This window comes from Corynebacterium intestinale (genome assembly GCF_023574125.1).
Lineage (GTDB): Bacteria > Actinomycetota > Actinomycetes > Mycobacteriales > Mycobacteriaceae > Corynebacterium > Corynebacterium hesseae.
Genome location: NZ_JAMKFF010000003.1, coordinates 113,406 through 171,076, shown reverse-complemented (window position 1 = coordinate 171,076; position 57,671 = coordinate 113,406). Strand labels below are relative to the sequence as shown.

Sequence of the window (57,671 nt, the reverse complement as noted above, 5' to 3'; positions counted from 1 at the left end):
ACGCTGGCGACGGAACACCGGGTGGTTCTTGCGGATGTTAATCAGGCGCTTAGTAAAACCGTGCATGGCGATGTTCTTTTCCTGCTCCAACATCGACCAATCGATCCAGGAAATCTCGTTGTCCTGGCAGTACACGTTGTTGTTGCCGCCCTGGGTGCGGCCTAGTTCATCGCCGTGGCACAGCATCGGGGTGCCTTGGGAGAGCAGAAGGGTAGTGAGGAAGTTGCGGACCTGGCGGCGGCGGAGCTTCTTAATTTCTTCGTCGTCAGTCGGGCCCTCCACGCCGTGGTTCCACGAGCGGTTGTGGGATGCACCGTCGCGGTTGTCCTCCCCGTTGTCCGCGTTGTGCTTTTCGTTGTAGGACACCAAATCACGCAGCGTGAAGCCGTCGTGAGCGGTGATGAAGTTAATGGATGCGGTGGGGCGGCGGCCGTTGTTGGCATACAAGTCGGAGGAGCCGGTCAAGCGTGAGGCAAACTCACCCATCTTCGACGGTTCCCCGCGCCAGAAATCACGGACGGTATCGCGGTACTTACCGTTCCATTCGCTCCAAATGGGCGGGAAGTTACCAACCTGGTAGCCGTTATGGCCCACGTCCCAGGGCTCGGCGATGAGCTTGACCTTGGAGACCACCGGGTCCTGCTGCACCAGATCGAAGAAGGTGGCGAGCTTGTCGACGTCATCCAGCTCGCGTGCCAGAGTAGACGCGAGATCGAAGCGGAAGCCATCCACGCGCATTTCCGTCACCCAATAACGCAGCGAATCCATAATCAGTTGGAGGGAGTGCGGGTGGCGGACATTGAGGGAGTTACCGGTGCCGGTGTAGTCCATGTAGTGCTCGGGATTGTCATCGACCAAGCGGTAGTAGGCATGGTTATCAATACCGCGGAAGGCAATGGTTGGCCCCATGTGGTTGCCTTCGGCGGTGTGGTTGTAGACGACATCGAGGATGATCTCGATTCCAGCCTCGTGGTAAGCGCGAACCATAGCCTTGAACTCAGCCACTGCCTCACCTGGCTTCTTGGCGTAGGCGTAGTCCGCATGCGGAGCGAAGAAGCCGAAGGTGTTGTAGCCCCAGTAGTTACGCAGGTCCAGCTGGCGCAGACGGTCATCCTGGAGGAACTGGTGGACCGGCAGCAGCTCGACGGCCGTCACACCCAAGTCCTTGAAGTAGTTGATGATCGCCGGGTGCGCCATGCCGGCGTAGGTGCCGCGCAGCTCCTCTGGCACATCCGGGTGCGTCATCGTCATGCCCTTGACGTGGGCTTCGTAGATGATGGTCTCGTTATCCGGGGTATGCGGCCGGTTGTCGCCGTGCCACTCGAAGAAGGGGTTGATGACCACCGACAGCATCGTGTGGCCCAAGGAATCATCCTCGTTGCGCCCGGTGCCAGGCTCTTCAGCGAAGATATCGTAGGAGTACAGCGAGGCATCGCCGTCAAAATCACCGTCGAAGGCGCGGGCATAAGGATCGACAAGCAGCTTCGAGGGATCGCAGCGCAAGCCGTGCTCTGGTTCATAAGGGCCGTGGATGCGGTAACCGTAGCGCTGTCCGGGGCTGACGTTGGGGAGGTAGGCGTGCCAGACATGGGCGGTGACTTCGGTCAACTCAATGCGCTCTTCGCTGCCATCGTGGTCGATGAGGCAGAGCTCAACCTTTTCCGCGATTTCGGAAAAGATAGCAAAATTAGTTCCGGCTCCATCGAAGGTGGAGCCGAGCGGGGAGGGGGAACCAGGCCACACCTGGCGAGATGGCGTTAGATCAGCACGGGTCTCAGTCATGAGGCTCAGCTTAGTCAATTCTATTCGCAGCGATCGGTTCGCAGTGACTTTAGACCGGCAACCATGAGTTCCGCGGCGCGCACAGAGGTGGCGTCCACGGGCGCGGTGCCCGGAGAAGGAGAGGCCGTGCTGGGCGACGCCCCACTGAGCTGCTCGCGGGATTGCTCCATGAACGTAGCCCCGAGTGTGTAGTGGATCAGCGTACGAGCGGCGACGGCGATATCCTCCGGTGACGCATCGGGGGCTTCTTTCTGCAGCGTGGTTGTGAATAACTCTTCTAAGTCGGTGCTGGCTGAAGACTCTGGGAAAGCGGCGCCAGCGATGGCTACCTCGGCTCCATCGCGCCAGCGGCGCAGCTCCCGGTGCAGCGAGCTGACCAACTCCGCCGTGGTTTCACCCGCGACGGGGGAGAGGATCTCAGCGGTCATGGCGGCGATGAGCGATTGCTTGTTAGCTACATGCCAGTACAAGGCGCCGGGAGCCACGTCGAGGTTGGTGGCGACGCGGCGCATGGTGACGTCGGCAAGCCCGTAGCGGGTCAAGAGTTCGAGGGCGGTGGAAACGATAGCGTCGCGAGATAGATGCACACGACCAACTCTACGCGGCGCAAGAAACCCCTAGTGGGGCTCACAGGAAGCTTCAAGGTGTAAAATATGATTTCTTCAAACAGCCCTTGTTAGGGTTGTCGGAGATGCCCAAGAGCAACCACCACGCCTAGCGTGGATTTACCTATCGCTCTCTATTTAATTTGAGGAGTTATCCCTTGTCCTTTTTGACACCTGCCAAGAAGTCCCTCATCGCTGTTGCACTCGTTGCACCGCTTTCCTTGGCTGCTTGTGGTTCCGATGACGAGAACGCAGGCGACACCGCTTCCTCTGCGGCAAAGACCACCACGACGACGAAGTCCAAGGAAAAGACGTCTGAGAAGAAGACGGAAGAGAAGACTTCTGAGGAAAAGAAGGAGGGGGAAGAGAATAAGGACGGCGAGAGCGCTGCTCCGAAGCCGGAGGGAGAGAATCCTGAGGGCGGCAACCAAGCCGTGGCCAACCCCTTCGAAGAGGGCGCTGACCCGTTCCAGAACATGCCAAAGGTTGAACCGGTTCAGGGCGAGGCCGCAAGCCAGGAGGATATCGACGGTATCAACACCCTGGTACGTGGCATGTATGAGCAGCAGACCATGCGCTCCTTTGTGAAGTACCTTCCGGAGCACACCTGCGCGGCCGTGCGTAATGATCCGAACTCCGGCCTCGACCAGGTGGACTACAACCAGGTCCCGGATGTGCCGATGAACCAGCTCAAGGACATGATGGCCGCAGCTGGCCAGGACACCTCCCAGATGGAGGGCTTCGACTGGTCCAAGACCGGCGTTGAGTCCATCAACGATGTCGTGGTTAACGGCGATGACGCCTCCGCGACCGTGAACGTCAACACCAGCCAGGGCATGGATAGCTCCACCATGCGCTTCAAGCGCGAGAACGGTAACTGGACCTTCTGCGGCTAGAGATTATCGTGCCTGCACTGCGTGCACCTAGCTTTCATATACCCCGCGCCATTGGATTCGGCGCGGGGTTGCTCGCGTTAGCGCTCCTTGGTTTCTCCGCTGTTGGCGCTGTCTGGGGGCTGTGGCGGCCTACTCTGGAGGGCCATCGCATGGAGGATGGCGGCTATGTCCTGCGCAACGTTGCCGACGTGCAATTCGATTCTTATATCACCTTCGTGCTGATCACCGGAGTCCTCGGTATGGCCTTGGGAGCAATCGCCCACCGCTGGGGAGAGCGCTACCGTGGCGTCGGTGTGCTGCTGTGGGTGGCGCTGGCGGCTTTGGCCGGTGCGGCGTCCTTCTATGTCTTCGGTGGGGCGACGGCCACTGATGTTCCGGAGAACCCCGGGGAATTCGTGGAGTTCGTGCCGAAGTTTTCGCCCGGCATCGCGTGGCTTGTGGGACCATTTATGGCCATGTTTGTCTACTGGTCCGCGCTGTTCTTTGAGCCGCCCAGCGTGGCGCTCGAAAGTGAAACGGAAGAAAATGAGGCAGCGGTCGACGTGCGCTAGGGCCACGCGACGGGGGAGGAGCCCACGGCATCGCGTGAAATGTCATCGATGCCGTGGAGGACGTGCTTGATGCCGCGGCCGAGGGCGGTTATCAGTTGGGCGTCGGAAAGCCCGGCGCCCGTCATGACCGCGTAATCAATGCGCACCTGCAGCCCGTCAACGTTGGAGTGGCAGAAGGCCGAGGCCGAGTGATTGTTCCGGTTCCAATCATTGCAAATAAGGAAAATCCTGGAGAACTCGCTGCCCTGTAGGTTCGGGTCCCAATGGCCTTTGATGATGAGGCTTGGGCCGGAGTCAATGGCGAAGGCAAAGAGGACGTCATTGATCCAGGCATAAACTGCTTCATCGCCATCTGATTGGAAGCGCGAAATTCCCAGAGCGGGTAAGAGGGCTTCGAGGCGGTCCGTATCGACGCTGGCGACGGGGCCGTCGAGTTCTGTCTGTTCTTCCGGGACTGCCGGGCGGGGAAGCGTGAGAACGGGGAAAAGTTTAGCCAGTTCTTCGAGGCAGGCCGCGGCGTTGTGGAGCGCTGGCACTACCGAAGCGGAGAGTTGGGCGCTTGTGGGTTTCTGGTGCACCACGAGGAAGGAGTGACCCCACACTTCGACTTCGGTAGGGGAGGAATAGTTGAGCACGAGGTGCGGCGAGAGGCAGTCGTGGTTCCAGTCGTTGACGAACTCGCTGAGACTGGGGATATCGCCGAAACCAAGAATGCCATGGTGGGTGGTGTAGAAACGCAGGATCGGCTCGCCCTCAGTGTCCATGAAAGCGCGGGTTTCCCCGAGTGGCGAGTGCGGGAAGAGGAGCTCGTGTGCGGTTACCCGTATGCAGTCAAGGTTTTCCCGGCGCGTGAGGCGTTCGACGCGGGCAAGCAGGTCTGACGGGGACTGGCGGTCCAGGCCGTCGGCGCCGTTGCTCATTTCGCCACCTCCCTCTACCGATTCGGGATGCCGGAATGTGTTACTAGTGGCACATTCTATAACCCGCACCTGCCGGTTCGCTGGCTTTTCGGTCCGGGTATAGTAATGGGAAGGTATAGAAACCACTGCATATTATAAAAGAGGTCCCAGCATGCTACGAACCATCGACCTGCGTGGAGAGGCACTTACTACCTCCCGTTTGCGCCGAGTATTGCCGCGAGGGGGCACGGACGTGTCCTCGGTGATGGGCACTGTTATCCCCATGGTGGAGAAGGTCCGTGACGGCGGAGCGGCGGCCGCCCTCGACTTCGGCGAAAAATTTGACGGCATTCGCCCGGCCGCGGTGCGAGTTCCTCAGGAGGAGCTAAAGAAAGCAGTCGATGAGCTGGACCCGAAAGTGCGGGCAGCCATCGAGGAATCCATCGCGCGCGTGCGTGCTGTCCACGCTGACCAGAGGCCGGATTCGCACACGACCACCCTGGCGCCGGGGGCAACGGTCACCGAGGTCTTTCACCCCATCGAGCGGGTGGGGCTGTATGTCCCAGGCGGCAAGGCGGTGTATCCGTCTTCCGTCATTATGAACGCCGTCCCCGCCCAGGAAGCGGGCGCTGAGGCGATGGTCGTGGCCTCCCCACCACAGAAGGAGTTTGGTGGTCTGCCGCACCCGACTGTCTTGGCAACGTGTCACATGCTCGGCGTGGACGAGGTGTGGGCAGTAGGCGGCGGGCAAGCCATTGCCCTTCTGGCCTATGGCGATGATGAACCGGTTACCGGTGAGGAAGCACTGGAGCCTGTCGATATCATTACCGGCCCAGGCAACGTGTTTGTTGCCGCTGCTAAACGCGCAGTGCAGGGCGTGGTGGGCATTGATGCGGAGGCCGGGCCCACGGAGATCGCCATTTTGGCAGACGATAGCGCCAACCCCGTCTACGTGGCCTATGACCTCATCTCCCAGGCAGAGCATGATCCCATGGCTGCTTCCGTGCTCATTACTGATTCAGAGGAGTTTGCCGCCGCCGTGAACGCGGAGGTAGCGCAGCGTTATACCGCCACCGCCAATGCCGAACGCGCCGCCGAGGCGCTGCGCGGTGAGCAGTCGGGCATTGTCGTGGTTGAGGACCTTGAGACGGGAATCGCCGTCGCGGATGCCTATGCCGCCGAGCACTTGGAGGTGCACACGATAAACGCCCGGGCAGTTGCGGAGCGCATTCGCCACGCCGGTGCCATCTTCGTTGGCGACTATTCTCCCGTACCTCTTGGTGATTACACCGCGGGTTCCAACCACGTTTTGCCAACCTCTGGAACCGCGCGGTTTAGCGCCGGCTTGTCGACGCACACCTTCCTTCGCCCAGTAAACCTCATCGAGTATGACCGCGCGGCACTCGGCGAGGTATCAGAGAACGTTATCGCCTTCGCCACAGCGGAGGCGCTGCCCGCCCACGGTGAAGCAATCGCCGCACGATTCGCCGAAGACACAGATGCCCAGAAAGGAGAGGCTTAAACCATGGCTGAGCTGAAGGATCTTCCCCTTCGTGAAGAATTGCGTGGTTCCAGCGCCTATGGCGCCCCGCAGCTGACGGTAACCAACCAACTCAATACCAACGAGAATCCTTATCCGCCGTCGGAGGCGCTGGTGAAGGACATGGTGGAGGCCGTCGAGAAGCACGCACGCCAACTCAACCGCTACCCGGAGCGCGATGCCGTCGAGCTGCGCACGGCGCTGGCGGAATACGTCAGTGAGCAGACCGGTGTCACCGTGGGCGTGGAGAACGTGTGGGCAGCCAACGGTTCCAACGAGGTGCTCCAGCAGCTGCTGCAGGCCTTCGGTGGGCCGGGCCGCAGCGCGCTGGGATTTACGCCGAGCTACTCCATGCATCCGATCCTGTGCGCAGGTACACAGACCGAATTCATTTCCTGCCCGCGCGATGAGGACTTCCGCATCGATGAGGAGGCGGCTTTGGGGGCCGTCGCCAAGCACAGCCCCGACGTCGTCTTCATCACCACCCCGAACAACCCCACCGGTGATGTCACCCCGATCGAACTGGTGGAGAAGATCGCGCAGGCCGCGCCGGGCATCGTCATCGTGGACGAGGCCTACATGGAATTCTCGCCCTCGCCCTCAGCTACAACACTGCTGGCGAAGTACCCGACCAAGCTCGTAGTCTCGCGCACGATGTCCAAGGCCTTCGATTTCGCCGGCGGGCGCTTGGGCTACTTCGTGGCGGATCCCGCTTTCGTGGAAGCCGTGATGCTCGTCCGCTTGCCGTACCACCTCTCCGTGCTATCCCAGATCGCGGCCACAGTGGCTCTTGCTCACAAGGAGGAGACCTTGGGTACCGTGGCGAAGCTTTCGGCGGAGCGGGATCGGGTTGTCGCACGGCTCCAGGAACTTGGCTATTACGTGGTGCCGAGCGAATCCAACTTCGTCTCCTTTGGACGCTTTGCCGACCAACACGCGGTGTGGCAGGGATTCCTCGACCGCGATGTGCTGATCCGAGACAACGGCGTGCCGGGTCTCCTGCGCGCCACGATTGGGCTGCCCGAAGAGAATGACGCCTTCCTTTCGGCCGCGGCGGACTTGGCAGATACAGTAGAGATGACTAACTGAGAACTGAAACTTGAGCCCAGGCAAAGGCTCATGATGAAAAGAAGGAGCGTGGGACAATGAGCGCTGGTGAAGCTACACGCCACGACTTAGGCGACCGCATTGGCCGCGCAGAGCGCGTCACCGGGGAGACAAAGATCTCCGTCGAAATCAACCTCGATGGCACCGGCCAGGCGGATATTTCGACGGGGCTGCCGTTCTTTGACCACATGCTCAACGCTGTGTGTACCCACGGCTCCTTTGACCTTCAGGTGCACGCCGAAGGTGATATCCACATCGATGCCCACCACACGGTGGAAGACACCGCGATTGTGCTAGGCCGCGCTTTCCTCGAAGCGCTGGGGGATAAGTCCGGCATCCGCCGTTTCGGCTCCCAGCTTCTGCCCATGGATGAAACGCTGGTGGAGGCCGTCGTTGACATTTCTGGGCGGCCCTACTTTGTCATGAATGGCGAGCCGGAGAACTTGGAGTGGCAGGTTATTGGCGGGCACTACGCCACGGTGATCAACCGGCACTTCTTCGAAACCTTTGCCACACACTCGGCGACGACTCTGCACGTCAACGTGCGCTATGGGCGCGATCCGCACCACATCACGGAAGCCGAGTACAAGGCAGTGGCCCGCGCCCTGCGCCAGGCTACCGAGCGGGATCCGCGAGTAACCGGAGTTCCTTCGACGAAGGGAGCACTCTAAGACGCTATGAATGTCATGGTTCTCATTCTCTTTCTCGTCGCCGGTCTGCTCGTCGGCGGCGCGTGGGCGGCGTATCAGAACGGTTCAGTATTGCTGACTGTGGTCGCGGGCGCGCTCGCGGCGGTCGCCGTGGCCGCCGCGTTGGTCTGGTTCCTCGACATCTTTTCGGCAGGATTGGCGGCAAAGTGACAGATAACGCCCCTCAGAGTGTGTGGAAGGTTGCCGGCTTCAAGGAAACCATGATCGCGGTGGTTTCCGCCTTCGGCGCGTGGTCAGTCTTGCTACCCGTGGTGCCGTTGGCTGTGTTGGATTCCGGCGGATCGGCCACGCTGGCTGGCGCCACAACCGGCGTATTCATGCTGGCCACGGTGCTCACCCAAATGGCGACTCCGATGCTGCTGCGCATCTTTGGCTACCGGCCGATCATGGCGGCGTCGGCGCTGCTCTTGGGCGTGCCGGCGTTGGGCCACATGCTGGGCGACGCCGCCCCAATCGCCCTAGGCTTTTCCGCACTGCGCGGTATTGGCTTTGGTGCCCTGACGGTGTCAGAAAACGCGCTCATCGCGGAAATCACGCCGCGGCGCTTGTTGGGCAAGGCCACTGGAATCTTCGGCCTTTTTATCGGCGCGGCACAGATGGCCTTCCTGCCCGTCGGCCTTGCCGTCGCCGCAGCGTACAACTATAACGTGGTGTACCTCTTGGCCGCCGGCCTCGGCCTGCTGGGTTTCTTCACCTGCATCTTGGTACCGCAGATCAAGGCTGCCCCAGTGGGAGTGCCGGACCCATCGGATACCACTCCGCGTGCCCCAATGTGGAAGCTTGTGCTCGTGCCCGCACTGGCGTTGATGAGCTTCTCCGTGAGCTACGGCGTGGCTTCGAATTTCATTTCGCCGGCCGTGCGCGAATTGGATCCTGAACGCGGAGCGGTTTTGGGCGGCTTCATGCTGTCCGTGATTGGTGGCGCGGGCATGGTTGCGCGCTACGTCGCCGGTGTCGTGGCGGACCGGGTGGGCAAGCCTGGCACACTCATGATTCCGGCCCAGGCTTCCTCGGTTGTGGGTGTGGGACTCATCGCCGCCGTGCTGTGGCAAGAGTGGTCGGTATGGCTGCTCGTGTTCGGTACGGTCATCTACGGTGCCGGCTTCGGCATCGTTCAAAACGAGGCGCTGCTGTCGATGTTTGACCGCCTCCCACGCGAGCGGCTCTCCGAGGGTTCTGCGGTGTGGAACATCTTCTACGACGGTGGTACTGGCCTTGGTTCGACGGTCCTTGGCGCCGTCGTGGCGATGTCAGGATACAAAGGCGCTTTTTCCGCAGGTGCCGCCATCATTGCGGTGGGCTTGCTCATGACGGCTGCTGACCTAGCTTTGGGTAAGACCCGCGTGAGCGAACTCAATGACATCCAAACGCGCTTGCGCAGGATTAGAAGGCCGAGGAGGCCCGGAAAGGAGCCACGATGAGCTCACACGACGTAGTTGTCCTTGATTATGGTGCCGGCAACGTCCGCTCGGCTGTGCGCGCACTGGAACGGGTCGGCGCCACCGTGACGGTGACCGCAGACCCGAAGCTGGCGGTGGAAGCCGATGGCCTGCTGGTACCCGGCGTAGGCGCCTTCGCCGCCTGCATGGAAGGCCTGCGTGCGGCCCAGGGCCCACGGATCATTGGCCAACGCCTAGCTGGCGGCCGCCCAGTTCTCGGTATCTGCGTAGGAATGCAGATTCTCTTTGAGTCCGGTACAGAACACGGCGTTTATACGGAAGGCTGTGGTGAGTGGCCGGGGGAGGTGACCCGCTTGCAGTCGCCGGTTCTGCCCCACATGGGCTGGAACACCGTTGAGCTTCCCGACGATAGCCTTATGTTCCATGGCGTGAGCGCGCAGGATCGCTTCTACTTCGTGCACTCCTATGCCGCGCGGAGCTGGGAGCTCGAGACTGAAATCACTGAGCCGCCGAAGGTGGCGTGGTCCGAATATGGCGGTGACCGTTTTGTCGCCGCGGTAGAAAACGGTGCGCTATGGGCCACGCAATTTCATCCGGAGAAGTCGGGTGACGTCGGCTCGCAGCTGCTAAAGAACTGGATTGGAACGCTTTAAAGAGCCCACTCGAAAGGTAGACTACCCACCATGAGCTTTACACTGTTGCCCGCGGTTGATGTCGTCGACGGTCAGGCGGTTCGCCTTGATCAGGGAGAGGCCGGAACTGAAAAGCCCTATGGCTCGCCGCGTGAGGCCGCCCTTAAGTGGCAGGCCCAAGGCGCGCAGTGGCTGCACGCAGTAGATCTGGACGCAGCCTTTGGCCGCGGCTCCAACCACGAGCTGCTCGCTGAGATCACCACGAGCGTGGACCTTAACGTGGAGCTGACCGGAGGTATCCGGGATGATGACTCCTTGGCCCGTGCACTCGCCACCGGAGCCCGCCGCGTCAATATTGGTACCGCGGCTTTGGAGAACCCCGAATGGATTGCCAAGGTCTTGGCAGAGCATGGTGACCGCATCGCGGTTGATCTCGCAGTCCGGATGGTGGACGGCGAGTGGCGCACGCGCGGCAACGGCTGGGTTTCCGATGGTGGCGACCTCTGGGAGGTACTCGAGCGCCTCGACGCCGCTGGTTGCACTCGCTTCGTGGTGACGGACGTGTCCAAGGACGGGACGCTGCAAGGCCCCAACATCGAACTGCTGCGTGAGGTTGCGGCCGCCACGGAGGCAAAGGTAACAGCCTCCGGTGGGATTTCCACCCTTGATGATCTGCGTGAATTGGCCCTCTACGAAAATGAGGGAATTGATTCCGCCATCATCGGCAAGGCTCTCTATGAGGAGCGCTTCACACTGGAGGAGGCGCTCGCGGCGGTTGCGGAAGTTACTCCGTTGCCGGGCGAAGAATACATTGACCCGATCGAGGAGAGGTAGGCCAATGGCCCCGATGTCAGGAACCTCCGCGTCGGATCCGCGCGAACTCGTGGCCTTTGCAGAAGCAGCGGTGGACCAGGTTGATGATCTCTTCCGCCGGGGCCTCGGTGCAGCGCCCGCGCGTTTCAAGGGCGAAGGGGACTTTGCCACCGAGGTGGATTTGCTGATTGAACAGCAGCTGCGACTGACGCTGAACCAGCTCACCGGTATCCCGGTACTCGGTGAAGAATCAGGCGGCAGCCTTGAAGAAACGGTGTGGGTTGTGGATCCCGTGGATGGAACCGCGAACTACTCAGCCGGGAATCCATGCTGCGGCATTCTTGTCACGCTTATCCACGAAGCAAAGCCGGTTGTTGCAGTAGCGGATTTCCCTCTGCTACACCGCCGCGTCGTTGCGGCGCAGGGCATGCAGCTGCGAACCAGCGGCGGCCCCTCCACTGGTTTCGGTGGTGGCGAAGAAGCCCAGGGATTCGACGAGGCTCGTGGCCACGTGGGCTGCTCCTCGCACCTGCCGACGGGCCTGTTCAATGATCTCCGGGAGACCGGGCTGCGTCCCCGCATGACCGGGTCCGTGGGTCTGGATAATGCATTTGTGGCTCAAGGCGTGTTTGACGGCGCGGTGAATTTCTCGCCGCACCCGTGGGATAACGCGGCGGGTGCTCTCATGATCAAGGCTGCCGGTGGCCGCGTGAGTGATCCAGAAGGCAACGAGTGGACCGCGCATTCACAGGGATTCGTGGGCGGTACCCCGCAGGTGCATGCCACGATCTTGGATGCCATCGCCCGAAACCCCCGCGGAAGCCGTTGATAGGCGCTTGGCTTGCCTAGGACGCTAGCGCTCGTCGCTAGCGCCGCATACCGGACTTGAATTTCATCAATCGGCAGTTCGATTCGAGCTGCCTTTCATTTCGCTTTGAGCTTTAGGAGGATTGTCACCATGGCTCTTGCCGTGCGAGTGATCCCGTGCCTTGACGTTGATAATGGCCGCGTGGTCAAAGGCATTAACTTTGAAAACCTGCGTGATGCCGGCGACCCAGTCGAGTTGGCCGCCCATTACGACCGCGTGGGTGCTGATGAGCTGACTTTTCTCGACGTGTCAGCGTCGAAGGACGGCCGCGGTACCATGCTTGACGTCGTACGCCGCACCGCCGATCAGGTCTTTATCCCGCTGACCGTTGGCGGTGGAGTGCGGTCTGTCGACGACGTCCGCGAACTGCTGCGTGCCGGCGCCGATAAGGTCTCCGTCAACTCCTCTGCCATCGCGCGCCCAGAGCTACTGCGCGAGCTCGCGGATGTGTTTGGCTCGCAGTGCATTGTGTTGTCGGTGGATGCGCGCCGTGCTGCAGATTTCCCCAGCGGATTCGAGGTCACCACGCATGGCGGAACGCGTTCTGCGGGCCTCGATGCCGTGGAATGGGCCAAGCGCGGTGAGGACTTGGGCGTCGGCGAAATCTTGCTGAACTCCATGGACGGCGACGGAACCAAGGCGGGCTTCGATATCGAATTGATCGAGGCAGTGCGCGAGAAAGTTTCCGTTCCGATCATCGCCTCCGGCGGTGCGGGAAAGGCCGAGGACTTCCCACCGGCTGTTGACGCTGGAGCAGATGCGGTGCTGGCCGCCAGCATTTTCCACTTCGGAGAAGTGGGGATCTCCGAGGTCAAGCAGGCGCTAGCTGCGGCAGGCAAGGAGGTGCGACAGTGACGAGGAACAGCGACAACCCCACCACCGACCCAACGGCTGTCGGGGCTTATGAGCTGAGTGATGAGATTGCTCAGCAACTTAAGCGCAACGAGTTGGGGCTTGTTCCAGCCATCGTGCAGTCGGAGCGCGGTGAGGTGCTCATGTTGGCGTGGATGGATGACCATGCCTTGGCCTACACGTTGGCGACGCGCCGCGGAACCTACTATTCACGTTCCCGCCGCGAGTATTGGATCAAAGGCCTAACATCCGGCAACACCCAAGAGGTGGTCGGCGCGCGCTTGGATTGCGATGGTGACACCATCCTGCTCACCGTTCGTCAGCGCGGCGGGGCATGCCATACCGGTGACCGGACCTGTTTCGATGCACGTGATCTCTTAGGGGAGGAGAATGATGGCTAAGCGCATTGGGCCCTTGTTGATGTTTGTCGGTGCCATCCTATTGTGGCTGTCTTCCCGCATGACGTGGGTAAAGGCTGCGGTTGAGGATGATAAGGCCGGCTCCAGCGTTGCGGAGCTATCGGGTTCCTTGTGGTCCCTCGAGCTCATCGCGTTGAGCGTTGTGGTCCTCGCTGGCGGTGTTGCGGCCTTCGCGCTACGGCGCACCGGCCGCCGAATCGTATCTGGCCTCACAGCACTTGCCGCGGCGGCTGCGGGATGGCGGCCTGTTGCGTTGCTGACCGCCGGCCCGGAGGCGGAGCGCGCCGAGGAACTGCTGCAGGGAGGCACGAATGATACCTCCGTGGAGTCCACGACCATTTCTGACTGGGCCACGGTGCTCTCCGCGGATGCCTCGACTGCCGGCCCTGTCCTCGCCCTCGTCGGCGCTGCACTCGCGCTCTTTGGTGCGGTCATGGTGGCCAGCAATCCGGGAGGCGATAAGCCCCGCTCCGCCAAATATGAGACACCAGCTGTACGGCAGGAGCGCCTGCAGGAAGATCTAGAAACCTCCCAGGATTCTGGCCGCGTGATGTGGGACGCTTTGGACGCCGATATCGACCCCACAGATCCTCGCACCACCTAGGGGAGGTGGCGGCACGAGCCACCGGCTCGTCTCATCTCCACCACGGGGTGTTGCGCTGATAGAAGGGGACCCCGGATTTCTGGTTGGAGGTAAGAGCGCGCTAGCCTAAGTGTGATCTCGAACTCCATCCTGTTTCTTTCATTGAGTTTCCTTCGGGGAAGGGAGGTGCTCCATGCCTACCCCGATTGCCGTCGATCACCTCGTGGCCGGCGTACTAGCTGATGTCGCCGCGCGGGAGGCCCGCGTTCCCTTCAAGGAAGTAAAGGCGCGTTCCCGAGACATGGATGCCCCGCGCGATGCTGCACAGGCTTTGCTGCGTCCGGGATGCTCTATCATTACCGAAATAAAGCGCGCCGTACCTTATGGCGGTGAAATTGCGCATTTGGAGAGCCCGCAGTCCGTGGCAGCGTTGGCGCATAGCCTGGAGGAAGCCGGAGTGCATGTGATGGCGTGTCAAACGGATCGCCGCCGCTTCCACGGTTCCCTCGAAGACATGCGGGCGGCCCGGTCCGCCGTTGACATACCGATGCTATGCCGCGACACCATCGTCGACCCCTATCAGATCCATGAGGCGCGGTGCTATGGGGCGGATGCGATTCCCCTGCAAGTGGAGCTGCTCGACCAGGCTCGCCTCGAGTCTCTCCTAGACCGCGTGGAATCTCTCGGCATGACCGCCATCCTGGAAGTTCGTACGTGCGCTGAGGTGGATCGCGTCATTAAGGCAGGGGGAACTGTCGTGGCGATCAACGCGTGGTCTTTGGCCTCCGATGCTATTAATCGGGAGGCCTTTTCTACTATTTCGCCGGGTCTTCCTGAGAGCATGACGCGCATCGCGGTGGGTGGGGTCAATAGCCCGCGAAACGTGTTGTCTTATGCTTCTCAGGGCGCTGATGCCATCTTGGTCGGTGAGTCCATCATGGCTGCCCAAGACCCCATGGCCTTGGCGCGTTCTTTGGTGGCTACCGGCCAGCATCCGGCGTGCCCTTCGCGCAGGACCTAGACGCGTTGTAGTGGGCGTTATTTTCAGGCACACTGTTTCCCGTGCAAATTTACAATCTCGCCAACATTCCCTCTCCGCCGCAAGGCGTGTGGCATCTAGGTCCGGTCCCAATTCGCGCTTATGCCATGTGCATTATCGTCGGCATCCTCGTTGCGATGTGGATGACGCTGCGCCGCTATACCGCCCGCGGTGGAAACCCGGATGTGGTGTGGGATGCGGCCTTGGTGGTGATACCGGCCGGAATTATTGGTGGGCGCCTCTACCACGTGATTACGGATAACGAAAAGTACTTCTGTTCCACGTGCAATCCAGTTGATGCGCTGAAGATTACCAACGGCGGCCTCGGCATTTGGGGCGCAGTGGCGCTAGGCACAATAGCGGTGTGGATCATGTTCAAGGTTAAAGGCATCCCATTGGGGCCATTTGCGGACGCCGTCGCGCCCGGACTTGTCTTGGCCCAAGCTATCGGGCGCTTGGGTAATTGGTTCAATCAGGAGCTCTACGGCCGTGAAACCACGGTTCCGTGGGCCTTGGACATCTACTACCGAGTAAATGACAGCGGCGCGTACGCACCAATCAGCGGACGCTCGACCGGGGAAGTAGTGACCTCAGTGCATCCGACCTTCCTCTATGAACTGTTGTGGAATGTGGCGGTGTGTGTGTTCCTGCTGTGGGCGCACAAGGCGTTCAAACTCGGCCATGGGCGTGTGTTCGCGCTGTACGTTGCCGGATACACGGCGGGGCGCTTCGTTGTAGAAAACATGCGCGCTGATGAGGCCACACACATCTTCGGGTTGCGCGTCAACGTCATCGTTTCGGTGGTCTGCTTCGTTGTTGCGTTCATCGTGTACTTCCGGTTGCCACGTGGGCAGGAGTCACCGGAGGAAGTGGATCCCGCTCGTGCCGCGGAAGTTGAGAAGAATGGCGGCTCCGCAGGCTTTAATTAGGTACAGCTTTCGTAGCGTCTGCCTGTTTTAGGCGCTGAAAACAGAAAAAGTAGCCGGGATCACACACGGTGTTTTTGAGCTCTTATTCGGAAGCCTGAGGTTCCGAATAATGAGTACGAAATGCCCAGATGTGCCCGGTTATTCCCGTTTATTGCCGAATCTTTGGGGCTTTGCTCAGCCCCCGGAGAGCACTCGGGACGAGGCTTGAAAACGCGCTATGAGCGTCATTCGTAGTGGCCGAGACCAGTAAACCGGGGTAGTTTGGGAACCGTTAGAAGCTCCCGATGTGAGTAAGGCATTCCATGTTGGATAGAAGAACCAAAATCGTTTGTACGTTGGGTCCTGCGGTAGCAAGCAAGGAAGGAATCCTTGGCCTCGTTGAAGCGGGCATGGACGTGGCACGTCTGAACATGTCTCACGGCGAGCACGCGGATCATGAAGCGAACTATCGCTGGGTCCGCGAGGCCACCGATGAGACCGGCCACGCCGTCGGTGTGTTGGCGGACTTGCAGGGTCCGAAGATCCGTCTGGGTCGCTTCATCAACGGTGAAGAGATGTGGAAGGACGGCGAGATCGTCCGCATCACTGTTGAGGACGTGGAAGGCACGCACGACCGCGTGTCCACCACGTACAAGAACCTGGCGAAGGACGCGAAGCCGGGTGACCGCCTGCTTATCGACGATGGCAAGGTCGCCGTCGTGTGCAAGGAAGTCGACGGCAACGACGTCGTCTGTGAGGTCACCGAAGGCGGTCCGGTCTCGAACAACAAGGGCGTGTCCCTGCCGGGCATGGACATTTCCGTCCCGGCCCTGTCGGAAAAGGACATCGCAGATCTCCGCTTCGCCTTGAAGCTTGGTGTCGACCTGATTGCTCTGTCCTTCGTGCGTTCCCCGGCCGACGTGGACAAGGTCCACGAGATTATGGATGAGGAAGGCCGCCGCGTTCCGGTCATCGCCAAGCTGGAGAAGCCGGAAGCTGTCGATGCCCTCGAATCCATCGTGCTGGCATTCGATGCCATCATGATTGCCCGCGGTGACCTCGGCGTCGAGGTGCCGCTGGAGCAGGTTCCGCTGTTCCAAAAGCGAGCCATCCAGATTGCGCGTGAGAACGCCAAGCCGGTAATCGTGGCAACGCAGATGCTCGATTCCATGATTTCCAATCTGCGGCCGACCCGTGCGGAGGCGTCCGACGTTGCCAACGCGGTGCTCGACGGTGCCGATGCAGTCATGCTCTCCGGCGAGACGTCCGTGGGCATCGACCCGCAGAATGTCGTGCGCACCATGTCCAAGATCGTCGCGAATGCCGAGCAGGGTGGCCGCGTTCCTCCGCTGACGCACGTTCCGCGCACCAAGCGCGGTGTCGTGTCCTACTCCGCACGCGATATCGCTGAGCGCCTTAACGCGAAGGCAATCGTAGCGTTCACCACCTCCGGTGATACCGCAAAGCGCGTGGCTCGTTTGCACTCGCCGCTGCCGCTGCTTGCCTTTACCCCGCACCCGGCCGTGCGCTCGCAGCTGGCCTTGACCTGGGGCGCCGAGACCTTCCTGAGTGAATCGGTGGAGTCCACCGATAACATGATGGAAGCCATCGATGAGGCGCTGCTGGGGATGGATAAGTACAAGGAAGGCGACATGATCGTCGTCATCGCCGGTACGCCTCCTGGAATCTCCGGTAACACCAACATGATTCAGGTCCACGAGCTGGGTCAGACGCTGCGCGATAAGTAGGGCTCTCGCGCAGTAAGGCAACGCCGCCTCACTCGGCCTCTTTCCCGCAATGGCGGAAGGGGGTAATTGAGTGGGGCGGCGCTTTTGCCTTGAAGGAGCCTTGAAGGACTACCCATCTAAGGGTTAATAGGCACTAGCGCGCCTATTAACCCCGTCTACCTAGACGTTGGCGATGGGAGTCGGGGCCAGCTTCCACACCTCGTTGGCGTAGTCGGCGATTGTGCGGTCGGAGGAGAAGCGGCCGGAGTAGCAGATATTAAGCCATGCCTTCTTGGCCCATGCCAGCTCATCAGCGTCATAGTCGGCTGCCATGCGGTCGCGGGTCTCGCGGTAGTCGGCAAAGTCCCCAAGAACGTAGTAGGTGTCCTGGGCGTGCTCGCCAAATCCATCGAGCAACGAGGAGCGAAGATCTCCAAACATGCCCGCATTTTCAGAGCCCAGCGTGCCATCGGTGAAGGCGTCGAGGACGCGTGCCAAGCCCGGAACCGTGTTGTAGAGCTCACCCGGGTTGTACTCGGCGCGCAGCTGCGGGATCTCCTCGTTGCGGGCACCGAAGATGTAGGCGTTTTCTTCGCCCACTGCCTCGACGATCTCCACGTTGGCGCCGTCCATGGTGCCCAAGGTCAGGGCACCGTTCATCATGAACTTCATGTTGGAGGTGCCGGAGGCTTCCTTGCCAGCGACGGAAATCTGCTCGGAGACGTCAGCGGCCGGGATGATGTGCTCGGCGGGGGAGACGTTGTAGTTCTCAACGAAGACCACGTTGAGCACGTCCTTGGTGGCTGGGTCGTTGTTGACCACGTCACCGATGGCGTTGATGAGCTTGATGATGGCCTTGGCGCGGACATAGCCCGGGGCGGCCTTCGCGCCGAAGATGAAGGTGCGCTTCGGGACGGTCTCGCCGTCGACCTTGATGCGGAAGTACAGGTCCAGGATGTAGAGTGCGTTCATCAGCTGGCGCTTGTACTCGTGCAGGCGCTTAATCTGGACGTCGAAGATGGAATCCGGGTCCACGGTTGCGCCCTGGTGCGCGTCAATCCAGGCGGCGAAATCCTGCTTGTTGGCGCGCTTGATATTGATGAGTTGGCGCAGTACCTTCTCATCCTCTGCCAAAGGAGCCAGCTTCGCCAGCTCAGTCAGATCGGTGACCCAGGCATCGGAGCCAGCTTGTTCTGTGAGCAGGTCGGACAGGCGCGGGTTGCACATGCGCAGCCAGCGACGCGGGGTCACACCGTTGGTCTTGTTGTTGAACTTCTCCGGCCACAGCTCGTGCCACTCGGAGAGCGTGTCAGCCTTGATGATTTCGGTGTGCAGGGCAGCGACGCCGTTGATGGAGTACGCGGCATAGCAGGCGATCCACGCCATGTGCACGTGGCCGTCGGATACCGGGGCCATGTAGTCGATGCGGCCCTGATCCAAGCCGCGTTGGGCCATGTCCTCGCGGAAGCGGCGGTCGATCTCTTCCACCAGTTCCCAGATGCGCCAGAACAGCTTCTGGAAAATGGACACTTCCCAGCTCTCTAGGGCCTCAGCCAGCACAGTGTGGTTGGTGTAGGCGAAGGTCTCGGTGACGACCTTCCATGCGTCATCCCAGCCCATCCCGTGTTCGTCGAGAAGCAGGCGGAGCAATTCCGGGATGGCCAGCACCGGGTGGGTGTCATTGAGCTGGATGCAGTTGTACTCAGCGAAGCCGGTGAGGTCCTCACCGTGGTGCTCGATGTAGTTATCGATCATCTGCTGCAGCGAGGCCGAGACGAAGAAGTACTGCTGGCGAACGCGCAGTACCTTGCCCTCGTAGGTGGTGTCGTTGGGGTAGAGCACGCGGCAGATATCCATGACACGCTCGCGCTCGACGATGGCCTCGGTGAAGCGCTGCGAGTTGAAAGCATCGTAATCGAATTCATCGATGGGTTCGGACTTCCACAGGCGCAGGGTGCCCACGTTATCGGTGCCATAGCCGGTAATCGGCATGTCATAGGGGATGGCGCGCACGTCCATGTCGTCGAAGTGGACCAAGCGCTGCTCGGAAGCGCGGCGAATGATGAAGTCGTAGCCGTTTTCCATCCATGCATCCGGCTCCTCGCGCTGGAAACCGTTGTCGAAGGACTGGCGGAACAAGCCGTAACGGTACAAGAGGCCATAGCCGGTCACCGGGTAGTCCTGGGTGACGGCGGAGTCGAGGAAGCAGGCGGCGAGGCGGCCCAAGCCGCCGTTGCCGAGTGCGGCATCGTGCTCGGCTTCGAGGACATCAGCCAACTCGTGGCCCGCAGCCTTAGTAGCGGCGCGGGCCTCATCGACGAGCCCGACGTTGGTGAGGTTGTTGAGCAGGGCACGACCCTGCAGGAACTCAGCGGAGAAGTAGTGCTGCTGACGAGTGGCGGCGTAGGCGCTGCGGGTGGCCTCCCAATTGTCTGCAATCTGCTCCATCACCGAGGAGGACAGACCGGACCAAAACTTGCGGTCGGTCGCACGAGAGGGGGAGACGCCGGCTGCGGCGCGAACGTGTCCAGGAACTGCGGATTGGAAATCGGAGTGCTGGGGTTGGCTCATGAGAATCCCTTCACTTGAGGCATATAAATGCGGAAAAATACCAACTCCCAAGCTTAACCAGTTCTGTATGCGCCTGCAGACCAGGACACTGACCAACGTTTCACGCAGACCGTGATGCCGAGTGGCGTTGGGCACAGAGGCTTAGCGTCCAAGGAAAGACAGAACGGCGGCGGCCCCGGCGCGAGTGGCCGAGCGCATCGTGGGCTCATAGTCCGGTAGGAAGGTGGCCTGGTGGTTAACGGGCGGGTTGTCGAGGAGGTTTTCCGGTGTGGAGCCGATGAACCAGAAGTAATGAGGCACGCCCCAGGCCTGCGGGAGATAGCAAAAGTCCTCGGAGACGGTGGAGGGCGCGGCGGTGACGGAGAGCTCGCCGAAGACCTCATCGAAGGAGGCGCGAACAGCCTGGTGGGTGGCAGCGTCGTTATCGGTGACCTCGCCGTGAGCGAAGTATTCGAAGGTCGGTGCTACCGGGCACCCGGACGCCTCGCATTCGGCGCGCACCATGCGCTCGAGGGAGGCGTAGACGCGCTCGGCCAATTCCGGTTTGTAATAACGCGTGTTGAGCACTAGCTCGGCGCCGCCTGGAATGATGTTGTTCTTATCACCCGAATGTAGCTCGCCCACCGAGATGACGAAGAAGTCATGGGGAGGAACTTCGCGGCCGACGATGGCCTGCAGACGCGTGACCACCATGGCGGCCACATAGGAGGGGTCGATGGCCTCGTGCGGCATGGAGGCGTGCGCCGAGCGCCCCGTGATGCGAATGCGAAGGGAGTCGCAGCCGGCCAGGATGGGGCCGGCGGTGGATTGGATTTGCCCAGCGGGGCCCGGCATGACGTGCTGGCCGAAGCACACATCCGGTGCGGGAACGCGCTCGGTGAGCCCGTCGGCGATCATGAACTTAGCTCCCATGGACGATTCTTCGGCGGGCTGGAACAGTGCTAGGAAGGTGCCGCGCCAGGCGTTGTGGTGGGTGTCGAGAATCGCGCACGCGCCGAGCAACGCGGTGGCGTGCACATCGTGCCCGCAGGCATGCATCGCGCCGTTGGTGGAGGCGAAGGGGACGCCGGTTTCCTCGGCTACAGGGAGGGCATCGAAATCGGCCCGCATCAGCGCGGTGGGGCCATCCCCATTGCGGAAGATAGCGACGATACCGTGTCCGCCGATGCCGGTGACGAGTTCACAATCGTAGTTTTCTAGTTGTTCCAGAATCCGCCCGGCGGTGCGTTCCTCTTCATGGGAGAGCTCAGGATGGGCATGCAGATCCTCATAGAAGGCCCGTTGCCAGCTGAGATCGACGGAATCGTTCACTAAGAGCTCGGTCAGACGAGAAAGTGTGGGATCTGCCATAGTTACTGTCCTCCAAGTTTGGGTAGGGTTACCTACATGCCATTGATTCACTTTGATGTTCTGGTGCCGGATGCCCAAGCCGAGCGTGTGGCCGAAATCTTTAGTACTGCCACCCACAAGCTGGTGGACAGCAACTCGCTGGCCTCTGCTGAGGTTACTCGTGTGCACGAGCCCGCACTCCCGGAGGGGTTGGAAGAGCAGCTGCGCCAAACCTACCGGGAGGAGCACGAAGAGCGTGACCTCGAAGACGCAAATGTTTACCGCTACGCCATCGACGTCGATGGCGTCAAGGGGTCTGTTAACCAGCTGACCATGGTCCTCGCGCGCCTGTTAACTCCGCATTCGGTCTTGCCGAAGGATCACGTGTTGCTGGAGGATGAGCTCGCCCACGAGCGCCCGGCCATCTTCCCGTGGGCGGTGCAAGTAACCCCTTAGTCCTGCAGAGAAGGTTTAGCCCCGAAGAGAGCTAGCTCTGTAGAAAGCTGCGGACGAGGCGTTCGGCTGCGGCGCTCAAGCGCTGGGCGACGTCCCCGCGTCCCTCCCCGCCGAGCTCCTCTAGGAGTGCGCCTTGCGGCGCCGGTGCCGTAGCGGAGCCAGCGATGATGCCCAGCGTCGGCGGCCCGGTCATCTCCGCCAGCGTGCCCACGACTTTTCCGGTGAGCGATTGCTCGTCGAAGCGCCCCTCGCCAGTGAGGACGAGATCCGCCTCGGCGATGCGCGCGGGTAGGTCGAGCGCCTCGGCCACATAGCGCCCGCCGGGAACGATGCGGCAGTGCTCCGCCGTGCCCCACAGTGTGCGTGAGAGCCAGCTTAAGGCGATGGGGATGCCGCCGGCGGCACCCAAGAACTCTGCTTGCGGGTCGGTATCCGTGACCTCGCATAGCTTCAGCATCGCGCCGGCGAGCAGCGCCACCTGTTCGCCCTCGGCGCCCTTTTGAGGGCCGTACATCGTCGCGGCCTGGATGGGCACGGCGCGGGTGTCCGTAACCAAGGTGTAGTCCATCATCGCCGCCTTCATGTTGAGCTGTGCGGTGTCGATGTGATCGAGGTTGACCAGCGGGGCGCCGCCTTTGGGCAGGGCGTAGCCGCGGGAATCGTGGGCGGCGGCGCCGAGCGCGGCGAGGATGCCGAGCCCGCCGTCGATGCTGGCGCTGCCGCCAAGCCCCAAGACGATGTGCTTGGCGCCGCGCGATTCGGCGTCGGCAAGCAGCACTCCCGTGCCATAGGAATCCGCGTGGAGCGGATCGAGGGCGTCGGAGACAGCGGGCAGGCCGGTGGCCGCCGCGACGTCGATGAAGGCCGTGTCACCAACGAGCTGGTAGCTGGCCTCAGTCAGCCGCCCGATGGCATCGGTGGTGGGCAGCGTAATGGTCTGGCCCGCCGTGCCGTTGCGGTGTACGGCGGCGCTGGCGAGTACCTCCGCGGTGCCCTCGCCACCATCGGCCATGGGGAGAGTGGTCACCTGTGCCGTAGCGGCGTGCGGGGAAGAGCCGAGGGCGCGGCGCGCGCCCAAAGCAATGGCGGCGGCGGCTTCGGCGGCAGTGGCGGTGCCTTTAAATGAGTCGGGGGCAACAAGTATGCGCATGTTCATGAGTATATGGAAGCAGAAGCGGGAAAGAATTTTCGCCCTCTGACCTGCTTTTAAAAAATTTCCCCGTACGTTCGTCTTGCAATTTAGGTCGATTGATAGAAAACTGTCGGTTGTTCAATGGATGACGCACCAGCTGCTAAACACGGTGCCGAATGAAAGGATTGCCATGTCCATCGACCAGCAAATCTCCGACTATTACAGCAAGCTTCTCAAGCGCAATGCTGGTGAACCGGAATTCCACCAGGCGCTCGCTGAGGTCCTGGATTCCCTCAAGATCGTCCTCAACAAGGACCCTCACTACGCTGATTATGGCTTGGTCGAGCGGCTGTGCGAACCCGAGCGCCAGCTCATCTTCCGTGTCCCGTGGGTGGATGACAACGGCCAGATTCAGGTCAACCGCGGCTTCCGCGTGCAATTCAACTCGGCCCTCGGCCCGTACAAGGGCGGCCTGCGCTTCCACCCGAGCGTGAACCTGGGCATCATCAAGTTCCTTGGCTTCGAGCAGATTTTTAAGAACTCGCTGACCGGTCTTCCCATCGGTGGCGGCAAGGGTGGGTCAGACTTCGACCCGAAGGGCAAGTCCGAAGCCGAGGTCATGCGCTTTTGCCAGTCTTTCATGACGGAGCTGCACAACCACATCGGCGAGTACCGCGATGTGCCGGCCGGCGATATCGGCGTGGGCGGCCGCGAAATCGGTTTCCTGTTTGGCCAGTACCGCCGCTTAGAAAACAAGCACGAGTCCGGGATCCTCACGGGCAAGGGGCTGACCTGGGGTGGCTCCCTCGTGCGCACTGAGGCCACCGGTTACGGCCTGGTGTATCTGACCTCGGAGATGATGAAGACCCACGGCGAGTCCTTCGACGGCGCCAAGGTCATTGTTTCCGGCTCCGGCAATGTTGCTATCTACGCCGCCGAGAAGGTTCAGCAGCTCGGCGGAACCGTCGTGGCGATGTCCGATTCCTCCGGCTACATCACGACGCCGAACGGCGTGGACTTGGAGCTGCTCAAAGACATAAAAGAAGTACGCCGCGAGCGCATCTCTACCTACGCCGGCGAGGCTGGTGCGGGCGTGGAGTACCACGAGGGCGGCAACGTATGGGGGGTCAGCGCCGACGTTGCCCTGCCGTGTGCGACCCAAAACGAGCTCGACGGCGATGACGCCAAGCTCCTGGTAAAGAACCACATCCGCTACGTTGCTGAGGGTGCAAACATGCCGTGTACCCCGGAAGCCGCGCACTACTTCGGGGAGAGCGGAATCGCCTTTGCACCGGGCAAGGCCGCGAATGCGGGCGGTGTGGCAACCTCCGCGCTGGAGATGCAGCAGAACGCATCCCGCGACTCCTGGTCCTTCGAGTACACCGACCAGCGCCTGCATGAGATCATGTCCAATATCTTCCGCAACATCGACAAGACCTCCAAGGAATACGGCCTGGAAGGTGACTACGTGGCGGGCGCCAACATTGCCGGCTTCAAGAAGGTGGCCGACGCCATGCTGGCCCAAGGCGTAATCTAGCCGTTTCCTTATCTCTGTATCTGCGCTTAACCTCCTCGCTTACCGGGGAGGTTTTCGCCATTTCTTCCCGCGTGGGATACGTCGCAGTGTGCGTGCGCTTGGATAGGCTGGTGCCATGTACCGCGTATTTGAGTCCCTCGATGAACTTGTTCGCAATCTGGAACAGGCCTATGCCGTTCCCATGACCTCCAACTGCATGGTTCCGCGCCACGAAATGCTGGCGCTTCTCGACGATCTTCGCAACGCCCTCCCCGTTGAAATGGATGACGCCCAGGACGTCCTAGACAAGCAGGACGAGATCCTCCAGGGTGCTGAGGAGCGCGCGGAGCAGATTATTTCTGAGGCCACCGCCGAGGCCGATGACACCGTTGCCCGTGCGCGTGAGGACTCAGACGCCATGCTTGCCGACGCTCAACACCGCGCCACCACCTTGGTAGCCCAGGCGGAAGATGAGGCCACCAACCTCGTAGAGAACGCACGCTCCGACGCCGAGCGCACCCGCGCCCAGGCGGATGAGGAGTACCAGCGCGCCGTCGCAGCAGGCCAAGCCGAGCAGGACCGTTTGGTCTCCGAATCCGAGGTTGTGCGCCGCGCCGACGATGAGGCGCACCGCATTGTGGAGACCGCGCACTCTGAGTCCAACCGCCTGCGCACCGAGTGCGATGAATTCGTTGACGCCAAGCTCGGGGAGTTCGAGACCACCTTGTCCGATCTCTTGCGTACCGTCAACAACGATCGCTCCGCGCTGCGGCGGGGCGCCGGCGTGCGTTCCCGCGGTGAATCACATGGTGAGGGACGAAGCGCTGTGCGCGAGACCCGGGAGCCTGTGCGCCGTGCGCCGCGTGCGCCCCGTGATTACTAAGCCGAATTGTTGAATTAAGGTGCGGGCAACTACCTAGTGGTGACGCTTCGGCGTAGCCGAAGCGAGGTCGAGTGAAGCGAGGTAGAGTCCTGCGCCGCAGCGCGCGCCTGTTCCGCGCGGCGAATCCGGGCGGCTTCCTTGGCCGGCATGGTGCTTAAGGCTGCGGCCAATCCCGCGGCGACGAGGCCCGGCAGTGCATAAAGCACCCACATAATGCCGAAGTCCGTGCCCGTGGTGTGAGGCTCGGGGATGGGGCCCCAGGCGGCGTCGACAAGCAACAGCACCACATCGACCGCACCGACGGTCAGCATCATCACACCAATCCCCATGCCGGCGGCAGAAAAGGACTCGCGCGCGCTCCACGCGATGAGCGCGGCACACAGCGAGAACAGCGCCGATGAGAGTATGACGATAGGCCCAAAATGCAGGGGAAGAAAGGACACCGCGCCCACGGCCAATCCCGCAAGGGCGCTGGCGAGGGCCGCGCGGTGCAGGGAGAGGCCGGCATCGCCGAAAATGCTGGGGCGGACTCGCGTGATGAGGTGGCGGCAGGTCACTCCTACGACGGTCAGGACCACGGCGGGGACAAGGCACTGCAAGGGAAAGCTGAGCGCGAGTTCACGTGCCGTGGCGCCCAGAGACGCCGTGTCGGTCGCGGTGTAGCTCATGGAGTTTTAGGCTAAAAGCCACAGGCGAAAGAATCGAGCCTTGTGGGCAAGCGCTTAAGCGGCTATGACCCAACATTCAGGCCCTTGCCAGTCTAGGGCGCGTGGGTCAGCACAGGGTAAGCTGGTGGGCGTTATGAAATCACCATTGAAGTTCGACGTGACGGAATTGCTCCGCAGCCAAGGAGCTGAAGCGCTGCCTGAGCACCGCGTGCAAACCGGACCCGCCCCCGAGCGCATCGGCGTGGAAATGATCGGCATCCCGGAAGGTGCTGAGGTTAAGGTGGACGCCACCTTGACGCCGTTGGGCTCCGGCGTGTTGGTGGACGCTGATATCACCGGCACCCTCAGCGGCGAATGCGCACGCTGCTTAGCTGAGCTACATCCAGCACTAGATCTCCACGTATCCCAGGTTTTCTCCGCGGATGAGTCCTTCATCAGCGGAGATGAAACAGAGGAAGAGGATCGCGGTTCCGGCGATGAGATCCCCGAGATTGAGGACGGTGTCCTTGACCTCCTGCAGACCGTGATCGATGAGGCAGGTTTGGTGCTTCCTTTCGCGCCGACGTGTGAGGATGGCTGTGAAGTAGATGTTCCCGAAGGCGTGACCACGGGGGTCTCCGGGGAAGAAGAGCGCGTCGATCCGCGGTGGTCTGGGTTGGAGAAATTCCTATGAGCAAGAAGAAGAAACTCACCGGCGAGCAGGCACTTGCCGTAGCATTCGCGGAGGTAGACCACGGTCCGCTGCTCAAGGCACTCGGCGTGGAACTCAACGATGAGCTGCTGTGTTTGGCGCTGACGCACCGTTCCTTTGCCAACGAGAACGGTCACCTGCCCAACAATGAGCGTCTGGAGTTCCTCGGGGACGCGGTCTTGGGCTTGTCCATCGCGGCCAAGCTCTACGAAAAGTTCCCATCGCGCCCCGAATCGGACATCTCGAAGATGCGCGCTTCCATTGTTTCGCGCTACGGCTTGTCTGACGTAGCCCGTGAAATCGGGGTGGGCCAACACGTCCTGTTGGGCAAGGGTGAACAATCTACCGGCGGCCGTGACAAGGACTCCATCTTGGCCGATACCACCGAGGCCATCTTGGGGGCCATCTACCGCCAGCATGGTTTCGAAGTCGCCCGCGGGGTGGTGCTGCGGCTGTTTGCCGCCAAGGTTGAGAACGCCGTGGTATCCGGCCGCCACATGGACTGGAAGACGACCTTGCAGGAGCTGTGCGCCGAGCTGAAGGCAGCGATGCCCGTGTATTCGGCCACCTCGACCGGCCCCGAGCACGATCAGACCTTTAATGCCGTTGCCACGGTGGCCGGTTTGACCGTGGGTAGGGGAACGGGACACAACAAGAAGCTTGCGGAGCAGCAGGCGGCGGAAGAAGCCTGCCAGGCGCTGCGTGAGACCCCGTTGCTGGTGCAGGGCACCGCCGGCAAAGAGAACTAACCCACGAGGACTCGATGCCAGAGCTGCCTGAAGTTGAGTCCGTCCGCCGCGGGCTCGAGCCCTACGTCGTGGGGCGATCCTTCGCGGCGGTCGATGTCCTTCACCCGCGCGCCAATCGCAAGCAGGAGGCACCGCTGTCCGCGCTGCTCGTGGGCAGGAGGATCGCCGCGGTGGCGCGCCGCGGCAAGTTCATGTGGCTGGAGTTTGCCGATGAGGACCGCACTGATCCTGCCCGCGATGTGCTCTTTATCCACCTCGGAATGTCGGGGCAGGTGCGGATCGGTGAGGTGGATTCACCCCACGTGCGCATCGCCGCCGTGCTTGATGACGCCACCCGCATCAGCTTCGTCGACCAGCGCACTTTTGGCTATTGGCATCTCGGCCCGTGGCTCACCATGGCGCATATCGCGCCCGATCCCCTCGAAGCAGACTTTGACCTCACCGCGGCGGGGAGGCGCCTGCGCGCAAAACGTACGGCGGTGAAAGTTGCCCTGCTGGATCAAACTGTGCTCAGCGGAGTGGGCAATATCTATGCGGATGAGGCGCTGTGGGCGGCTCAGATTTCTCCGTTGAAGAAGGCCAGCGCCCTGCGGCAGCGCGATGCCGTCGCGGTGATTTCCGCGGCCACCGACGTTATGCGCTCCGCCCTTGAGGTTGGCGGGACCAGCTTTGACGCGCTGTACGTCAACGTCAACGGCGAATCCGGGTATTTTGACCGTTCCTTGCATGCCTATGGGCGTGGCGGGCAGCCCTGTGATCGCTGCGGCGAGGACATCGTGAAAACCGTGTTGGGCGGGCGCGGTACCCACTATTGCCCGTCCTGTCAGCGCCGTGGGGTGGGGAAGTAGTTAGGCTCCAACTAGGCCGATGGCGGGGGTTGTCACTAGTGTGTAACGTATGCAAGAAATCTTCAGCACCGTGATCGGTGTCATTAACGACAGCCTGTGGTCCTATGTCCTGCCATGGCTGCTTATCGCTGCTGGCCTTTACTTCGGTATCCGCACCGCTTTGGTGCAGGTCCGCATGGTGCCGGATATGTTCAAAGCGGTCGTCGAAAAGCCCAAGGGGGTCGGCGTCGATGAGGACGCCGATTACGGCGGTATTTCTGCCTTCAAGGCGTTCACCATCTCGGCGGCGTCGCGTGTGGGCACCGGCAACGTCGCGGGTGTGGCCGTAGCAATTTCTGTGGGCGGGCCCGGCGCTGTGTTCTGGATGTGGCTCATCGCCATCCTGGGTGGCGCAACTGCGTTCGTGGAGTCCACGCTGGCCCAGTTGTGGAAGGTCCGCGAGGGGGATACCTACCGCGGCGGCCCGGCCTACTACATGTCCCGCGGTCTGGGCTGGAAGCCCTTGGCAACCATTTTCTCCGTCGCCATCGCCATTACTTTTGGTTGGTTCTACAACGCTTTCCAGACCAACGCTATCTCTGATTCCTTGGCGGCCTCCTTCGGACAGGATTCCGGTGCCTTCAAGGCGGGCGTGGGTATTGCCGTCGTTGCCGTAGCTGGCCTCATCATTATCGGTGGTGTTCAGCGCATCGCCTCGATGACTCAGTTCATCGTGCCGTTTATGGCCGGTGCCTACCTCATCATGGGCTTCATCGTGGTGGTCCTTAACTTTGACAAGGTGCCGGACATGTTTGTCTCCATCGTCGGCTCTGCCTTCGGCTTCCGTGAGGCTGCTGGCGCGACACTGGGCATGGCCATGCTGAAGGGCATCCAGCGCGGCCTGTTCTCCAACGAGGCCGGCGAAGGTTCGGCGCCGAACGCGGCAGCAACGGCGACGGTCTCCCACCCCGTGAAGCAGGGCCTTGTGCAGACCCTCGGCGTGTACTTCGACACCCTGGTGGTGTGTACGATTACTGCCTTCATCATTCTGCTGGGCACCGAGTTCGAGACCTTTGGCTCCGACGCGATTGAGGGCGTGACCCTCACCCAGAACGCGCTGTCCAATGTGGTCGGCGAGTGGGGCATCCACTTCGTCACGTTCATCCTGTTCTTCTTGGCATTCTCCTCGATTCTGGGTAACTACTACCTTGCAGAGTCCAACGTGGAGTACCTCTCCGGGAAGAAGTGGGTACTGTGGGCCTTCCGCCTCATCGTGTTGGCCTTCGTCTTCTACGGCGCGGTGGCCCCGCTGGGTACCGTGTTCGACCTGGCGGATACGGGTGCCGCCATCATGGTGCTGCTCAACGTGTGCGCCATCGTGCCGCTGTGCGGCGTGGCCATCAAGCTGCTGAAGAACTACAACGAGCAGCGCCGCAAGGGCCTGGATCCTGTCTTCCACCGTGATATGCTGCCGGAACTGCAGAACGTCGAGTGCTGGGATGGTACCGATCCTGTGACGCGCCGCAGCGCGGAGGACCGCCGCCGTCTCGATCACGAATTCGACTTGAGCGACCGCACAAACTTGAGGGAGTACTAGATGGCAGACACGGCAGCAGCCTCTGCGGGTCATGAACGCCTCACAGCTTTCGTACTTGGCCACGTCCAAGGCGTGGGCTTTCGCTGGTGGACGCGTTCCCGGGCCCTCGAACTAGGGCTGGCTGGGCACGCGACGAACCTTCAGGACGGACGCGTCCAGGTGGTTGCTGAAGGCCCGCGAGCTGACTGCGAGAAGCTGCTGTCCTTGCTGCGCGAAGAACCATCAACCACGCGCCGCCCGGGCGTTGTGAACGCCGTGGTGGAGCAGTGGGCCGCACCGCGCGGTGAGTCGGGCTTTATCGAGCGCTAAACTAAGTCGAATGCACCTCAAATCGCTCACGCTCAAGGGATTCAAGTCTTTTGCGTCCGCGACGAACCTGAAATTCGAGCCCGGTATCTGTGCCGTGGTGGGCCCGAATGGCTCGGGTAAATCTAACGTCGTCGACGCACTGGCGTGGGTCATGGGTGAAGGCAGCGCCAAGACGCTGCGCGGCGGCAAGATGCAGGACGTCATCTTTGCCGGCGCCGGTGAGCGCAAGGCCCTTGGCCGCGCTGAGGTCACACTGACCATCGATAACTCCGATGGCGCATTGCCCATCGAGTACTCGGAGGTCTCCGTCACCCGCCGCATGTACCGGGATGGCGCGAGCGAGTATGAGATCAATGGGTCAAAGGCCCGCCTCATGGATATCCAAGAGCTGCTGTCGGATTCCGGCATTGGCCGCGAGATGCACATCATCGTGGGCCAAGGAAAACTGGCGGAGATCCTGGAGTCCCGACCAGAAGATCGTCGCGCTTATATTGAGGAAGCTGCGGGCGTGCTCAAGCACCGCCGCCGCAAGGAAAAGGCGCAGCGCAAGCTCACGGGCATGCAGGCCAACCTGGACCGCCTGCAAGACCTGACCGATGAGCTGGGAAAACAGCTCAAGCCGCTGGCCCGCCAGGCGGAGGCCGCCCAACGCGCAGCCACTGTGCAAGCGGATTTGCGCGATGCTCGCCTGCGCCTCGCCGGTGACCGTGTGGTCAGGTTGCGTGCCACGTTCGAGGATGCCGAGAAACGCGCTGTGGTGCTCGCCGAGCAGGTCGAGGTAGTCACGGCGCAGCTGGAAGAGGCCACGGAAATTCAGCTCGAGGTAGAGGCCGAGTTGGGGGATGTCACTCCGCGCGCGGAGGCCGCGCAGAAGTTGTGGTTCGAGCTATCGACGCTGAGCGAACGCATCTCTGCCACGCAGCGTATTGCGGCCGAGCGCGCCAGCAACGTCGGATCCCAGGTGGCCTATGCCGGCCAGGATCCGGAGGAGCTGGAGGCGCGCGCCCGGCGTGCCGACGAGGAGCACGACGAGCTGCTGGCCGCTGCCGAAGAAGCGGCGGAGCGCTTGGAATCGATCCGGGAGGAAGTGGCTGAGCGCCGGGAAGCCTTCGAGGCCGCGGACAAGGAGCACATGGCGCAGCTGCGCGCCATTGCGGATCGCCGCGAAGGCGTGGTCCGCCTCATCGCGGCCGAGGAAAACCTGGCGGGTCAGGTAAGCTCCGCGGAATCTGAGTTGGCGCGCCAGGAAGAAACCCTGGCGAACACGAAAGCGCGCACCAGGGGAGCGCAGGCGGAGGCCGATGAGGTAGCGGACAAACTAGAGCACCTGGCTGCCGAGCGTGAGCCGCTGGAAGAAGCGCACGTGCGCGCGGCCAGCGAGTCCGCCGCGGCCGATAAACGCTTGGAGCAGCTGCGCGATGCCCAGCGGGAGCGCGAGCGCACCGTGTACAGCCTGCGAGCCAGGATCGATACGCTGGGCCAGACCGCTCCGGAAGCGCTCGAGCTGGGGGAGGGTTTTAAGCCTCTCGCGGAGTTCATCTCTACGCGTTATGAAACGGCCGTCGCGGCGGCACTCGGTTCCTTCGCGGAGGCGCAGGCCGGCGCGGTGAGTGGGGACATCGTGGGTGATCTCGCTGAGGCGAGCCGCACTCCGTTGATCGACGTCTCCACGGAACCTACCGGTTCAGCCTGGCGCCTTGATGCGGACTTGCCCTCCGGTGCTAGCTGGTTGCTCGACCAGATGGTCTTGGTCCCGGAAGTATCGGCGGCGGTGACACGGTTGCTCTCCGACGTCGTTCTGGTGGATGACTATGCCGCGGCCCGCGAGCTCATTGCTGAAGATCCGCGCCTGCGGGCCGTCACCGCCGAGGGCTTGCTGGTTGGTGAAGGCTGGGTCGAAGCCGGAACTGGTGCCGTCTCCACGGTCGAGGTGAGCGGCCAGATTACAGAAGCCGAGCAACAGTTGGAAACCGCCACCCACGAGCTGGAGGAGCTATCAGGCACGCTGGAAGGCGCGAAGCTAGCCGCCGATGATGCCCGGGTAGGCGCGGCGAGCGCTAAGGCCGCGCTGCGCGAGCACGATCACGAGCTCGAGGCGTGGAAGCGCGACCACCAGCGCTTACTCAAGCAGTATGAGGCGAACAAGGCGGAGCACGAAAAGGCTGCCGCTCGCGCCACGGACATCGAGGTGCAGTTGGCTCGCCTGCGCGAAGAACTCGCGGAGGCTCGTGACCGCTTGTCGCGCGTGGACGCCGATGAGCAAGCGGATGAACCTTCCTCGGTGGAACGCGATGCAGCCTCGGCCGCCCTTGAACAGGTCAAGGCCATGGAGGTAGAGGCTCAACTGGCGGCCCGCAGCGCGGAGGAAAAGGTAGGCCAGGCAGCCGGCAAGGGAGAGGCCCTGCGGCGCCAAGCTCAGCATGAGCGCCAAGCTAAGGCACGCCACGATCAGGCGATGGCCCGCCGGCAGGCGCAGGCGCGGTTGGCGGGGGCCGTCGACAAGCATGCCCAGGACCTAGCCGCCCGCACTACGCAGGCACTTGAGCGCGCAGCTGAGGAACGCGATGAGCTAGTGACCCAGCGCGGCGTGCTGCAGGGGCGTGCGCAGTCGGCGAAGCAGGCGGTCTCCGCGACCCGTCAGCAGCTTGATCGCCTGACCGATTCCGCGCACAACTCGGAGATTGCCCGCAGCCAGGCGCAGGTGCGCGTGGATGAGGCTGAGGGCAAGATCGTGGAGCAGCTGGGCATATCTATCCCGGATTTGCTCAAGGACTACACGCCGGGCGAGGACTTCGATCGCTCCGCCGAGACCAAGCGGTTGAAGCAGGCCGAGAAGGACCTCAACTCCTTGGGCAAGGTGAACCCGCTGGCCTTGGAGGAGTACAAGGCTCTGGAGGAGCGCTATAGCTTCCTGTCCACGCAGCTCGATGACGTGATTCATGCGCGTAAGGATTTGGCCGGAGTCATTGAGGACGTTGACGCGCAGATCTTGCAGCTGTTCACGGATGCCTGGCACGACGTGGAGGCGGAGTTCCCCAAGGTTTTCCAAACACTCTTCCCCGGCGGCGAGGGCCGACTCATCCTTACTGAGCCGGATGACATGCTGGCCACCGGCATCGAGGTGGAGGCCCGCCCGCCGGGCAAGAAGGTCAAGCGCCTGACGCTGCTGTCGGGCGGCGAGAAGTCACTGACCGCGCTGGCGATGCTCGTGGCTATTTTCCGCGCGCGCCCCTCACCGTTCTACGTCATGGATGAGGTGGAGGCCGCGCTGGACGACGTCAACCTGCGCCGCCTCATCGCCCTCTTCGAGGAGCTGCGCAAGGATTCTCAGCTCATCGTCATCACTCACCAGAAGCCAACGATGGACGTGGCCAACGTCCTTTACGGCGTGACGATGCGTGGTGATGGTGTCACACGCGTGATTTCACAGCGCATGACCCGTGCGGGTGAGGCGCCGGGCACGGCTCAGGCGGCGGAGGACGCCACGCGCCTTGGCGTGGATGCTCCGCGCTAACGGCGCGGTGCCAGACCGAGGCTTTCGCCCTCCTCATCGTGCCGGGCGCGAACAACCCTGGCACTATGGAGGGCATGAATACTACTTTTCTGTGGATTGCGATAGCAGTCATCGTCCTGATTCTGCTGGTGGTCTTGTTCATCGTCCTGGGCAAGAAGCGCGGCGAGTCGAAGAAGGTCTCCTTCGAAAAGCCCGCGGAGGAGCCGAAGGAGCTGACCCAACAGCAGAAGTCCGGCAACTACCAGGCCAAGTCTGGTTTTAATTTCGCCCCTGCTGGTGGCGGTACAACTAAGGAGCCTGTTACCGCCTCGAAGCCCGAGCAGCCGGCGCCACAGCCGTCAGTTGCTGAGCAGCCCGCGCAGGCCCCAGCTGAGCCCAAGCCTGAGCCGCAGGCGGAGCAGCGTGATGCCACTGAGCTGGCGAATGCGCAGTTAGAGGGCGCCGAGGAAACACCGAAGGTCACGAAACCTAAGGCGGAGCCGGAGGCGGAGGCACAACCAACGGTAGAAGCTAAGCCCGAGGCGGAGGCTAAGGCTGAGGTTAAGCCGGAACCGGCGGCAGAGGCCAAGCCAGTGAGCGAGCCGGAGCCGGCAAAGGAAGAAGAGGAAAAAGACTCTTCCGCTGGCGTTGTCGCGGCAGGTGCCGCGGGCGCCGCAGCCGCTGGTGCTGCCGTGACCGGAGCCGCTGCCGCGGACAAGGATGATAAGGACGCTCTAGAAGAAGGCGCGGAGGGCGATGCCCCAGCCGCCGAGCAGGAAACCACTGAGCCGGAGCCCGAAGCTGCTGAGGCAGAAGCAGTGGACGAGGCCCCGAAGGTAGAGGAGGAGCCTTCTGCTCAGGTTGAAGCCGAAGAAGAGGCAGCGGAAGAGGTAGAAGTACAGCCTGAACCAGAAGCGCAGCCCGAGCCAGAAGCACCGGCCGAGCCAGAGGAAGCTGAAGCAGAGGAAGCCGCTGCGGCGGCGGGGGCGCAGGCGGCGTCGGCAAGCGCGGCGCTCGAGGCTGAGCCCGAGGAGCTGGAAGTTTCCGAGGACGCCGAGGTCGTTGAGGCCCCGGCATCTCAGCCGCAGGAGGATATCGCACCGGCCGCCGGCCGCTTGGGCAAGCTGCGTGGGCGCCTGTCCCGCTCGCAGAACGCCATCGGCCAAGGCCTCATGGGCATTCTTTCCGCTGGTGATCTGGATGATGATGCCTGGGAAGAGATTGAAGACACCCTCATCATGGCTGATCTGGGCACCAAGTCCACGATGAAAGTCACCGACTCCCTGCGCGAGAAGATCGCTGAACGCGGCGTGAGCTCCGAGGCGGAAGCACGCGCCATGCTGCGCGAGGCACTCATCGAGGTTGGCCATCCGGAGATGGACCGCTCCATCAAGGCCATGCCGAACGACGGCAAGCCTGCCGTCATCATGGTCGTTGGCGTCAACGGCACCGGCAAGACCACTACGACGGGCAAGCTCGCGCGCGTGCTCGTGGCGATGGGCCACAACGTTTTGCTCGGCGCGGCGGATACCTTCCGTGCAGCGGCAGCTGATCAGCTCGAGACCTGGGGTCGCCGCGTAGGCGCATCGACGGTGCGCGGCAAGGAAGGCGCGGACCCGGCTTCCGTGGCCTTCGATGCCGTCGCCGCTGGTGTGGACCAGGGCGTGGACGTGGTCCTCATCGATACTGCTGGGCGTCTGCACACCTCCGTTGACCTCATGGACCAGCTGGGCAAGGTCAAGCGCGTGGTGGAGAAGAAGACCGAGGTCGACGAGGTCCTGCTTGTCCTGGACGCGACGGTGGGGCAGAACGGCCTGACGCAGGCGCGCATTTTCCGCGATGTCGTCGACATCACTGGTGTTGTCCTGACCAAGCTCGATGGCACGGCAAAGGGCGGCATCGTCTTCCAAGTTCAGGAAGAACTGGGTGTGCCGGTCAAGCTCGTGGGCCTCGGCGAAGGAGCCGATGACCTCGCGCCGTTTGAGGTTGAGGGATTCGTCGATGCCTTGCTGGGGGAGAAGTAAGACCTTATAGATCCCTGGGCTATACCTAAGTTCTTTCGAGACGCAGCGCCTCCTTTGTGAGGCGCTTTCGTCGTCTCCATCCCATTAAAGATGTGCTTTGGGGGAGGTCACAATGGTAGTCTAGGACAGTCCTGTCTATGTGAGGCTGAGTTTTCAGCCCTAACAACGGTTCGTGAGGCTACTCTTTCGTGACACTCTTGTATGTCGTCCTCCTCGCAGCTGTCGCAGTGGCGCTAGCACCGGTAGCCGTCAAGGTTGCTGATCGCGCAGCCGGCTACCCGCTAGCCGGCATTTTTATTATCGCAGCGGCACTGTTGGCTAAAGAATTTCCGGCACTGGCCCGTGGCGAAGAACTGTCCTATTCCGTGACGTGGGTGCGTGATGTCATCGCACCAGGCGTCGACGTTAACCTCGCCTTCCGCGGCGATGCGCTGGGCGTTTTCTTTGCGATGTTGGCTCTCATCATCGGCGCGGTGGTTTTTACCTATTCCGCTGCCTACCTGCCCAAGGGGAAAGGCAACGTCAGCTTTTATGTGCTGATGACCGCGTTTACGCTGTCGATCCTCTTGCTCGTGCTGGCTAATGACGTCGTCGTGCTCTTCCTGGCGTGGGAGCTGGTATCGCTGGCGTCGTTCATGTTGATCGCACGCAGCGGCAAGTCCGGTGAGGCCGGTTCGCAGCGCACACTCATCCTGACCTTCATCGGCGGCCTCACCTTGTTGACAGGTGTGGCGATTGCCGCGACGGCAGCGGGGACGACGAACCTGGAAGACATCCTCGCCTCCGATGTATGGGCCGAGCGCCCAGGCCTGACCACCGGGGTTGCCATTCTCATCGCGGCCTCGGCATTCACCAAGTCCGCGCAGTTCCCCTTCCACTTCTGGTTGCCGGAGGCTATGGCGGCTGCCACGCCGGTCTCGGCCTTCCTGCACGCGGCGGCCGTGGTCAAGGCCGGCGTGTACCTGTTGATTCGTTTCTCTACTATCTTCCATGATGTTGCAGCGTGGAACTGGCTGCTCATCGTGGTCGGCATGGGTACCGCCGTCATGTCGGCGGTCTTCGCCGTGCAGAAGACGGACCTGAAGAAGCTGACCGCGTATTCCACCGTGTCCCACCTGGGTTGGATCGTGGCCACGATTGGTGTGGGCACCCCCTTCGCCATCGCGGCGGCGCTCGTGCACACGCTGGCACACGCGCTGTTTAAGTCCTCCATCTTCATGCTCATTGGCGTGGTTGACCATGAGGCTGGTTCACGTGACATCCGCCGCCTCGGCGTGCTGTGGAACAAGATGCCGTGGACCTTCGGCTCCATGCTCATCGGCGCTGCCTCCATGGCTGCGGTCCCGCCGCTCTTCGGCTTCGTGTCGAAGGAAGGCATGCTGACCGCTTTCGAGGACGCGCCCATCGGATCGGCCGGCCAGGTGCTCTTGCTCATCGTTGCGGGCGTGGGTGCGTTCTTCACGTTTACCTACTCCGCCAAGATCGTCTTTGGTGCTTTCTTCGACGGCCCGCGCGATATGTCGAAGGTCCACGAGGCGCCGGTGCGGTTGTGGCTGCCCGCGGCTCTTCCCGGCGTGATGTCGGTGCCGATCATCTTCGTCATGGGCGCGCTCGATGGGCCGCTTGATGACGTCGTGGCGGCCATCGGCATGGAGGGGCATTCTCACCTTGCTCTGTGGCACGGTCTCAACGTCCCGCTGCTTATTTCCGTCGTGGTTCTCATCGCTGGCGTCGTCGGTTTGTTCTTCCGCACGCCGCTGTGGACCGCGATGGAGGAGCGCCAGCTACTGCCGCGCACTGGTAACCAAATCCTGAAGTGGATTCAGGACGTGTGCGCAGCCTTCGGCCGCTTCGTCGGCCGCATGTCGGATACCCACAACCCGTCGAAGCTCATCCTGCCGATTGTCCTCCTCGTCATCATTCTTGCGGGCTCCACGCTGGTGTCGACGGGTGTCGACGGCGTGGCATTGAACCCGCGCGTGGATGGCCTGGACAACCCGTGGGATCTGCTGCCGCTGGGCATCGTGGCGCTGTCGATGTTTGGTTTGGTTCGTACCCGCAACCGCCTCACGGGTGCGGTCATGATTGGTACCGCGGGTACCGGCGTGACCTTGCAGATGTTCCTGCTGGGTGCACCGGACGTTGCCTTGACTCAGTTCACGGTGGAGGCGCTGTCCGTCATCGTCATGATGATGGTCCTGCGCTACCTGCCGGAGAAATTCCACCCGGTACAGAACACCAACCGCAAGGTGGGCTCCATCGTGGTGGCGGTGCTCGCGGGTATCACCGCATTCCTCGGTGTGTGGGCGCTGATGGGCCGCCACGAGCGATCCGACTTGTCCATGTGGTACCTCAACAACGCCCCGGATATCACTGGTGGCGACAACGTGGTGGCCACCATCATCGTGGAGTTCCGTGCACTCGATACTTTGGGTGAGCTGTCGGTGCTCGGCATGGCCGCCGTGGTGATCGCCGCGGTGACCTCGACGCTGCCGCGCTTCCCGTTTACCTCCGGTACGCGCCCGGCACCGTTCGGACAGTCGCAGCTCAACTCGGTACCACTGCGGAAGGGAATTGCCATCGCCATCCCGATTCTGGTGGTGATGTCCTTCATCGTGTTCTACCGTGGACACCAGGCTTCCGGCGGTGGCTTCCCGGCGGCGCTCATCATGGGTGCGGCCATCGGCCTGACCTACCTCTCACGCGGTACCGATGAGATTGTCTTCGGCCGCATGACCCCAATTCACCTCACCGGCGTGGGCATCATCGTTGCGCTGACGGCGGGATTCATCGGCTACATTCTGACCTCGCATGGTTCCGGAGGTTTCTTGACTGCCATCCACGGCCACGCGCTGGGGCAGCACTGGACCACGTCGCTCATCTTTGACTTGGGTATTTACCTGGCGGTCCTGGGCATGCTCACCATGGCCATCAACGCCTTGGGCGGCTACTTGCGCCCGGGCACTGAGCGGGACTTCCTGCCGTGGGTCCACGATGATGATTCGGCGCTGCCGAATACGCCGCGCGTGGTGATGGAGGACGTTGATGATCCGTACCCCGAATCCATCAACCCATCCTCGGATCCACTGGCCTTGCTCAATGAATCCGAGGCGCGCCATCGCGCGTCCTCGCCCCACTACACTCCGGCTACAGAGGAGAAGAATTCATGATCCTCGCACTGACTATTGCACTGCTCATCGGTAGCGCTGTCTACCTCATCCAGCAGCGCGGCTTGGTCCACATTGTGTTGGGCATGATGGCCTTTGGCCACGGCGCCAACCTCATGCTCTTGGCTACCGGCGTGTACTCCTACCGCGGAGAGTCCTTCCCGTCGCAGGTCCCGGCGGATCAGATGGCGGACCCACTGCCGCAGGCATTCGTTCTGACCGCCGTGGTGATCTCCATGGCCACCTCTACGATTCTGCTGACCATGGCGGCGATGGGCGCCAACGATGACACGGATGTTGTCGAGCCGGTGGATGACAACACCATTGACCACGCCTTCTCCACGCTGGGCCGCGATACCCAAAACCGGGAGATTCTGGAGCGCTCGGCCAACAAGATGGACCGTTTGAAGGAACTTGACCACGAGGGGGAGAAGTAAATGTATGACACTGTAAGCGCTCTTCTTCCGCTCTTCCCAGCGGTTCCCCTGGTATCAGCGGCGCTGGCGCTGCTCGCACCGTGGCACCGTGTGCGCGATGCCATCATGCTCATCGTGCCGGGCGTGGGTATCTTCGCCTCCTTCGCGCTGCTGCTCTACACCATGAACAACGGCGTGGTGGCGCACACGGTGGGCAATTACGTGGGCAACGCGGGTATCGCTTTTGCTGCCGACACCTTCTCTGCTCTCATGCTCATCACGACGATGATCGTGGCCTTCGGCGCTAACTGGTTTGCCATCGTTGGCGGTGAGACCAAGTCTCGCTACTACCCGTCGCTGACGCTTATCTTGATCACCGGCGTGTGCGGCGCACTCCTGACCGCCGATCTCTTTAACTTCTTCGTGTTCATTGAGGTCATGCTGTTGCCGTCCTACGGCCTCATCACGATGTCGGGTACGTGGTCGCGCTTGGCCGCAGGCCGTGCTTTCGTGCTGGTCAATCTGTTCGCCTCCACGCTGCTTGTGGTCGGCGTGGGCTATATCTATTCGGTTACGGGCGTGGTTAACTTGGCGGCGCTGACGGGTGCTGCCGCCGGCAACGGGCCGGTAACGGTGGCTTCCGGCATCATCGTTATCGCCATCGCCGCGAAGGCCGGCGTGTTCCCCGTGCAATCCTGGCTGCCGCGTACCTACCCGGGTACGTCGGCTGCCGTCATGGGCCTGTTCTCCGGCCTGCACACCAAGGTTGCGGTGTACATGCTCTACCGCCTGTGGGTGCAGCTTTTCGATATGGACCAGCGGTGGGGGACACTCATCATCGTCGTCATGATCATCTCCATGCTGGTTGGCGCTTTCGGTGGCTTGGCTGAGAACTCCATCCGCCGCGTGCTGGGCTACCAGATGCTCAATGGTATGCCCTTCATCCTCGTGATGATGGCCTTCACTACCCACGATGCGCAGCGCGCGTTGGCTGCCGGCATTCTCTACACGATTCACCACATGCTCACGGTGGGCTCCCTCATCCTGGCTTCTGGTGCTATCGAGGAGACGTACGGTACGGGCAGGCTCAACAAGCTTTCTGGCTTGGCGCGCCGTGATCCGATTATCGCGTGGATCTTCGCCGCTGGTGCCTTTTCCGTCGTGGGCTTCCCGCCTTTCTCCGGTATGTGGGGCAAGGTCCTCATCGTCGCCGAAATCGCCCGTACCGGCGGGGGATGGGCCTGGACCGTTATCACGGTGATTATCATCGCCTCCTTCGCGGCGTTCCTGGCCATGCTGCGTGTGTGGCGCCGCGTCTTCTGGGGCAAGGACCTGCCCAAGGAGAAGGTGCCCGATGAACTTGTGATTCGCAAGAAGCTGATGGCTCCCTCGGCGGCGTTGATCTTGGGCTCGCTGACCATGTTCATCCTGTCCGGGCCGGTCATTAGTGTCACCATGGAGGCATCGGAGGATTTGTTGGACACGGAGGCCTACGCACACGCAGTGCTTGGCGACGACCCCGTAGCCCTACCCGATATCGACTCACTCCAGGAGGGCCGTTAAATGAAGAGTGCTGTGCATGCAGTTGTCTACGCGTTGTGGCTGATTAAAGAAATCTTCGTCGCGGGCTTTTCGCTCGCCATGGAATCCTTCAAGCCGCATAACAACTATCGCCCAGTGGTGCTTCGGTACCCCTTGCGTGTGACGAGCGCGTGGGAGATCTTCTGGTTCACCTCGTCCATTACAGCAACGCCGGGCACCTTGTCGTTGGGCTTGCGCGAGCCGGTGGCAGAAGGTCTTCCGCGCATCGTGCTGGTTCAAGCCGTGATGGGCGATGACCCGGCCAGCGTCATGGCGGACCTCGCGGACATGGAGGAGCACCTCGCGCCACGAGTGAAGGGCATCGATTATGGCGTGCCTGGCCAGGGACCGACGGAGGAGCTCGCCCCAACGTTCTACGAGTATCCGCTGGATACGCTGGGCCGCCATATGCGCGCTCCCGATATCGCGAAGACCGACGATACCCCGCTGGCAGCGAACGACGTGGAGAAGTATTCCGTGTGGCCGCTGCGGCAGGTCGTGCCGGGCAAGGACGCCCGAAAGGATGATAAGAAGTGATTGATTTTTCCTCGATGAGCGCCTTTCACTGGGTTGTCTTTGTCTGTGTGTTCCTCATTGGTGCATCGGTGTGCTCGGCGTTGGTGTTGGCGTTGCGGTCCCGCGATGAGCTCACCCGCACCGTGATGAGTGACATGGTCTTCTACGGCATGATGTGCATGTACTTTGCGTGGGCGATGACTAACCACGCGTCCATCGTCTACGACATCGCGATGCTCGCAGGTATCGCGGCGGGCGTGCTGCCGACGTTGTCGATGGCCCGCATCATCTCGAAGGGCAGGAGGTAAAACCATGACTATCGCGGAGATTATTGCTTCGGTTCTGCTGGTTGTGGCCACGGTCCTGGTTATCGCGACAGCCATCGCTTTGTGGCGAGCGCCCGATGCCTTGACCCGCGTCAACTTGCTGGGGCCGACGGTTGGTTTGGCTGTCCCGCTTCTGCTCGTGGCGAAGCTGGTCGTTGACTTTGCCGAGAACGGGTTCTCGCTGTGGTCGCTGGTCCGTGTCCTCATTGCTTGTTTCGGCGTGTGGATCATCGGTTCGGTGGGCTCTTTTTACATGGGCCGTTCCATCTACGGCGTGACCGTCACGGATGTGAAGTACGCCAAACGTATGCGCCAGCAAGCGCAGACCGTGGAAGCCTCCGAGGAGGAAGTCTAGGGCGCACGTTTAAGTGAGCGGCGAGGGCAGAAATGCCTCGCCGCTTTTTTAGATCCCAAATGTGATCTATGACTCATTCTTCTTCCTAAATCTATAGATGGATAGGTATTTTAAGAACTGTACCTATCGAGCTATAGAAAAGAGGTTAGTTGAAGTATGACTCCTGATGCATTCTCTTCCGGTGATGCCGCGTGGATGTTGATCAGCGCATCATTGGTGTTGCTCATGACCCCCGGATTGGCGTTGTTTTATGGCGGCATGGCAGGCAATCGCCACGTCCTCAACATGATGATGATGTCCTTCGGCGCGCTCGCGCTCGTGCCAGTGCTCTATGTCTTGTGGGGCTGGTCCATGTCCTATGCAGGAAGCTCTTTTGCCGGAATAGTCGGCGACCCGTTTGAAGCGTTGGGCTTGCGCGGCCAGATCACAGGCCCTTCCAACGAGTATCTCCTCGGAAGTTCTGGTTACCCCGCCGTCATCGATATCGGCTTCCAAGCTACCTTCGCCATTATTTCGACGGCTATTATTTCCGGTGCCATTGCCGGCCGTGTGAAGTTCTCCGCTTGGTTGACCTTCGCGGGTATCTGGGTGACTTTTGCCTATTTCCCACTCGCCCACATGGTGTGGGGCGGGGGAATTCTCTCCCACGCCCCGCGCTCGCTCGCGGCGTGGCTCTTCGGTGTCTCGGAAGGTGAGGCGCTCATCGCTCCCATCGACTTCGCTGGTGGCACCGTCGTGCACATTTCTGCCGGAGCCGCGGCCCTAGTCCTCGCGATTGTCGTGGGCCCACGCGCGGGATTTCCGAAGCACGTCGATAGGCCCCACAACCTCCCGATGGTGATGCTCGGCGCCGCACTGCTGTGGTTCGGCTGGTTCGGTTTCAACGGCGGTTCCGCCTTCGCTGCGGATGGCCTTGCAGGTTTGGCGTGGTTGAACACCACCGTCGCCGCGGCCGCCGCGATGCTCGGCTGGATGTTGGTGGAGCGAATCCGTGACCGTGCCGCCACTTCACTCGGCGCAGCATCCGGAGCTATCGCAGGCCTCGTCGCCATCACCCCGGCTGCAGGAGCACTTAGCCCGCTTGGTGCCATCGCCCTCGGCTTCCTCGGTGGGATTATCGCCTGCCTGTGCATCAGCCTGAAGTATCGCTGGGGCTTTGATGATTCCCTGGACGTTGTCGGCGTCCACCTGTGCGCAGGACTGTGGGGCACGATTGGCCTGGCCTTCTTCGCTACGGATAACGGAATCCTCACCGGTCACTTCTCTGAAGGACTCAAGCTGCTCGTCGTTCAAACGCTCATTGCGGTTGTGGCGATGCTGGTGTCGGGGCTCGTCACCCTGCTGGCGGCGCTCCTTATCCGCGCCACCATGGGCTGGCGAATCGAGGACGAAGCGCAGGGGATCGACCTGGGCGAGCACCGCGAGACCGCGTATGATTTCCGCGAATCCGTGGCGTCGCACCGCCGCCACGCCCACGACGCTAGGATTAGTCCTGCACCAACCGTCCAGCCGCGGGTCGACACCGCCGGAGCTAAGGAGTAACAGATGAAGCTCATCACTGCCATCGTCAAACCGTTCACGCTGCCGGACATTCGCGAGGCCCTCGAACAGCACGACGTGCATGGCCTGACGGTGACCGAGACCCAAGGCTTTGGCCAGCAGCGCGGCCACAGTGAGGTCTACCGCGGCGCCGAGTACGCCACCGATTTCGTTCCCAAGGTCAAGCTCGAGGTGGTGACCTCTGACGAACAGGTTGAGGATATCCTCTCCACCATCGTGGACGCCGCCTACACCGGAAAGATCGGTGATGGCAAGATCTGGATCACTCCTATTGAGGACGTCATCCGCGTGCGCACCGGCGAGCGCGGCGAGGCGGCCCTGTAACACGTGTCTACGGCCGCTCAACTGCGTGAGGACGCTTATGCTGCGGCGATGCGCCTCACGCAGTCCCTGCAGCTTCCGCCCGGCTGCGCGCTTGCAGCCACCGGTTCCTTTGCGCGCCGCGCGATGACCCCGTTTTCCGATCTCGACCTCATCCTCCTTCACCCGGATGACACGGAGCTGCCCGAGGAAGTCGTTTCCGAGGTCTGGTATCCCATCTGGGATGCTAAGTATCGGCTCGATTATGCAGTGCGCACCCCGCGCGAATTCGGCGCCATCGCCGGTTCCGATCCCGCCGCCGGCTTCGCGCAACTGGATCTGGCCTTCGTTGCCGGAGACAAGCAGCTGGTGGATTCCACCCGCGCCCAGGTCTATGCCTCGTGGCGCCGCCTGTTGCAGAGCAATTTCGATGCCTTCGTTGATCTCGCCATTGCGCGCTGGCGCCGTTCCGGCACCTTGGCCACGATGACCCACCCGGATATCAAGAATGGGCGCGGTGGTCTGCGCGATATCCAATTCCTCCGGGCCCTCGCCCTAGGAAACCTCGCGGACGCCCCAGCGCTCGAGGAGGAGCAGGCCCTGCTTCTCGACGTCCGCACGCTCCTCCACGTCACCGCCCGCCGCCACCGCGACATCCTCGACCCAGAATTCGCTGCGGAGATCGCACACGAACTGGGCTTTGCCGACCGCTATGAATTATCAGCGGCCGTCGTCACCGCCGCCGCGGCGGTGGATAGGGCCGTCGAGAGGGCGCTCGCGACGGCTAGGGGAGTGGTGTCTAAGCGCAGCCACAACCGCACCCGCAAGCCACTCGACATCGGTGTCGTGGATGTGGGCGGCGAAATCAGGCTCGCCCGCACCGCAGACCTAGACGAGCCGTGGCTACTCCTGCGCGTCGCCGCCGCTGCGGCGCGTTCGGGCAGGAGCGTGCCCGCTCACGTTTGGGAACAACTACGCGAGCTGCCAGACCTGCCGCAGCGCTGGCCCGCGGGAGCAACGGATGCCTTCTTCAGCCTGTTGTCCTCGCCGCTCAATACCCCGCGCCTTATCCAGGAAATGGACGCCCATGGCTTGTGGGAGCGAGTCGTTCCGGAGTGGGAGCACATCCGCGGAATGCTGCCTCGGGAGCGCACGCACTCTCATACCGTGGACTATCACTCCATCCTTACCGTCGCTCGGTGCGCTGAAGCCCGCACGTCCGTAGCGAGGCCCGATCTGCTGCTCTTGGTGGGGCTCTACCACGACATCGGCAAAGGCTACGGCCGCCCGCACGAACTCGTGGGAGCGGAGATGGTGGCGCGCGCTGCCGCCAAGCTCGGCCTCGACCTGGCGGATCGCTCCCGCGTGCAAACCGTGGTGGCAGAGCACACGACTTTGGCGCGCATCGTCTCCCGCACCGATCCTTTCTCCGACGAAGCCCGCGATGAGCTTCTCGAAGCCGTGCGTTATGACTACCTGACCCTGGCGCTCCTCGTCGTGCTCGCCCGCACCGATGCCGAATCCACCGGCCCAGGCGTGTGGAACCGCAGGCTCGAGAATGGAATCGAGGCGGTCAGCGCCCGCGCTTTTGCGCAGCTGGAGGCCCTGAGTCCGGTGCGGCCGCTGGTGGCCGTTGACCGCGACATCGGCCTGCGCCACAACCCGGAGGATGATAGCTTCACCGTCCTGTGGCGCGGCAGCTACCAGCGGGAGGCCGTGCGTCCACTAGCGCTTATCGCTGCCTTGGGATGGAACATTCTGTCCTCGCGCTTGGTGCGCACGGAGGAGGGCTATGCCGGCGAGTTCGACATCCGCGCGCTCCACGGCGCCATCGATCTCGCGACGGTGGAGGAGCGCTTGGTGCAGTCTTATAAGTCCGGAACCTATACCGTGCTGCCCGATTTCGTATCGGGGCCTGCAACCGCCATGTGGACCAGAGGCGTTTTCGAGCTCAGAATCGATGACTACCCGGGTACCCTCGGACACGTGCTCGCGCTGCTTCCGGAGTGCGAGTGGCTATCCACCACCACACCGGGCGCCACGATGGTGCTTCACGCCGTGCCGCTTGGCGACGTCCCCCGTGCCACCCTCGTCCGGAATGTGACCCAAGCACTGGTCAACGGCTAAGCTGGGGAAGTTATAAATTTATCCACGATAGTTGAGGGAGCACTCTAACGTGTTTGAGTCTTTGTCTGACCGCTTGCAATCAGCCCTGTCCGGCCTGCGCGGCAAGGGCAAGCTGACCGAGGCGGACATCAACGCCACAGCGCGCGAAATCCGCCTTGCGTTGCTGGAGGCGGACGTCTCGCTCAACGTCGTGCGCGGCTTCATCAAGCGCATCAAGGAGCGCGCGGCAGGCGCCGAGGTCTCCGAGGCGCTCAACCCTGCGCAGCAAGTGGTCAAGATCGTCAACGAGGAGCTCATCGAGATCCTCGGCGGCGAGACCCGCCGCCTGAACCTAGCCAAGAATCCGCCGACGGTCATCATGCTCGCCGGCCTCCAAGGTGCTGGTAAGACCACCTTGGCGGGCAAGCTGTCCAAGCACCTGGCTTCCAAGGGGCACACCCCGATGCTGGTGGCCTGTGACCTCCAGCGCCCGGGTGCGGTGCAGCAGCTGCAGATCGTCGGCGAGCGCGCCGGGGTCGACGTCTACGCGCCGGATCCTGGCACCTCCCTGAACTCCCACGAGCATGAGATGGGTACCTCGCACGGGGATCCGGTGGACGTCGCCAAGCGCGGAATTGAGGAAGCCAAGCGCACGCAGCACGATATCGTCATCATCGATACCGCCGGCCGCCTCGGCATCGATGAAACCCTGATGACGCAGGCCCGCAACATCCGCGACGCCGTCAACCCGGACGAAGTCCTCTTCGTCATCGACTCAATGATCGGCCAGGACGCCGTGCAGACCGCCGAGGCCTTCCGCGACGGCGTGGACTTTACCGGCGTCGTTCTGACCAAGCTGGACGGCGACGCCCGCGGTGGCGCGGCCCTGTCCATCCGTGAGGTGACGGGCAAGCCCATCATGTTCGCCTCCACCGGCGAGAAGCTCGAGGATTTCGATGTCTTCCACCCGGAGCGTATGTCCTCGCGCATCCTGGGCATGGGTGACCTGCTGACGCTCATTGAGCAGGCGGAGTCCAAGCTGGATCAGTCCAAGGCGGAGGAAGCCGCCAAGAAGATGGGCTCCGGCGAGATGACGCTCAATGACTTCTTGGACATGATGCTCATGGTCCGCAACCTGGGGCCGATGGGCAACCTGCTCAAGATGATGCCGGGCGGCAACAAGATGAACCAGATCGCCGACATGGTCGACGAGAAGCAGCTCGACCGCATCCAGGCCATCATCCGCGGTATGACCCCGGAGGAGCGCGAGAACCCGAAGATTCTCAACGCTTCGCGCCGCAAGCGTATTGCGCTGGGCTCTGGTGTAGCTGTCTCTGACGTCAACCAGCTCATTGAGCGTTTTATCGAAGCCAAGAAGATGATGTCCCAGATGGCCGGCCGCTTCGGCATGCCGGGCATGGGCGGCGGGCGCTCGGCTACTAAGAAGAAGCCGAAGGGCCGCAAGGGCAAGAACGGCAAGCGCAAGCCGCCGAAGCGTCGTGGTGGCGGCGGAATGCCAGGCATGGGCGGCGGTATGCCGTCGATGCAGGAGCTGCAGAAGATGCAGGAGCAGCTCGGCGGCGGCATGCCCGGGCTAGGCGATATCAAGATGCCCAAGGGCATGGAGAATATCGACCTCAACAACCTGGACTTTGGCCAAGGCAAGAAGAAGTAGGCGATTACCCACGCGATAATATGTCCGACTAAAGTTGGATAAAACTGTTCTCGCGTGGAAAGGTCCTCACTGTGAAGGCCAGCCCTGTGGTGCGCCAGATGCGCCACGACATCACTACCAAACCGTTCATCGCCATCTGGGAGGTCACCCGTGCCTGCCAGCTGGTGTGCCAGCACTGCCGGGCCGACGCCCAGCACGACCCCGCACCGGGCCAGCTCACTACCGCCGAAGGCAAGGCGCTGCTGGATTCCCTGGCCAGCTACGACAAGCCACGCCCGCTCGTGGTGCTCACGGGAGGGGATCCGTTTGAGCGCGGCGACCTGGAAGAGCTCACCGCCTACGGCACGTCCCTGGGACTCAACGTGTCGCTTTCGCCGTCGGTCACGCCCCGTTTGACGCGCGAGCGCCTCGAGGGCCTGCGCGCGGCGGGAGGGTCCGCGCTGTCGCTTTCTCTCGACGGCGCGAGCGCTGCAACCCACGACTACTTCCGCGGCTTCTCCGGCATCTTCGACCGCACGATTGAGATGGCCAGCGTGGTCACCGACGTGGGCTTCCGCCTCCAAATCAACTCCACCATCACGAAGAACAACGTCCATGAGGCCCCGCAGCTGTTGGCGCGGGTTATCGAGATGGGTGCCAAGCTCTGGAGCGTGTTCTTCCTCGTACCCACCGGCCGCGGTACGGGCTTGGAGGCGCTGACCCCGCAGGAGCGCGAGGACGCGATGCAGTGGCTGCACAGCGTGTCCACGCGGATTGCCATTAAGACCACGGAGGGGCCGCAATATCGGCGCATCGTCCTGCAAGCCCAGCGGGGAGAGAAGTACGAGGGCGGCGAACTGTACCGCTTCCTTACCGCGGAGACCGAGCGGATTTTGGGCCCCGATCCCCATACGCGCCGCCCGCGGCCGCCGATGGCCATCAACGCGGGTTCCGGCTTCGTCTTCATCGACCACGTGGGGGACGTCTACCCAAACGGCTTCCTGCCGCTGCACTGCGGCAACGTCAAGAGTCACCTACTGCCGGACATCTACGCCAACTCGCCAGTGTTTAAGAAGCTTAGGGATCCCAATGCGTGGAGCGGCAAGTGCTCCGTGTGTGAGTTTGCTTCTGTGTGTGGCGGCTCGCGGTCCACGGCTTTTGCCATGACGGGCGACCCGCTCGCGTCAGACCCCACCTGCGCCTACGTGCCCGAAGCCCTGCGCTAGCGGCGGCTACTAGATGGCCTCGCCCGCAGGGAAGGCAGGGTAGGGGACCGGGTTGGCGGGAGTCGGCGCCGCCGGGGTGGACGGTGCTGGGCCCGCCTTCGTCGTGGAGGTAGACGTGGCGGTTTCCGGGGGCTGCTGTTGGACGGTCTCGCCATTGAGGAACGGGGTGATCGCTTCACGGATGAGCGGGATGGCCGAATCCGCGAATGCCGTGGTGAAGTGGTGCATATCGCGATACACCATGATATTGCCGATGATGACCGGGCAATCGCCGTTGGCATCGCAGAACCACTTCGAGGTGTCTACGGCCAGCATGTTCTTGTACTGGGAGAGGACCTCTGCGCCCGGATCGTAGGGCGCATAAACCTCCTCGAAGCGCATACCGCACCCGAGGGAATCCTGGGTGGCCACGTAGCACTCATCAAACTGGCGGCCATTGCCGTGCTCGTCGAATCCCCACGGGTTATCGCGGAAGCCGAGGAAAGGAATATCGTGCTTGGCCAGCTCGTCCCAGAAGGCCTGATATCCCGGCGGGACGGCGTCCGGGCCGTGGCCCAAGGCCTGCCCGGGGCGCGTCGAATTCGACACCACGAGGGCTGGGTCCGCGTCGATGATGCGCTTGACCACTTCCTTGCTCCACTCGGCGCAAGATGGCTTAACGCTGAGCTCATCGCCCAACTCGATGGGGCAACCCACGCGGGTGAGCGGCACCAGCTTGAATCCCATCTCACGGCCCAAGTGATCCAGGGCTGAGGAATACTGCTCCGCGTGCGAACCGCCCACCAAGTAGACCTCAACGTCGGAGTTGACGTCGCCGAAGACACACGGCGTTACGCCGTCCTTCTGCGTCTCGATGAAATAGTCCGACGGCTCCTGCTCTGGAATGAAGCACCAGTTATCGGCAACCGGTGGCTGGATGCCGCGCGCGAGAATCGGATCTGGCTTAATCTCCACGTTCTCAGGCGGGGTGATGTTCTCCACGAAGGTCGTTGCCCCAGGGTAGAGCTGCGGATCAAGAATCTCTTGGTTTGCCTCCTGGAGGCTGCGCTGCCACAGCGGCTGAACGGCCACGAGCGCAACGGTGCACGCCGCGACGACAACTCCACCGACGCCGCGGAGGGCACCAGTCCGGGTGCGGAGGTCGGCGAGGCCGCGGTGGACGGGGAGGTCGTCGGCAAGCGGGCGCTTGCGGTGCTGGCGCAGGGGCTTCTCGACGAATCTGTGCGTCACATCCGCCAAGCCCAGCGACACCGCGATGATGATGGCTCCGAGCCACCATGGAGGGGTTTCATAGCCGAGGGCGGCGGTGGAGATGATGAGGAGCGGCCAGTGCCACAGGTAGAGCGGGTAGGCGATATCACCGAGCCAACGGGAGGGGCGAACCGTCAGCACCCGTGAGAAGGAACCACCGGAACCAATAATGATGAGCACCGCGCCGCCGATGGGCAGAAGCGACAGCGGGCCCGGGAAAGCCAAGCTGTCGGAGATGAGCATGCCGGTGCCAGCCAGGGCGGCTAGGCCGAGGGCGGTGGCGACGTTGGACAAATGTTGCGGCATCTTTAGGCGCGAGCCGTAGATGACGAGAACCGCGCCAAGGGTTAGCTCCCACGCGCGAGACCACGTGGAGTAGTAATTCTCGGGGGTCCCGTAGAGACCGTCGCGCGAGGCGTAGGCAAAAGAGGCGACGGTGATCACGAGGAGGATCGGGCCGGCGATGGAATTTACGGAGGGGAAGCGCTGCGCTTTAAGCCCCGACTTCTTCGGGCGCAACCGCATAAAAGCGGCCAGGCCCAGGGCAAAAAAGATGCCCAGGAGATAGAACTGCCCCTGGACCGCCATGGACCACATGTGCTGCAGCGGCGACGTGGTTGCGGAGGCAGCAGCGTAGTCGGCGTTTTGCCGTGCTAGCTCCCAGTTTTGGTAGTAGAAGACTGTCGCCGTGATCTGCTTGGTGAGCTCGGTGTTCATGAGCTTCGGGGTAAATACCCGAACAAGCACGTAGCTCACGCCGATGACGAGCACGAGGGAAGGCACCAACCTGCGAAGTGTGCGCCAGATGGGCCACCACGGGTTCAGGGAGGCGTTCGGCCGCGCGGCATAGCGCAGTTGCGAGCCCAGAAAGAAATACCCGGACAGGAGGAGGAAGACATCGACGCCACCGGAAACACGACCGACGAAGACGTGGTACAAAACAACCAAAGCGATCGCGATGCCGCGGAGGCCATCGAGGTCGTAGCGGTAGCGGAATGTAGATGGGGCTTGTTTATTCATAAAAAGAGGTTTGTGTGGCAGCGAAATAACCGCATTACAGGCTACCCCTTTCGCGGGGTAAGGCCTAACCATGCAAGCGGTAGGGGGGATTTCCTATTTTGCGTGCGTACCGCTAAAATCATTGGGGTTGTCCATGTGCAGCATGGAGGACACCTAAAACTTCATTTCTGCGTAACGCCGGTACCGCCCACGGACGGCCGGCATGTCACGCGCAGGATAAATCCAAGGGTTGAACCGGCGCGCCACCAAGCGGCGCGTGTCTGAACTGCCCGGTGACTAGAAAAGGAGCCAATCATGGCCGTTAAGATCAAGCTGCAGCGTATGGGTAAGATTCGCAACGCTGAGTACCGCATCATTGTTGCTGATGCACGCACCCGCCGCTCCGGCAAGGCTATCGAGAACATCGGTATCTACCAGCCGAAGCAGGAGCCGTCCCTGATCCAGATCGATTCCGAGCGCGCTCAGTACTGGCTGGGTGTCGGCGCGCAGCCGACCGAGCCGGTTCTCGCACTGCTCAAGGTGACCGGTGACTGGCAGAAGTTCAAGGGCCTGCCGGGCGCAGAGGGCACCCTGAAGGTTGCTGAGCCGAAGCCGTCCAAGCTGGATCTCTTCAACGCCGCTCTGGCTGAGGCCAACAATGGTCCGACTATCGAGGCCATCACCGAGAAGAAGCGCAAGGCCAAGGAAGAGGCTGAGGCAAAGGCTGCCGCTGAGAAGGCTGCTGAGGAAGCCGCTGCCGCTGAGGCTGCAAAGGCAGAGGAAGAGGCTGCTGAGGCTGACTCCGCTGAGGAGTCCGCAGAGTAAACTGCTCGCCTAACAGAAAATCCCCGCTGGTGCGGGGATTTTCTAGTTTTGCGGGGCAGTGGGGCGTGCTTCCAAGGGGTTCTCGAAATCCAAACCGCGGATAGCAGAAGCGATGACTGACTGCGCAATCCTTTCCATCGCTTCTTCCGATACTGATGCCAAGTGGCCGCTCAAACACAACACCGTAAAGCCGTGCACCGTGGACCAGCCAGCAAGACAATTTTGCATCATGAATTGCCGGTTAGGCTCCTGCCCAATGTAGCGTGCGTACTGCTCCATGTAGTCATAGAAGTTGAACGTGGCCTGGACCCGCGGATCCTCTCCCGGTCCCTCTGCGGCGGCGGCCAGCGCACCAGGGATGTCAAAGCCGCTCGTGGCCATCATGCACTCAAAGAAGCTTTGCTCCTCCAAGGCATAGTGGTAGTAGGCAAAGCCAGCCGCCATCATCTTGTCGACAATGCTTCCCTCGGTATTCTCGAAGGCCTCACTCAGCTTGGTAATGAGTTCGAAGGTGGCGACGTCTGCGACGGCGTCGAGAAGCGCGGCCTGATCCTTGAAGTGGCGGTACGCGGCGGTGGGGGAAACGCCGACCGCGCGCGTTGCCGCGCGAATCGTTACTGCCTCTGGTCCACCCTCCCGGCCGAGCTTGATGGCCTCCTGGAGGATCTCTTCATGCAAATTTCCATGGTGGTAAGGCTTAGAACTACTCACAATCCAAGAATAATACTAAAAGTCTAGACATTCACGCCAGTGTTTGGCGTCAACATTGTGAGCAGCATTAGCGCAGGTTGATCGCTGCAGGACACCGCATGTGGGACATACGCTGGAAGGTGTACGATGCGCCCGGGAACGAGCACGTAATCTTCATCTCCGCAACTAAAAGTCACCGCGCCCTGTAGCACCTGGACGGTGATGGGGTGCGCGGCTTTGTGATCGGGCAGGACCTGCCCGGGCAAGAATGAAAAGAGGATGAGGTTCGCTCCGTCGGCACTGAGGACTCGCTTAACGGCTGGTCTCGGGCGCGATGGGCCCGGCTTAGGGGCCTCATCGAGCAAATTTAGCGTTGTGAGCGCGGCGCTGTCATGGGTGGCGGCACCAAAGGTGGCTGCATCATTGATCGGAAGCTCAGTCATGCCACTCCAGCGTAGCCCGTTAAGCTAGCAGTCATGGAACTACTCATTGGTCGCGTGGTGAAATCCCACGGCATTAAAGGCGAGGTCTCCGTCGAGGTGACCACCGATTCCCCCGAGACCCGTTTCGCCGTCGGCGAGGTTCTCCACGGCAAACAAGGCAAGAAAGAACACGAGCTCACCATCGCGGCGGTGCGCGCTCATAAAGGGCGCCTGCTCATCACCTTCAAGGAAATCCCAGACCGCACGGCCGCGGATTCCCTGCGCGGCACCCAGTTCTTCGCCGAACCTTTGGATGATCCCGAGGATGACGGCTTCTATGACCACGAACTGGAAGGTCTGCGCGTCATTCTCGACGGCTCAGACGTGGGCGAGGTGACCGGCGTGACGCACGGTCCCACGCAGTCCCTTCTGGAGGTCACGCTCACCGATGGCAAAGAGGCGTTGGTCCCCTTCGTTGAGCAGATCGTGCCCGAAGTCGATCTGGAGGCCGGGACCTGCACCATCACCCCGCCGGAGGGGTTGCTCGACCTATGAGGATAGACGTTCTCACCATTTTTCCGGAGTACCTCGACCCGCTGCGCCACGCGCTGCTGGGCAAGGCCATCGAGCAGGGAAAGCTCGCGGTGGGGGTGCATGATCTGCGCCAGTGGGCCACCGACGTGCACAAATCCGTCGATGACTCACCCTACGGGGGCGGCCCAGGAATGGTCATGAAGCCTGAGGTGTGGGGGCCGGCGCTTGACGACGTCTCCTCCGGCACCGCCTCCACCCAGGACCTCCAAAGCGCGCTGCCGCACCTGAGCAAGCCGCGCCACGACGATATCCATGGCGTCGAGGCGCGCTCCTATGGTGAAAGCGAGGGTTCGGATAAGCCGCTGCTCATCGTGCCGACACCTGCCGGAACGCCCTTTACTCAGGCCGATGCCCGGGCGTGGTCTACCGAGGAACACATCGTGTTCGCGTGTGGGCGCTACGAGGGCATCGACCAGCGCGTCGTCGAGGATGCCGCGCAGCGCTACCGCGTGCGCGAGGTGTCCATCGGCGATTACGTGCTCATCGGCGGCGAGGTAGCCGTGCTGGTCATTGCTGAAGCTGTGGTGCGCCTTATCCCCGGGGTGTTGGGGAACCGGCGCTCGCACGAGGAGGACTCCTTTTCCGATGGCTTGCTGGAAGGGCCGAGTTACACCAAACCGCGGGAGTGGCGCGGCCTGGCGGTTCCGGATGTACTGACTTCCGGGGATCATGCCAAGGTGGACCGGTGGCGTCGCGAGCAGTCGCTGGCTCGGACATGGAAGCGCCGCCCGGAGCTGCTGGACGCGGCGGACCTGAGCGATGCCGACCGCGCGTACGTGGAATCCTTGAAGGAGGAATGAGATGGACATCAGCACTGACTTGTCAATACTTATGACCGAAGCCGAATGGGATAAGGTTCTCAAAGATATGCCGCAGCGCCTGCGCGAAGGCGGCGTCGAGCCGCTCGATATCAACGCAGAGATCATCTCCTTTACCTGCGAGCCCGACAATATCCTGGTCAACGAGTACATGGATAAACACGGCCAGCCGCCGGTGGGTGAGCACGTGTGGAGGGTCATCGTCAACGGCTCCTCTGAGCTGCCGTTGACCAAAGTCACCGCGGCCGTCGCGGACTGCTTGCCGCCGCACACGCTGTGGTACGGCACCTCCGAAATCGGCCACACCGAGTTTGGGTTGGGTACTTCCTGCGCGTGGCAGGGCGGGGTATAGGGTAGGAAGGTCTTTTAGTCCCCGACCAAAAAGAGGTTTTGTGAATATCGCAGCCACCATCGCCGGAGAGCTGGGCGTCAAAGAAACACACGTTGACGCCGCCCTGAAACTCATGGCGGAGGGCAATACCGTCCCGTTTATTGCCCGTTACCGCAAGGAAGCCACCGGCGGGCTGGATGACTCCCAGCTGCGTATCATCGAGGAACGCTCGACGTACCTGCGCGAGCTGGAAGAGCGCAAGGAAACGGTGCTCGCCGCGATTGAGGAACAGGGCAAGCTCACCGATGAGCTGCGCGCACTGATCCAGGGCTGCGAGACCAAGGCGCGCCTGGAGGATCTGTACCTGCCGTATAAGAAGCGCCGCAAGACCAAGGCGGATATCGCGCGCGAGGCAGGACTGGAGCCGCTGACGGACAAGCTCATCGAGGACCCCTCGGCGGACCCGACCGAGCTGGCGGGGGAGTATCTCACCGAAGGTTTCGAGGAAACGAAGAAGGCCCTCGACGGCGCCCGCGCCATTCTGGTGGACCGCTTCGCACTGGATGCGGATCTGGTGGGCGAGGTGCGCGAGCGCATGTACACCAGCGGTTCCATGAACGCTGGCGTGGTCGAGGGTAAGGAAACCGAGGGCGCGAAGTTCAAGGACTACTTCGAGTTCTCTGAGCCTTTCGAGAAGCTCCCCTCGCACCGCATTTTGGCGCTGCTGCGCGGCGAAAGCGAGGGCGTGCTGCACCTCAACCTCGACGCCGGCGATGACGCCATGTACGAGGGCATGATCGCAGATCGCTTCGACCTGGACGTGTCTACCTCCCGCTGGCTTGCCGACGCCGTCCACTGGGGCTGGCGCACCAAGCTTTCCATCTCTTCCGGGCTGGACGTGCGCATGCGCCTGAAAGAGAAGGCGGAGGAAGGCGCACTCAAGGTCTTCGCGACAAACCTGCGCGACGTTCTTCTGGCCGCCCCGGCCGGCCAGCGCGCGACGCTGGGCCTAGACCCGGGATACCGCAATGGCGTCAAGTGCGCGGTCGTTGACCCGACGGGCAAGGTCCTGGCCACCACGATTGTCTATCCGCACCAGCCGCAGCAGAAGTGGGCTGAGGCAGTGAGGGAGTTGGCGTCGCTAAGCGCTGCCCATTCGGTGGACCTCATGGCGATCGGCAACGGAACCGCATCGCGTGAGACGGAGAAGCTGGCGGGTGAGGTCGCTGACCTCATCGCGCAGGCCGGCGGTGCTCGCCCCACGCCGGTGGTGGTCTCCGAGGCTGGCGCGTCGGTGTATTCGGCCTCCCAGTTGGCGGCCGATGAATTCCCTGACATGGACGTCTCCCTGCGCGGCGCCGTTTCGATCGCGCGCCGCCTCCAGGACCCGCTGGCGGAGCTGGTGAAGATTGACCCGAAGGCGATTGGCGTGGGGCAGTACCAGCACGACGTTAACCAGGTCGCGCTCGCCCGCACGCTCGATGGCGTGGTGGAAGATGCCGTCAACGGCGTCGGCGTGGACCTGAACACGGCGTCGGCCCCGCTGCTGGAGCGCGTGGCCGGAGTGAACTCCACGATTGCGGCCAACATCGTGGCCTACCGCGATGAAAACGGCACGTTTGCTTCGCGCAAGGAGCTGAAGAAGGTGCCGCGCTTGGGCCCGAAGGCTTTTGAGCAGTCCACGGGCTTCTTGCGCATCAATGGTGGCAAGGATCCACTCGATGCTTCGGCAGTGCACCCGGAGGCCTACCCGGTGGTGGCGCGCATTGCGGAGAAGACCGGTCTGGGGGTTTCGGAGCTCATCGGCAATTCGCGCGTGTTGTCGAAGCTGTCGCCGGCAGACTTCGCTGACGAGACCTTTGGTGTTCCGACGGTGACGGATATCATCGCGGAGCTGGATAAGCCGGGCCGCGACCCGCGTCCGGAGTTCAAGACGGCTACCTTCAAGGAAGGTGTGGACAAGGTCTCGGACTTGAAGCCGGGGATGATTCTGGAGGGCACCGTGACCAACGTTGCGGCCTTTGGTGCCTTCATCGACGTTGGCGTGCACCAAGACGGGCTTGTGCATGTGTCCGCGATGAGCCACAAGTTCGTCTCCGACCCGCACGATGTGGTCCGCTCGGGCCAGGTGGTGAAGGTGAAGGTTATGGAAGTCGACGTGGAGCGCCAGCGCATTGGCTTGTCGCTGCGGCTTGACGATGAACCCGGCCAGCCCGCCCCCAAGCGCCGCAACAGCGGTGGGCGTTCCGAGGGGCGCGGCGGCCGCTCCGACCGTCGCAACTCCCGCCGCGACGGTGGGCGTGGCCGCGCGGACCGCGGCGGCGGTGGCTCGATGGCCGATGCCCTCAAGAAGGCCGGCTTCTAAAGCGCACCTAGTTACGCGCCACAAACCCCTGACTGTTCAAACGGTTGGGGGGTTCGTGAGTTTTCAGCGGCTTTCTGTACGGACGGTGGGTTGGACAAACATGTGGGATGAAGCGATCGCCGAAGGCACGGAAGGCCTCATGAATGTTGAGGTTTCCGCGTGGCGCCGAGCTGAGTCCGGCGTGTGGACGTGCACGGCTAAGCTGCCGCGTAGATTATCCGGGCGGCGCAGTGCTGGGTGGCGATGGGTGTATGTCCGGCGGGTCAGGTGGTTGGCTTGGGGGAGCGCCCGTCGGGCTCGTGGCCTGTCGGTTCAAGGCCTCTTGGTAGGCCGGCTGCGCGGTAATCGGCGTTCCCCAGGGCGGGATGTAATCAACCGGTCCCTTCAGCCGAAAGACATAGCCTCTGCCGGTCGGGCTGGTGGGGTCATCGTCGTTAATGCCGTTGTGGTAGGCACACAGCATGGTGAGGTTGGGCGGATTGGTTTCCCCGCCCGCTTGCCAGGGGACGATGTGGTGGACTTGGCAGTAATCGGCTGGCTTGTTGCAGTCTTCGATCGCGCAGGTGGGGTGCTCCGCGCTGGCCATGATGCGC

Annotated in this window: 53 protein-coding genes (2 of these 53 cut by a window edge); 42 read left to right on the top strand and 11 right to left on the bottom strand. The window is 62.1% G+C overall.

Translation table 11 applies throughout. From position 1 onward, the window contains the following. Positions 1–1,782 carry the 5' portion of a glycogen debranching protein GlgX gene (gene glgX / locus M5J06_RS05370; protein ID WP_250224149.1) on the bottom strand. 414 nt of this gene lie to the left of the window's left edge, so only the first 1,782 of its 2,196 coding nucleotides appear in the window; its start codon is at positions 1,780–1,782; its stop codon lies off the left edge, out of view. 20 nt (positions 1,783–1,802) lie between these two features. Beyond that, positions 1,803–2,369 (bottom strand): TetR family transcriptional regulator, encoded by a 567-nt coding sequence (locus tag M5J06_RS05365; protein WP_070533266.1) that lies wholly within the window; start codon positions 2,367–2,369, stop codon positions 1,803–1,805. Between the two features lie 176 nt (positions 2,370–2,545). On the opposite strand from M5J06_RS05365, the gene M5J06_RS05360 reads away from it, so the two are divergent. Together M5J06_RS05360 and M5J06_RS05355 are read left to right on the top strand one after the other, a co-directional pair. Continuing rightward, positions 2,546–3,283 (top strand): hypothetical protein, encoded by a 738-nt coding sequence (locus tag M5J06_RS05360; protein WP_070533264.1) that lies wholly within the window; start codon positions 2,546–2,548, stop codon positions 3,281–3,283. 149 nt (positions 3,284–3,432) lie between these two features. Continuing rightward, complete coding sequence (locus M5J06_RS05355; RefSeq protein ID WP_227485693.1) at positions 3,433–3,834, top strand: hypothetical protein; 402 nt, start codon at positions 3,433–3,435, stop codon at positions 3,832–3,834. On the opposite strand, the gene M5J06_RS05350 is transcribed toward M5J06_RS05355, so the two are convergent. Continuing rightward, a complete protein-coding gene (locus M5J06_RS05350) occupies positions 3,831–4,754 on the bottom strand; it encodes a YbjN domain-containing protein (protein WP_070533262.1) in 924 nt (307 codons plus the stop codon). The two genes, M5J06_RS05355 and M5J06_RS05350, sit on opposite strands and share 4 nt — an antisense overlap. A 151-nt stretch (positions 4,755–4,905) precedes the next feature. On the opposite strand from M5J06_RS05350, the gene hisD reads away from it, so the two are divergent. The 14 genes from hisD to pyk all read left to right on the top strand — a co-directional run bounded on the left by hisD (position 4,906) and on the right by pyk (position 17,352). Continuing rightward, positions 4,906–6,255, top strand: coding sequence for a histidinol dehydrogenase (hisD, locus tag M5J06_RS05345; protein WP_250224148.1), 1,350 nt, complete (start codon positions 4,906–4,908; stop codon positions 6,253–6,255). Positions 6,256–6,258: 3 nt separating this feature from the next. Continuing rightward, a complete protein-coding gene (locus M5J06_RS05340) occupies positions 6,259–7,362 on the top strand; it encodes a histidinol-phosphate transaminase (protein ID WP_250224147.1) in 1,104 nt (367 codons plus the stop codon). A gap of 56 nt (positions 7,363–7,418) precedes the next feature. Continuing rightward, a complete protein-coding gene (gene hisB / locus M5J06_RS05335; RefSeq protein WP_070533257.1) occupies positions 7,419–8,051 on the top strand; it encodes an imidazoleglycerol-phosphate dehydratase HisB in 633 nt (210 codons plus the stop codon). A gap of 6 nt (positions 8,052–8,057) precedes the next feature. Further along, a complete protein-coding gene (locus M5J06_RS05330) occupies positions 8,058–8,240 on the top strand; it encodes a CG2302 family histidine operon protein (RefSeq protein ID WP_070519941.1) in 183 nt (60 codons plus the stop codon). Continuing rightward, complete coding sequence (locus tag M5J06_RS05325) at positions 8,237–9,511, top strand: MFS transporter (RefSeq protein ID WP_496197095.1); 1,275 nt, start codon at positions 8,237–8,239, stop codon at positions 9,509–9,511. The genes M5J06_RS05330 and M5J06_RS05325 overlap by 4 nt, the downstream gene beginning before the upstream one ends. Beyond that, a complete protein-coding gene (gene hisH, locus M5J06_RS05320) occupies positions 9,508–10,143 on the top strand; it encodes an imidazole glycerol phosphate synthase subunit HisH (RefSeq protein WP_143334926.1) in 636 nt (211 codons plus the stop codon). The genes M5J06_RS05325 and hisH overlap by 4 nt, the downstream gene beginning before the upstream one ends. A gap of 30 nt (positions 10,144–10,173) precedes the next feature. Further along, positions 10,174–10,956 (top strand): bifunctional 1-(5-phosphoribosyl)-5-((5-phosphoribosylamino)methylideneamino)imidazole-4-carboxamide isomerase/phosphoribosylanthranilate isomerase PriA, encoded by a 783-nt coding sequence (gene priA / locus M5J06_RS05315; RefSeq protein WP_070519945.1) that lies wholly within the window; start codon positions 10,174–10,176, stop codon positions 10,954–10,956. Between the two features lie 4 nt (positions 10,957–10,960). After that, the gene (locus M5J06_RS05310) at positions 10,961–11,764 is read left to right on the top strand and encodes an inositol monophosphatase family protein (RefSeq protein WP_070533252.1); all 804 of its coding nucleotides are present in this window, start codon (positions 10,961–10,963) and stop codon (positions 11,762–11,764) included. A 129-nt stretch (positions 11,765–11,893) separates the two neighbouring features. Beyond that, positions 11,894–12,658, top strand: coding sequence for an imidazole glycerol phosphate synthase subunit HisF (gene hisF, locus M5J06_RS05305; RefSeq protein ID WP_250224146.1), 765 nt, complete (start codon positions 11,894–11,896; stop codon positions 12,656–12,658). Next, entirely contained in the window at positions 12,655–13,056 is a 402-nt protein-coding gene (gene hisI / locus M5J06_RS05300; RefSeq protein WP_070685352.1) for a phosphoribosyl-AMP cyclohydrolase, read from the top strand. Before hisF ends, hisI begins: the two co-directional genes overlap by 4 nt. Further along, positions 13,049–13,678 (top strand): TIGR02234 family membrane protein, encoded by a 630-nt coding sequence (locus M5J06_RS05295; protein ID WP_185963198.1) that lies wholly within the window; start codon positions 13,049–13,051, stop codon positions 13,676–13,678. The genes hisI and M5J06_RS05295 overlap by 8 nt, the downstream gene beginning before the upstream one ends. 172 nt (positions 13,679–13,850) lie before the next feature. Then, positions 13,851–14,678, top strand: a complete 828-nt coding sequence (locus tag M5J06_RS05290; protein WP_070519958.1) for an indole-3-glycerol phosphate synthase TrpC — start codon at positions 13,851–13,853, stop codon at positions 14,676–14,678. 41 nt (positions 14,679–14,719) lie between these two features. Next, positions 14,720–15,625 (top strand): prolipoprotein diacylglyceryl transferase, encoded by a 906-nt coding sequence (gene lgt / locus M5J06_RS05285; protein WP_250224145.1) that lies wholly within the window; start codon positions 14,720–14,722, stop codon positions 15,623–15,625. A 305-nt stretch (positions 15,626–15,930) separates the two neighbouring features. After that, positions 15,931–17,352 (top strand): pyruvate kinase, encoded by a 1,422-nt coding sequence (gene pyk, locus M5J06_RS05280; RefSeq protein WP_070520168.1) that lies wholly within the window; start codon positions 15,931–15,933, stop codon positions 17,350–17,352. 159 nt (positions 17,353–17,511) lie between these two features. Here the strand turns inward: pyk and M5J06_RS05275 are convergent, their stop codons facing one another. Continuing rightward, complete coding sequence (locus M5J06_RS05275) at positions 17,512–19,902, bottom strand: glycogen/starch/alpha-glucan phosphorylase (protein ID WP_070565513.1); 2,391 nt, start codon at positions 19,900–19,902, stop codon at positions 17,512–17,514. A gap of 141 nt (positions 19,903–20,043) precedes the next feature. Next, a complete protein-coding gene (locus M5J06_RS05270; RefSeq protein WP_250224144.1) occupies positions 20,044–21,252 on the bottom strand; it encodes an amidohydrolase in 1,209 nt (402 codons plus the stop codon). Positions 21,253–21,288: 36 nt separating this feature from the next. Between M5J06_RS05270 and M5J06_RS05265 the strand changes: the two genes are divergently transcribed. Next, positions 21,289–21,687: a hypothetical protein gene (locus M5J06_RS05265; RefSeq protein ID WP_070565517.1), complete on the top strand. Its 399-nt coding sequence runs from the start codon at positions 21,289–21,291 to the stop codon at positions 21,685–21,687. A gap of 31 nt (positions 21,688–21,718) precedes the next feature. On the opposite strand, the gene M5J06_RS05260 is transcribed toward M5J06_RS05265, so the two are convergent. Next, positions 21,719–22,837, bottom strand: coding sequence for a glycerate kinase (locus M5J06_RS05260; protein ID WP_070683285.1), 1,119 nt, complete (start codon positions 22,835–22,837; stop codon positions 21,719–21,721). 172 nt (positions 22,838–23,009) lie between these two features. On the opposite strand from M5J06_RS05260, the gene gdhA reads away from it, so the two are divergent. Further along, a complete protein-coding gene (gene gdhA, locus M5J06_RS05255) occupies positions 23,010–24,356 on the top strand; it encodes an NADP-specific glutamate dehydrogenase (RefSeq protein ID WP_250224143.1) in 1,347 nt (448 codons plus the stop codon). Between the two features lie 115 nt (positions 24,357–24,471). Then, positions 24,472–25,218, top strand: coding sequence for a DivIVA domain-containing protein (locus M5J06_RS05250; protein WP_070519973.1), 747 nt, complete (start codon positions 24,472–24,474; stop codon positions 25,216–25,218). A 29-nt stretch (positions 25,219–25,247) separates the two neighbouring features. Here M5J06_RS05250 and M5J06_RS05245 read toward each other — a convergent pair whose 3' ends face one another. Next, positions 25,248–25,886 (bottom strand): hypothetical protein, encoded by a 639-nt coding sequence (locus M5J06_RS05245; protein WP_232755531.1) that lies wholly within the window; start codon positions 25,884–25,886, stop codon positions 25,248–25,250. A gap of 133 nt (positions 25,887–26,019) precedes the next feature. Between M5J06_RS05245 and M5J06_RS05240 the strand changes: the two genes are divergently transcribed. From M5J06_RS05240 to M5J06_RS05155, 18 genes are all read left to right on the top strand, one after another. Next, on the top strand, positions 26,020–26,559 hold the full coding sequence (locus tag M5J06_RS05240) for a YceD family protein (protein WP_070519975.1): 540 nt from the start codon (positions 26,020–26,022) through the stop codon (positions 26,557–26,559). Beyond that, positions 26,556–27,326: a ribonuclease III gene (gene rnc, locus M5J06_RS05235; RefSeq protein ID WP_070519978.1), complete on the top strand. Its 771-nt coding sequence runs from the start codon at positions 26,556–26,558 to the stop codon at positions 27,324–27,326. The genes M5J06_RS05240 and rnc overlap by 4 nt, the downstream gene beginning before the upstream one ends. A 14-nt stretch (positions 27,327–27,340) precedes the next feature. Beyond that, positions 27,341–28,174, top strand: coding sequence for a bifunctional DNA-formamidopyrimidine glycosylase/DNA-(apurinic or apyrimidinic site) lyase (gene mutM / locus M5J06_RS05230; protein WP_070533235.1), 834 nt, complete (start codon positions 27,341–27,343; stop codon positions 28,172–28,174). Positions 28,175–28,223: 49 nt separating this feature from the next. Next, positions 28,224–29,750, top strand: a complete 1,527-nt coding sequence (locus M5J06_RS05225; protein WP_070533234.1) for an alanine/glycine:cation symporter family protein — start codon at positions 28,224–28,226, stop codon at positions 29,748–29,750. Further along, positions 29,751–30,059, top strand: coding sequence for an acylphosphatase (locus tag M5J06_RS05220; protein WP_070533232.1), 309 nt, complete (start codon positions 29,751–29,753; stop codon positions 30,057–30,059). Between the two features lie 10 nt (positions 30,060–30,069). After that, a complete protein-coding gene (smc, locus tag M5J06_RS05215; protein WP_070519986.1) occupies positions 30,070–33,573 on the top strand; it encodes a chromosome segregation protein SMC in 3,504 nt (1,167 codons plus the stop codon). A 74-nt stretch (positions 33,574–33,647) separates the two neighbouring features. Further along, entirely contained in the window at positions 33,648–35,576 is a 1,929-nt protein-coding gene (ftsY, locus tag M5J06_RS05210) for a signal recognition particle-docking protein FtsY (protein WP_250224142.1), read from the top strand. 188 nt (positions 35,577–35,764) lie between these two features. After that, on the top strand, positions 35,765–38,746 hold the full coding sequence (locus tag M5J06_RS05205; RefSeq protein WP_250224141.1) for a DUF4040 family protein: 2,982 nt from the start codon (positions 35,765–35,767) through the stop codon (positions 38,744–38,746). Further along, positions 38,743–39,180 (top strand): sodium:proton antiporter, encoded by a 438-nt coding sequence (locus M5J06_RS05200; RefSeq protein ID WP_250224140.1) that lies wholly within the window; start codon positions 38,743–38,745, stop codon positions 39,178–39,180. Before M5J06_RS05205 ends, M5J06_RS05200 begins: the two co-directional genes overlap by 4 nt. After that, the gene (locus tag M5J06_RS05195; RefSeq protein ID WP_250224139.1) at positions 39,181–40,722 is read left to right on the top strand and encodes a monovalent cation/H+ antiporter subunit D family protein; all 1,542 of its coding nucleotides are present in this window, start codon (positions 39,181–39,183) and stop codon (positions 40,720–40,722) included. Then, on the top strand, positions 40,723–41,277 hold the full coding sequence (locus tag M5J06_RS05190) for a monovalent cation/H+ antiporter subunit E (RefSeq protein WP_250224138.1): 555 nt from the start codon (positions 40,723–40,725) through the stop codon (positions 41,275–41,277). A gap of 14 nt (positions 41,278–41,291) precedes the next feature. Then, positions 41,292–41,564: a cation:proton antiporter gene (locus M5J06_RS05185; RefSeq protein ID WP_256485564.1), complete on the top strand. Its 273-nt coding sequence runs from the start codon at positions 41,292–41,294 to the stop codon at positions 41,562–41,564. Positions 41,565–41,568: 4 nt separating this feature from the next. Further along, entirely contained in the window at positions 41,569–41,937 is a 369-nt protein-coding gene (locus M5J06_RS05180) for a Na+/H+ antiporter subunit G (RefSeq protein ID WP_250224136.1), read from the top strand. Positions 41,938–42,093: 156 nt separating this feature from the next. Then, entirely contained in the window at positions 42,094–43,479 is a 1,386-nt protein-coding gene (locus M5J06_RS05175) for an ammonium transporter (RefSeq protein WP_250224135.1), read from the top strand. A 3-nt stretch (positions 43,480–43,482) separates the two neighbouring features. Then, positions 43,483–43,821: a P-II family nitrogen regulator gene (locus M5J06_RS05170; RefSeq protein ID WP_070520003.1), complete on the top strand. Its 339-nt coding sequence runs from the start codon at positions 43,483–43,485 to the stop codon at positions 43,819–43,821. A gap of 3 nt (positions 43,822–43,824) precedes the next feature. Next, positions 43,825–45,924 (top strand): [protein-PII] uridylyltransferase, encoded by a 2,100-nt coding sequence (locus M5J06_RS05165; protein WP_070520005.1) that lies wholly within the window; start codon positions 43,825–43,827, stop codon positions 45,922–45,924. Positions 45,925–45,973: 49 nt separating this feature from the next. Then, positions 45,974–47,578: a signal recognition particle protein gene (gene ffh / locus M5J06_RS05160; protein ID WP_070520007.1), complete on the top strand. Its 1,605-nt coding sequence runs from the start codon at positions 45,974–45,976 to the stop codon at positions 47,576–47,578. A gap of 98 nt (positions 47,579–47,676) precedes the next feature. Then, complete coding sequence (locus tag M5J06_RS05155) at positions 47,677–48,783, top strand: TIGR04053 family radical SAM/SPASM domain-containing protein (protein ID WP_083303808.1); 1,107 nt, start codon at positions 47,677–47,679, stop codon at positions 48,781–48,783. A 9-nt stretch (positions 48,784–48,792) separates the two neighbouring features. On the opposite strand, the gene M5J06_RS05150 is transcribed toward M5J06_RS05155, so the two are convergent. Further along, positions 48,793–51,054 carry an acyltransferase family protein gene (locus M5J06_RS05150; RefSeq protein WP_250224134.1) on the bottom strand — a complete coding sequence of 754 codons (2,262 nt, stop codon included), beginning with the start codon at positions 51,052–51,054 and terminating at the stop codon, positions 48,793–48,795. Positions 51,055–51,348: 294 nt separating this feature from the next. Here M5J06_RS05150 and rpsP point away from each other — a divergent pair, with 294 nt between their 5' ends. Further along, a complete protein-coding gene (rpsP, locus tag M5J06_RS05145; RefSeq protein WP_070520013.1) occupies positions 51,349–51,858 on the top strand; it encodes a 30S ribosomal protein S16 in 510 nt (169 codons plus the stop codon). A 42-nt stretch (positions 51,859–51,900) separates the two neighbouring features. Here rpsP and M5J06_RS05140 read toward each other — a convergent pair whose 3' ends face one another. After that, positions 51,901–52,569 (bottom strand): TetR/AcrR family transcriptional regulator, encoded by a 669-nt coding sequence (locus M5J06_RS05140; RefSeq protein ID WP_143334938.1) that lies wholly within the window; start codon positions 52,567–52,569, stop codon positions 51,901–51,903. 23 nt (positions 52,570–52,592) lie between these two features. Continuing rightward, the gene (locus tag M5J06_RS05135) at positions 52,593–52,991 is read right to left on the bottom strand and encodes a cupin domain-containing protein (RefSeq protein ID WP_070520017.1); all 399 of its coding nucleotides are present in this window, start codon (positions 52,989–52,991) and stop codon (positions 52,593–52,595) included. Positions 52,992–53,024: 33 nt separating this feature from the next. On the opposite strand from M5J06_RS05135, the gene rimM reads away from it, so the two are divergent. The 4 genes from rimM to M5J06_RS05115 are packed head-to-tail and all read left to right on the top strand — an operon-like array spanning position 53,025 to position 57,078. Next, entirely contained in the window at positions 53,025–53,525 is a 501-nt protein-coding gene (gene rimM, locus M5J06_RS05130) for a ribosome maturation factor RimM (RefSeq protein ID WP_144675209.1), read from the top strand. Next, on the top strand, positions 53,522–54,364 hold the full coding sequence (gene trmD, locus M5J06_RS05125) for a tRNA (guanosine(37)-N1)-methyltransferase TrmD (protein ID WP_070520021.1): 843 nt from the start codon (positions 53,522–53,524) through the stop codon (positions 54,362–54,364). Before rimM ends, trmD begins: the two co-directional genes overlap by 4 nt. A gap of 1 nt (position 54,365) precedes the next feature. Continuing rightward, positions 54,366–54,734, top strand: a complete 369-nt coding sequence (locus M5J06_RS05120; protein WP_070533206.1) for a hypothetical protein — start codon at positions 54,366–54,368, stop codon at positions 54,732–54,734. Positions 54,735–54,774: 40 nt separating this feature from the next. Beyond that, positions 54,775–57,078: a Tex family protein gene (locus M5J06_RS05115; RefSeq protein ID WP_250224133.1), complete on the top strand. Its 2,304-nt coding sequence runs from the start codon at positions 54,775–54,777 to the stop codon at positions 57,076–57,078. 214 nt (positions 57,079–57,292) lie between these two features. Here M5J06_RS05115 and M5J06_RS05110 read toward each other — a convergent pair whose 3' ends face one another. Continuing rightward, a protein-coding gene (locus M5J06_RS05110) for an HNH endonuclease signature motif containing protein (protein WP_070533202.1) crosses the window boundary here: on the bottom strand, positions 57,293–57,671 show its final stretch. It continues 758 nt past the right edge of the window; only the last 379 of its 1,137 coding nucleotides appear in the window; its start codon lies off the right edge, out of view; it ends in the stop codon at positions 57,293–57,295.

Excerpts from the sequence above, each read along its gene's own strand:
- M5J06_RS05265 (WP_070565517.1), top strand. The coding sequence starts at position 21,289 with ATGCCATTGATTCACTTTGATGTTCTGGTGCCGGATGCCCAAGCCGAG.
- hisD (WP_250224148.1), top strand. The coding sequence starts at position 4,906 with ATGCTACGAACCATCGACCTGCGTGGAGAGGCACTTACTACCTCCCGT.
- trmD (WP_070520021.1), top strand. The coding sequence starts at position 53,522 with ATGAGGATAGACGTTCTCACCATTTTTCCGGAGTACCTCGACCCGCTG.
- M5J06_RS05245 (WP_232755531.1), bottom strand. The coding sequence starts at position 25,886 with ATGAGCTACACCGCGACCGACACGGCGTCTCTGGGCGCCACGGCACGT.
- smc (WP_070519986.1), top strand. The coding sequence starts at position 30,070 with ATGCACCTCAAATCGCTCACGCTCAAGGGATTCAAGTCTTTTGCGTCC.
- M5J06_RS05150 (WP_250224134.1), bottom strand. The coding sequence starts at position 51,054 with ATGAATAAACAAGCCCCATCTACATTCCGCTACCGCTACGACCTCGAT.
- rpsP (WP_070520013.1), top strand. The coding sequence starts at position 51,349 with ATGGCCGTTAAGATCAAGCTGCAGCGTATGGGTAAGATTCGCAACGCT.
- priA (WP_070519945.1), top strand. The coding sequence starts at position 10,174 with ATGAGCTTTACACTGTTGCCCGCGGTTGATGTCGTCGACGGTCAGGCG.
- hisB (WP_070533257.1), top strand. The coding sequence starts at position 7,419 with ATGAGCGCTGGTGAAGCTACACGCCACGACTTAGGCGACCGCATTGGC.
- M5J06_RS05175 (WP_250224135.1), top strand. The coding sequence starts at position 42,094 with ATGACTCCTGATGCATTCTCTTCCGGTGATGCCGCGTGGATGTTGATC.
- M5J06_RS05310 (WP_070533252.1), top strand. The coding sequence starts at position 10,961 with ATGGCCCCGATGTCAGGAACCTCCGCGTCGGATCCGCGCGAACTCGTG.
- M5J06_RS05270 (WP_250224144.1), bottom strand. The coding sequence starts at position 21,252 with ATGGCAGATCCCACACTTTCTCGTCTGACCGAGCTCTTAGTGAACGAT.
- M5J06_RS05220 (WP_070533232.1), top strand. The coding sequence starts at position 29,751 with ATGGCAGACACGGCAGCAGCCTCTGCGGGTCATGAACGCCTCACAGCT.
- mutM (WP_070533235.1), top strand. The coding sequence starts at position 27,341 with ATGCCAGAGCTGCCTGAAGTTGAGTCCGTCCGCCGCGGGCTCGAGCCC.
- M5J06_RS05355 (WP_227485693.1), top strand. The coding sequence starts at position 3,433 with ATGGAGGATGGCGGCTATGTCCTGCGCAACGTTGCCGACGTGCAATTC.
- M5J06_RS05330 (WP_070519941.1), top strand. The coding sequence starts at position 8,058 with ATGAATGTCATGGTTCTCATTCTCTTTCTCGTCGCCGGTCTGCTCGTC.
- M5J06_RS05290 (WP_070519958.1), top strand. The coding sequence starts at position 13,851 with ATGCCTACCCCGATTGCCGTCGATCACCTCGTGGCCGGCGTACTAGCT.
- M5J06_RS05240 (WP_070519975.1), top strand. The coding sequence starts at position 26,020 with ATGAAATCACCATTGAAGTTCGACGTGACGGAATTGCTCCGCAGCCAA.
- M5J06_RS05170 (WP_070520003.1), top strand. The coding sequence starts at position 43,483 with ATGAAGCTCATCACTGCCATCGTCAAACCGTTCACGCTGCCGGACATT.
- M5J06_RS05155 (WP_083303808.1), top strand. The coding sequence starts at position 47,677 with ATGCGCCACGACATCACTACCAAACCGTTCATCGCCATCTGGGAGGTC.
- M5J06_RS05120 (WP_070533206.1), top strand. The coding sequence starts at position 54,366 with ATGGACATCAGCACTGACTTGTCAATACTTATGACCGAAGCCGAATGG.
- M5J06_RS05295 (WP_185963198.1), top strand. The coding sequence starts at position 13,049 with ATGGCTAAGCGCATTGGGCCCTTGTTGATGTTTGTCGGTGCCATCCTA.
- rimM (WP_144675209.1), top strand. The coding sequence starts at position 53,025 with ATGGAACTACTCATTGGTCGCGTGGTGAAATCCCACGGCATTAAAGGC.
- M5J06_RS05200 (WP_250224140.1), top strand. The coding sequence starts at position 38,743 with ATGATCCTCGCACTGACTATTGCACTGCTCATCGGTAGCGCTGTCTAC.
- M5J06_RS05135 (WP_070520017.1), bottom strand. The coding sequence starts at position 52,991 with ATGACTGAGCTTCCGATCAATGATGCAGCCACCTTTGGTGCCGCCACC.
- ftsY (WP_250224142.1), top strand. The coding sequence starts at position 33,648 with ATGAATACTACTTTTCTGTGGATTGCGATAGCAGTCATCGTCCTGATT.
- M5J06_RS05190 (WP_250224138.1), top strand. The coding sequence starts at position 40,723 with ATGAAGAGTGCTGTGCATGCAGTTGTCTACGCGTTGTGGCTGATTAAA.
- hisH (WP_143334926.1), top strand. The coding sequence starts at position 9,508 with ATGAGCTCACACGACGTAGTTGTCCTTGATTATGGTGCCGGCAACGTC.
- M5J06_RS05225 (WP_070533234.1), top strand. The coding sequence starts at position 28,224 with ATGCAAGAAATCTTCAGCACCGTGATCGGTGTCATTAACGACAGCCTG.
- gdhA (WP_250224143.1), top strand. The coding sequence starts at position 23,010 with ATGTCCATCGACCAGCAAATCTCCGACTATTACAGCAAGCTTCTCAAG.
- hisF (WP_250224146.1), top strand. The coding sequence starts at position 11,894 with ATGGCTCTTGCCGTGCGAGTGATCCCGTGCCTTGACGTTGATAATGGC.
- M5J06_RS05260 (WP_070683285.1), bottom strand. The coding sequence starts at position 22,837 with ATGCGCATACTTGTTGCCCCCGACTCATTTAAAGGCACCGCCACTGCC.
- rnc (WP_070519978.1), top strand. The coding sequence starts at position 26,556 with ATGAGCAAGAAGAAGAAACTCACCGGCGAGCAGGCACTTGCCGTAGCA.
- M5J06_RS05180 (WP_250224136.1), top strand. The coding sequence starts at position 41,569 with ATGACTATCGCGGAGATTATTGCTTCGGTTCTGCTGGTTGTGGCCACG.
- M5J06_RS05340 (WP_250224147.1), top strand. The coding sequence starts at position 6,259 with ATGGCTGAGCTGAAGGATCTTCCCCTTCGTGAAGAATTGCGTGGTTCC.
- M5J06_RS05185 (WP_256485564.1), top strand. The coding sequence starts at position 41,292 with ATGAGCGCCTTTCACTGGGTTGTCTTTGTCTGTGTGTTCCTCATTGGT.
- M5J06_RS05275 (WP_070565513.1), bottom strand. The coding sequence starts at position 19,902 with ATGAGCCAACCCCAGCACTCCGATTTCCAATCCGCAGTTCCTGGACAC.
- M5J06_RS05250 (WP_070519973.1), top strand. The coding sequence starts at position 24,472 with ATGTACCGCGTATTTGAGTCCCTCGATGAACTTGTTCGCAATCTGGAA.
- M5J06_RS05195 (WP_250224139.1), top strand. The coding sequence starts at position 39,181 with ATGTATGACACTGTAAGCGCTCTTCTTCCGCTCTTCCCAGCGGTTCCC.
- M5J06_RS05350 (WP_070533262.1), bottom strand. The coding sequence starts at position 4,754 with ATGAGCAACGGCGCCGACGGCCTGGACCGCCAGTCCCCGTCAGACCTG.